This window comes from Gordonia sp. Swx-4, from assembly GCF_030316175.1.
Taxonomy (GTDB): domain Bacteria; phylum Actinomycetota; class Actinomycetes; order Mycobacteriales; family Mycobacteriaceae; genus Gordonia; species Gordonia alkanivorans.
The window spans coordinates 1,778,034-1,835,704 of sequence record NZ_CP128197.1 but is presented as its reverse complement, the minus strand read 5'-3'; the positions used below and the strand labels follow the sequence as shown (position 1 = coordinate 1,835,704).

The 57,671-nt window shown below is 68.4% G+C and carries 50 protein-coding genes, 1 pseudogene and 1 riboswitch (2 of these 52 cut by a window edge); of the genes and pseudogenes, 28 read left to right on the top strand and 23 right to left on the bottom strand.

What is annotated here, in order from left to right:
• A protein-coding gene (locus PWF70_RS08425) for a pyruvate carboxylase (RefSeq protein ID WP_286352921.1) crosses the window boundary here: on the bottom strand, positions 1–2,186 show its 5' portion. The gene continues 1,204 nt to the left of window position 1, outside the view; the window shows 2,186 of its 3,390 coding nt (coding positions 1–2,186); it begins with the start codon at positions 2,184–2,186; the stop codon falls past the left edge of the window.
• Between the two features lie 447 nt (positions 2,187–2,633).
• On the opposite strand from PWF70_RS08425, the gene PWF70_RS08420 reads away from it, so the two are divergent.
• From PWF70_RS08420 to PWF70_RS08385, 8 genes and pseudogenes are all read left to right on the top strand, one after another.
• A complete protein-coding gene (locus tag PWF70_RS08420; RefSeq protein WP_035750670.1) occupies positions 2,634–3,410 on the top strand; it encodes an SGNH/GDSL hydrolase family protein in 777 nt (258 codons plus the stop codon).
• A gap of 114 nt (positions 3,411–3,524) precedes the next feature.
• Positions 3,525–5,027 (top strand): MFS transporter, encoded by a 1,503-nt coding sequence (locus tag PWF70_RS08415; protein ID WP_035750668.1) that lies wholly within the window; start codon positions 3,525–3,527, stop codon positions 5,025–5,027.
• 195 nt (positions 5,028–5,222) lie between these two features.
• Positions 5,223–5,480: pseudogene (locus PWF70_RS08410) on the top strand (amidohydrolase family protein); the annotation flags it as partial.
• Positions 5,480–6,292 carry an FAD binding domain-containing protein gene (locus PWF70_RS08405; protein ID WP_035750662.1) on the top strand — a complete coding sequence of 271 codons (813 nt, stop codon included), beginning with the start codon at positions 5,480–5,482 and terminating at the stop codon, positions 6,290–6,292. The pseudogene PWF70_RS08410 and the gene PWF70_RS08405, both read left to right, overlap by 1 nt.
• Before the next feature lie 4 nt (positions 6,293–6,296).
• Positions 6,297–9,128, top strand: a complete 2,832-nt coding sequence (locus PWF70_RS08400; protein ID WP_035750658.1) for a molybdopterin-dependent oxidoreductase — start codon at positions 6,297–6,299, stop codon at positions 9,126–9,128.
• 133 nt (positions 9,129–9,261) lie between these two features.
• Positions 9,262–9,687, top strand: coding sequence for a DUF7144 family membrane protein (locus tag PWF70_RS08395; protein WP_006359229.1), 426 nt, complete (start codon positions 9,262–9,264; stop codon positions 9,685–9,687).
• Between the two features lie 19 nt (positions 9,688–9,706).
• Positions 9,707–11,104, top strand: coding sequence for a hypothetical protein (locus tag PWF70_RS08390; RefSeq protein ID WP_035750656.1), 1,398 nt, complete (start codon positions 9,707–9,709; stop codon positions 11,102–11,104).
• A 16-nt stretch (positions 11,105–11,120) separates the two neighbouring features.
• Positions 11,121–12,458, top strand: coding sequence for a diacylglycerol/lipid kinase family protein (locus tag PWF70_RS08385; protein WP_006359227.1), 1,338 nt, complete (start codon positions 11,121–11,123; stop codon positions 12,456–12,458).
• On the opposite strand, the gene PWF70_RS08380 is transcribed toward PWF70_RS08385, so the two are convergent.
• The 6 genes from PWF70_RS08380 to PWF70_RS08355 all read right to left on the bottom strand — a co-directional run bounded on the left by PWF70_RS08380 (position 12,429) and on the right by PWF70_RS08355 (position 18,381).
• Positions 12,429–14,165, bottom strand: coding sequence for a SulP family inorganic anion transporter (locus PWF70_RS08380; protein ID WP_035750654.1), 1,737 nt, complete (start codon positions 14,163–14,165; stop codon positions 12,429–12,431). The two genes, PWF70_RS08385 and PWF70_RS08380, sit on opposite strands and share 30 nt — an antisense overlap.
• Before the next feature lie 57 nt (positions 14,166–14,222).
• Positions 14,223–15,080, bottom strand: coding sequence for a polyphosphate kinase 2 (gene ppk2, locus PWF70_RS08375; RefSeq protein WP_042377563.1), 858 nt, complete (start codon positions 15,078–15,080; stop codon positions 14,223–14,225).
• A 332-nt stretch (positions 15,081–15,412) separates the two neighbouring features.
• Positions 15,413–16,639 (bottom strand): acyl-CoA dehydrogenase family protein, encoded by a 1,227-nt coding sequence (locus tag PWF70_RS08370; protein WP_042376776.1) that lies wholly within the window; start codon positions 16,637–16,639, stop codon positions 15,413–15,415.
• Between the two features lie 85 nt (positions 16,640–16,724).
• Positions 16,725–17,249: a histidine phosphatase family protein gene (locus tag PWF70_RS08365; protein WP_006359223.1), complete on the bottom strand. Its 525-nt coding sequence runs from the start codon at positions 17,247–17,249 to the stop codon at positions 16,725–16,727.
• Positions 17,250–17,267: 18 nt separating this feature from the next.
• Positions 17,268–18,095 carry a CbtA family protein gene (locus PWF70_RS08360; RefSeq protein ID WP_006359222.1) on the bottom strand — a complete coding sequence of 276 codons (828 nt, stop codon included), beginning with the start codon at positions 18,093–18,095 and terminating at the stop codon, positions 17,268–17,270.
• Positions 18,096–18,147: 52 nt separating this feature from the next.
• Positions 18,148–18,381 carry a CbtB domain-containing protein gene (locus PWF70_RS08355; RefSeq protein ID WP_006359221.1) on the bottom strand — a complete coding sequence of 78 codons (234 nt, stop codon included), beginning with the start codon at positions 18,379–18,381 and terminating at the stop codon, positions 18,148–18,150.
• A gap of 38 nt (positions 18,382–18,419) precedes the next feature.
• Positions 18,420–18,597: riboswitch (cobalamin riboswitch) on the bottom strand.
• Between the two features lie 9 nt (positions 18,598–18,606).
• Here PWF70_RS08355 and PWF70_RS08350 point away from each other — a divergent pair.
• Positions 18,607–23,241: an ATP-dependent helicase gene (locus PWF70_RS08350; RefSeq protein WP_042376763.1), complete on the top strand. Its 4,635-nt coding sequence runs from the start codon at positions 18,607–18,609 to the stop codon at positions 23,239–23,241.
• The gene (locus PWF70_RS08345; RefSeq protein ID WP_042376761.1) at positions 23,234–24,025 is read left to right on the top strand and encodes a DNA-formamidopyrimidine glycosylase family protein; all 792 of its coding nucleotides are present in this window, start codon (positions 23,234–23,236) and stop codon (positions 24,023–24,025) included. Before PWF70_RS08350 ends, PWF70_RS08345 begins: the two co-directional genes overlap by 8 nt.
• A 98-nt stretch (positions 24,026–24,123) precedes the next feature.
• Here PWF70_RS08345 and PWF70_RS08340 read toward each other — a convergent pair whose 3' ends face one another.
• Both PWF70_RS08340 and glpD read right to left on the bottom strand, forming a co-directional pair.
• Positions 24,124–24,546 carry a pyridoxamine 5'-phosphate oxidase family protein gene (locus PWF70_RS08340; protein WP_006359218.1) on the bottom strand — a complete coding sequence of 141 codons (423 nt, stop codon included), beginning with the start codon at positions 24,544–24,546 and terminating at the stop codon, positions 24,124–24,126.
• A 116-nt stretch (positions 24,547–24,662) separates the two neighbouring features.
• The gene (gene glpD, locus PWF70_RS08335; protein WP_006359217.1) at positions 24,663–26,405 is read right to left on the bottom strand and encodes a glycerol-3-phosphate dehydrogenase; all 1,743 of its coding nucleotides are present in this window, start codon (positions 26,403–26,405) and stop codon (positions 24,663–24,665) included.
• A gap of 75 nt (positions 26,406–26,480) precedes the next feature.
• On the opposite strand from glpD, the gene glpK reads away from it, so the two are divergent.
• Positions 26,481–27,968, top strand: a complete 1,488-nt coding sequence (gene glpK / locus PWF70_RS08330) for a glycerol kinase GlpK (protein ID WP_155225693.1) — start codon at positions 26,481–26,483, stop codon at positions 27,966–27,968.
• Between the two features lie 16 nt (positions 27,969–27,984).
• Here glpK and PWF70_RS08325 read toward each other — a convergent pair whose 3' ends face one another.
• The 3 genes from PWF70_RS08325 to PWF70_RS08315 all read right to left on the bottom strand — a co-directional run bounded on the left by PWF70_RS08325 (position 27,985) and on the right by PWF70_RS08315 (position 31,231).
• Positions 27,985–28,425 carry a hypothetical protein gene (locus PWF70_RS08325; RefSeq protein ID WP_035750639.1) on the bottom strand — a complete coding sequence of 147 codons (441 nt, stop codon included), beginning with the start codon at positions 28,423–28,425 and terminating at the stop codon, positions 27,985–27,987.
• Complete coding sequence (locus tag PWF70_RS08320; RefSeq protein WP_035750637.1) at positions 28,419–29,744, bottom strand: hypothetical protein; 1,326 nt, start codon at positions 29,742–29,744, stop codon at positions 28,419–28,421. The genes PWF70_RS08325 and PWF70_RS08320 overlap by 7 nt, the downstream gene beginning before the upstream one ends.
• Before the next feature lie 83 nt (positions 29,745–29,827).
• Positions 29,828–31,231 (bottom strand): NAD(P)H-quinone dehydrogenase, encoded by a 1,404-nt coding sequence (locus tag PWF70_RS08315; protein WP_155225167.1) that lies wholly within the window; start codon positions 31,229–31,231, stop codon positions 29,828–29,830.
• Positions 31,232–31,562: 331 nt separating this feature from the next.
• Here PWF70_RS08315 and PWF70_RS08310 point away from each other — a divergent pair, with 331 nt between their 5' ends.
• Complete coding sequence (locus PWF70_RS08310; protein ID WP_006359212.1) at positions 31,563–32,045, top strand: gamma-glutamylcyclotransferase family protein; 483 nt, start codon at positions 31,563–31,565, stop codon at positions 32,043–32,045.
• 49 nt (positions 32,046–32,094) lie between these two features.
• On the opposite strand, the gene PWF70_RS08305 is transcribed toward PWF70_RS08310, so the two are convergent.
• A complete protein-coding gene (locus tag PWF70_RS08305; RefSeq protein WP_155225166.1) occupies positions 32,095–33,330 on the bottom strand; it encodes an amidohydrolase in 1,236 nt (411 codons plus the stop codon).
• Entirely contained in the window at positions 33,327–34,028 is a 702-nt protein-coding gene (locus PWF70_RS08300) for an enoyl-CoA hydratase/isomerase family protein (protein ID WP_241549004.1), read from the bottom strand. The genes PWF70_RS08305 and PWF70_RS08300 overlap by 4 nt, the downstream gene beginning before the upstream one ends.
• A gap of 99 nt (positions 34,029–34,127) precedes the next feature.
• Here PWF70_RS08300 and PWF70_RS08295 point away from each other — a divergent pair, with 99 nt between their 5' ends.
• On the top strand, positions 34,128–34,931 hold the full coding sequence (locus PWF70_RS08295; protein ID WP_006359209.1) for a purine-nucleoside phosphorylase: 804 nt from the start codon (positions 34,128–34,130) through the stop codon (positions 34,929–34,931).
• A 58-nt stretch (positions 34,932–34,989) separates the two neighbouring features.
• A complete protein-coding gene (locus tag PWF70_RS08290) occupies positions 34,990–35,664 on the top strand; it encodes a hypothetical protein (protein ID WP_280088657.1) in 675 nt (224 codons plus the stop codon).
• A 30-nt stretch (positions 35,665–35,694) separates the two neighbouring features.
• On the opposite strand, the gene upp is transcribed toward PWF70_RS08290, so the two are convergent.
• Entirely contained in the window at positions 35,695–36,318 is a 624-nt protein-coding gene (gene upp / locus PWF70_RS08285) for a uracil phosphoribosyltransferase (protein WP_006359207.1), read from the bottom strand.
• Between the two features lie 188 nt (positions 36,319–36,506).
• On the opposite strand from upp, the gene PWF70_RS08280 reads away from it, so the two are divergent.
• The 3 genes from PWF70_RS08280 (at position 36,507) to PWF70_RS08270 (ending at position 39,112) form a co-directional block, all read left to right on the top strand.
• The gene (locus PWF70_RS08280; RefSeq protein ID WP_155225164.1) at positions 36,507–36,797 is read left to right on the top strand and encodes a type VII secretion target; all 291 of its coding nucleotides are present in this window, start codon (positions 36,507–36,509) and stop codon (positions 36,795–36,797) included.
• Positions 36,797–37,759, top strand: a complete 963-nt coding sequence (locus tag PWF70_RS08275; RefSeq protein ID WP_280088656.1) for a C40 family peptidase — start codon at positions 36,797–36,799, stop codon at positions 37,757–37,759. The genes PWF70_RS08280 and PWF70_RS08275 overlap by 1 nt, the downstream gene beginning before the upstream one ends.
• Positions 37,760–37,837: 78 nt before the next feature.
• The gene (locus PWF70_RS08270; RefSeq protein ID WP_280088655.1) at positions 37,838–39,112 is read left to right on the top strand and encodes a SatS C-terminal domain-containing protein; all 1,275 of its coding nucleotides are present in this window, start codon (positions 37,838–37,840) and stop codon (positions 39,110–39,112) included.
• Here PWF70_RS08270 and PWF70_RS08265 read toward each other — a convergent pair.
• From PWF70_RS08265 to PWF70_RS08255, 3 genes are read right to left on the bottom strand one after another with little or no spacing between them, the layout of a single operon-like run.
• Positions 39,109–40,224, bottom strand: coding sequence for an adenosine deaminase (locus PWF70_RS08265; RefSeq protein ID WP_241549005.1), 1,116 nt, complete (start codon positions 40,222–40,224; stop codon positions 39,109–39,111). The two genes, PWF70_RS08270 and PWF70_RS08265, sit on opposite strands and share 4 nt — an antisense overlap.
• On the bottom strand, positions 40,221–41,564 hold the full coding sequence (locus PWF70_RS08260) for a thymidine phosphorylase (RefSeq protein WP_006359202.1): 1,344 nt from the start codon (positions 41,562–41,564) through the stop codon (positions 40,221–40,223). Before PWF70_RS08260 ends, PWF70_RS08265 begins: the two co-directional genes overlap by 4 nt.
• On the bottom strand, positions 41,561–41,965 hold the full coding sequence (locus PWF70_RS08255) for a cytidine deaminase (protein WP_241549006.1): 405 nt from the start codon (positions 41,963–41,965) through the stop codon (positions 41,561–41,563). Before PWF70_RS08255 ends, PWF70_RS08260 begins: the two co-directional genes overlap by 4 nt.
• 225 nt (positions 41,966–42,190) lie before the next feature.
• On the opposite strand from PWF70_RS08255, the gene sdhC reads away from it, so the two are divergent.
• The 4 genes from sdhC to PWF70_RS08235 are packed head-to-tail and all read left to right on the top strand — an operon-like array spanning position 42,191 to position 45,620.
• Complete coding sequence (sdhC, locus tag PWF70_RS08250; protein ID WP_006359200.1) at positions 42,191–42,595, top strand: succinate dehydrogenase, cytochrome b556 subunit; 405 nt, start codon at positions 42,191–42,193, stop codon at positions 42,593–42,595.
• Between the two features lie 12 nt (positions 42,596–42,607).
• Positions 42,608–43,063, top strand: coding sequence for a succinate dehydrogenase hydrophobic membrane anchor subunit (locus PWF70_RS08245; RefSeq protein ID WP_005195959.1), 456 nt, complete (start codon positions 42,608–42,610; stop codon positions 43,061–43,063).
• Between the two features lie 14 nt (positions 43,064–43,077).
• Positions 43,078–44,832, top strand: a complete 1,755-nt coding sequence (sdhA, locus tag PWF70_RS08240; RefSeq protein ID WP_006359199.1) for a succinate dehydrogenase flavoprotein subunit — start codon at positions 43,078–43,080, stop codon at positions 44,830–44,832.
• Positions 44,832–45,620, top strand: coding sequence for a succinate dehydrogenase iron-sulfur subunit (locus tag PWF70_RS08235; RefSeq protein WP_006359198.1), 789 nt, complete (start codon positions 44,832–44,834; stop codon positions 45,618–45,620). The genes sdhA and PWF70_RS08235 overlap by 1 nt, the downstream gene beginning before the upstream one ends.
• 5 nt (positions 45,621–45,625) lie before the next feature.
• On the opposite strand, the gene PWF70_RS08230 is transcribed toward PWF70_RS08235, so the two are convergent.
• Positions 45,626–46,234 carry a TetR/AcrR family transcriptional regulator gene (locus tag PWF70_RS08230; protein WP_035750612.1) on the bottom strand — a complete coding sequence of 203 codons (609 nt, stop codon included), beginning with the start codon at positions 46,232–46,234 and terminating at the stop codon, positions 45,626–45,628.
• Between the two features lie 173 nt (positions 46,235–46,407).
• On the opposite strand from PWF70_RS08230, the gene PWF70_RS08225 reads away from it, so the two are divergent.
• The 4 genes from PWF70_RS08225 to PWF70_RS08210 all read left to right on the top strand — a co-directional run bounded on the left by PWF70_RS08225 (position 46,408) and on the right by PWF70_RS08210 (position 50,581).
• Positions 46,408–47,571, top strand: a complete 1,164-nt coding sequence (locus tag PWF70_RS08225; RefSeq protein WP_035750610.1) for a cytochrome P450 — start codon at positions 46,408–46,410, stop codon at positions 47,569–47,571.
• 70 nt (positions 47,572–47,641) lie between these two features.
• Positions 47,642–48,052 (top strand): hypothetical protein, encoded by a 411-nt coding sequence (locus PWF70_RS08220; protein WP_035750608.1) that lies wholly within the window; start codon positions 47,642–47,644, stop codon positions 48,050–48,052.
• 83 nt (positions 48,053–48,135) lie between these two features.
• Positions 48,136–49,674 carry an APC family permease gene (locus PWF70_RS08215; RefSeq protein ID WP_035750605.1) on the top strand — a complete coding sequence of 513 codons (1,539 nt, stop codon included), beginning with the start codon at positions 48,136–48,138 and terminating at the stop codon, positions 49,672–49,674.
• Positions 49,664–50,581, top strand: coding sequence for a universal stress protein (locus PWF70_RS08210; RefSeq protein WP_279938748.1), 918 nt, complete (start codon positions 49,664–49,666; stop codon positions 50,579–50,581). The genes PWF70_RS08215 and PWF70_RS08210 overlap by 11 nt, the downstream gene beginning before the upstream one ends.
• Positions 50,582–50,606: 25 nt before the next feature.
• On the opposite strand, the gene PWF70_RS08205 is transcribed toward PWF70_RS08210, so the two are convergent.
• On the bottom strand, positions 50,607–52,037 hold the full coding sequence (locus tag PWF70_RS08205; protein WP_035750602.1) for an NAD(P)/FAD-dependent oxidoreductase: 1,431 nt from the start codon (positions 52,035–52,037) through the stop codon (positions 50,607–50,609).
• Entirely contained in the window at positions 52,034–53,533 is a 1,500-nt protein-coding gene (locus PWF70_RS08200; RefSeq protein WP_035750600.1) for a gamma-aminobutyraldehyde dehydrogenase, read from the bottom strand. Before PWF70_RS08200 ends, PWF70_RS08205 begins: the two co-directional genes overlap by 4 nt.
• Positions 53,534–53,643: 110 nt before the next feature.
• Between PWF70_RS08200 and PWF70_RS08195 the strand changes: the two genes are divergently transcribed.
• The 3 genes from PWF70_RS08195 to PWF70_RS08185 all read left to right on the top strand — a co-directional run bounded on the left by PWF70_RS08195 (position 53,644) and on the right by PWF70_RS08185 (position 56,878).
• Entirely contained in the window at positions 53,644–54,108 is a 465-nt protein-coding gene (locus PWF70_RS08195) for an Lrp/AsnC family transcriptional regulator (RefSeq protein ID WP_035750597.1), read from the top strand.
• The gene (locus tag PWF70_RS08190) at positions 54,105–55,496 is read left to right on the top strand and encodes an aspartate aminotransferase family protein (protein WP_286352920.1); all 1,392 of its coding nucleotides are present in this window, start codon (positions 54,105–54,107) and stop codon (positions 55,494–55,496) included. The genes PWF70_RS08195 and PWF70_RS08190 overlap by 4 nt, the downstream gene beginning before the upstream one ends.
• A gap of 77 nt (positions 55,497–55,573) precedes the next feature.
• Positions 55,574–56,878: a D-alanyl-D-alanine carboxypeptidase family protein gene (locus tag PWF70_RS08185; protein ID WP_006359188.1), complete on the top strand. Its 1,305-nt coding sequence runs from the start codon at positions 55,574–55,576 to the stop codon at positions 56,876–56,878.
• Positions 56,879–56,959: 81 nt separating this feature from the next.
• Here PWF70_RS08185 and PWF70_RS08180 read toward each other — a convergent pair whose 3' ends face one another.
• Complete coding sequence (locus PWF70_RS08180) at positions 56,960–57,469, bottom strand: flavin reductase family protein (RefSeq protein ID WP_006359187.1); 510 nt, start codon at positions 57,467–57,469, stop codon at positions 56,960–56,962.
• A gap of 22 nt (positions 57,470–57,491) precedes the next feature.
• On the bottom strand, positions 57,492–57,671 hold the 3' portion of the coding sequence (locus tag PWF70_RS08175; RefSeq protein WP_006359186.1) for a PDR/VanB family oxidoreductase. 813 nt of this gene lie beyond the right edge of the window; the window shows 180 of its 993 coding nt (coding positions 814–993); its start codon lies beyond the right edge, outside the window; it ends in the stop codon at positions 57,492–57,494.

The following is a 57,671-nucleotide window of genomic DNA, read 5'->3' as shown; positions in this document are numbered from 1 at the left end:
AGGTCGAAATTCTTGCGCAGCGCCGAGACCAGCTTGGTCGCCGCCGGCGCACGCAACAGACCGGCCATGTCCTTGATGGCCAGCACATGCGCACCGGCAGAGACGATCTGCTCGGCCAGACGCAGATAGTAGTCGAGGGTGTACAGATCCTCCGACGGCGACGACAGGTCACCTGTGTAGCTCATCGCCACCTCGGCCACCGCGGTCCCCGTCTCACGCACCGCGTCGATCGCCGGGCGCATCGCGTCGATGTTGTTGAGCGCGTCGAAGATCCGGAAGATGTCGATACCGACGTCGGTGGCCTCCTCGACGAAGGCCGTGGTGACCTTGGTCGGGTACGGCGTGTACCCCACGGTGTTGGCGCCGCGCAGCAGCATCTGCAGACAGATGTTCGGCATCGCTTCACGCAACTGCGCCAACCGATCCCACGGATCTTCCTTCAAAAAGCGCAGCGCCACATCGTAGGTCGCGCCACCCCAGCACTCCACCGACAGCAGTTCCGGGGTCAGCGCCGCGACATACGGTGCGACGTTGACCAGACCGGTGGTACGCACGCGGGTCGCCAGCAGCGACTGGTGCGCGTCACGGAACGTGGTGTCGGTGATGCCCAGACGCGGGTTCTCCCGCAGATCACGGGCGAATCCCTCCGGCCCCAACTGCAGCAGACGCTGCCGCGAACCGTCTTTCGGCGACGCGAGCACCGCGCGCTCGACGGTGGGCAGCTTGTCCCGCGGATACACCGTGGTCGGCCGCTCCCCGTGCGGCTTGTTGACCGTCACATCGGCCAGATACGACAGGATCTTGGTACCGCGGTCAGCCGACGACCGCTGGGTCAGCAGACCCGGACGCTCGTCGATGAACGACGTGGTGACCCGACCGGCACGGAAGTCCGGATCATCGAGCACGGCCTGCAGGAACGGGATGTTGGTCGCCACACCGCGGATGCGGAACTCCGCGACCGCGCGCCGGGCACGACGCACCGCGGTTGGGAAATCCCTTCCGCGACAGGTCAATTTGACCAGCATCGAGTCGAAGTGACCGCTCACCCCGGCACCGAGGTTGGCGCCACCGTCGAGGCGGACACCCGCGCCGCCCGGGCTTCGGTAGGCGGTGATCCGACCCACATCCGGGCGGAAGCCGTTGGCCGGGTCCTCGGTGGTGATGCGGCACTGCAGCGCAGCACCACGGATACGGATGGAGTCCTGCGACAGACCGAGATCATCGAGGGACTCCCCCGCCGCGATCCGCAACTGCGAACTCACCAGGTCGACATCGGTGATCTCCTCGGTCACGGTGTGCTCGACCTGGATACGCGGGTTCATCTCGATGAACACATGGCGTCCCTGCTCGTCGAGGAGGAACTCGACGGTGCCCGCGCACGTGTAACCGATGTGGCGCGCGAAGGCCACCGCGTCGGCACAGATCTTCTCCCGCAACTCATCCGACAGATTGGGTGCCGACGCGAGCTCGATCACCTTCTGGTGACGACGCTGCAGGCTGCAGTCACGCTCATACAGGTGGATGACGTTGCCCTGGGTGTCGGCGAGGATCTGCACCTCGATGTGGCGCGGGTTGACCACGGCCTGCTCGAGGAACACCGTCGCATCACCGAACGCCGACTCCGCCTCACGAGATGCCGCGGCGATCGCCTCGGCCAGATCGGCGCGGTCGTCGACCCGACGCATACCGCGTCCGCCACCACCGGCAACGGCCTTCACGAAGACCGGGAAGTGCATGTCCTCGGCGGCGGCGAGCAACTCGTCGAGATCAGACGACGGCTCCGAACTCGCCAGCACGGGAATCCCCGCAGCCTTGGCCGCAGCCACCGCGGTGGCCTTGTTACCCGTCATCTCCAGAATGTCGGCACTGGGCCCGACGAAGGTGATACCCGCCTCGGCACAGGCGGCCGCCAACCCCGGGTTCTCCGACAGAAAACCGTAGCCGGGGTAGATCGCATCGGCGCCACACCGCACCGCTGCGGACACCACTTCCTCCACCGACAGATACGCCCGCACCGGATGGCCCGGCAGACCGATCTGATACGACTCGTCAGCCTTCAGACGATGGACCGAGTTGCGATCCTCATACGGGTACACCGCGACCGTGCGCGCCCCCAACTCGTAAGCGGCGCGGAACGCACGAATCGCGATCTCGCCTCGGTTGGCAACCAGAACCTTGTCGAACATCGGGTGTTCCCTCTTCTCCCGCAGCGGCATTTTTTTCGAATTGTCGCTGGTCCGTTCACTCGACGGACCAATGAAGTACATCACGTGATCGTACTCACGCCGCAACCCACCCCGAGCACCACCCACGACCTCCCCGAACCGCGCTGAAACAGACTGCCGGACAAGGTAACCGGAACAGATTTCGCCGGAGTTGTGAAACGCTCTCACCACAGGTGGGCAAGGTGAGAGATCACCAGCGCGAAATACGGCCGGAAACCGACCGATCGCTCTGTCGAAATCCGTTCGCGCAGAAATCCGGATTGCGAATTAATCGGTCCGATTTCCGCAATCCGGGTCGCGCTGCTGACCCGGCGCGGCAGTGACCCACGCCGCAGGCTTTGGTCCGGCGGGCCCGCCACAACTAGCGTCGATCCGGATTCGTCAGGACAGACCAGGAGGGTCAGCACCGTGGGCTTCACACGCTTCGTCGCGCTCGGGGATTCGTTCACCGAGGGCGTCGGTGACACGGACCCGACCCGGCCCAACGGTCTGCGCGGCTGGGCCGATCGCGTCGCCGAACAGCTCGCCGCACGGACCGAGGACTTCAGCTACGCGAACCTCGCGATCCGCGGCCGTCTCCTCGACGCCGTGATCGCCGAGCAGCTCGACGCGGCGGTCGCGATGAACCCCGACCTCGTCACCCTCTACGCCGGGGGCAACGACATCATGCGCCCGTCGATCGACCTCGACGCGCTGCTCGCCCGCTACGACGCCGCGCTGGGCAAACTGGTCGCCACCGGCGCCACGGTCGTCGTCTTCACCGCCTACGACACCGGCTGGGCCCCGGTGTTCCGCACGCTGCGCGGCCGCATCGCCATCTACAACGAACTGCTCCGCGAGGTCGCCGAACGGCACGACGTCGTCGTCTTCGACTACTGGCGACTCAAGGGCTACGACGACTACCGCATGTGGGACACCGACCGCCTGCACATGTCACCCCTGGGCCACACCCGCATGGCCGCCGAGGTCCTCGACCTACTCGGCATGGAGCACGACATCACGCCCGTCGAACTCGAGGCCGCGGCCGAGCTGACCCGTCGCGAACAGCGTCGACAGAACGCCGAGTGGGCGCGCACCTTTCTCGGCCCGTGGGTGATGCGGCGGGTGCGCGGCATCTCCTCCGGCGACGGCGTGACGCCGCGCTGGCCCGAACCGGTGTCCGGCGCGGATCTGCTCGCCCGCTGAGACCGCTCCACCCGGCCCCGGGGAGGACGCAAACGTTCTCTTCGGAGTGCGCCGGGATACGCTGGCCGTTCGGAGGTGTGAACCACACATGAGTACGACGGGCCGGATGAACGAGTGACCAGCAGGACCGCGACCAACGGATCGCAGGGCGAAGAGAAGCCGCACCCCGACACCTCCCCGGCCGCGACCGACGAGCACACGCATCCCCGTGCGGCCGTCGCGGTGCTCTGCCTGGCCGGCATCGTCGTCGCCCTGATGCAGACGATCATCGTCCCGCTGATCCCCCAGCTGCCGACCCTGCTGAAGGCCGACGCGTCCAACACCACCTGGGCCATCACCATCACCCTGCTGGTGGGCGCCGTCGCCACCCCGATCGGCGGTCGTATCGGCGACATGTACGGCAAACGGCTCGCCATCCTCGGCAGCCTCGGGTTCGTCGCGCTCGGCTCCGTCGCCTGCGCGCTCGCCACGTCACTTCCGGTCTTCATCCTCGGGCGCGGGCTTCAGGGCCTCGGGTTCGGCATCGTGGCGCTCGGGATCAGCGTCATGCGTGACATCGTCCCGGCGCGCTACCTCGGTTCGGCCGTCGGCACGATGAGCGCCTCCCTCGGCATCGGCGGTGCACTCGGTCTGCCGTTCGCCGCGGCGATCGCGCAGCATGTCAGCTGGCACGCCCTGTTCTGGTCCTGTGCGGCGGCCTCGGCCCTCGCGGCGGTGGGCGTCGCTCTCACCGTCCCGTCGACCACGCCCTCGTCGGGCGGGCGCTTCGACTTCCTCGGCGCGATCGGGCTCACTTGCGTGCTGATCTGCCTCCTGCTGCCGCTGTCGAAGGGCGCGGTGTGGGGCTGGAGCAACCCGCTCACCCTCGGTTGCTTCGCCGGGTTCGTCGTGCTGCTCGGCCTCTGGGCAGTCGTCGAACTCCGTCGTGCCAGTCCACTGATCGATCTGCGAATCCTCGGCGAGCGTCCCCTTCTCCTCACCAATCTGGCCTCGATCGCCACCGGCTTCGCCTTCTACGCGATGCAACTCATCCCGATCCAGTTGCTCATGGCGCCGACCAACAGCCCCAACGGCTTCGGTTACGACATGGTTCATGCGAGCCTGATCCTCGCGCCGAGCGGTCTGGTGATGTTCGTGTTCTCGCACATCAGCGGACGGATCAACGCCATGTTCGGCGCGCGGATCTCCCTCTCGCTGGGCGGCGTCATCATCGGCGTCGGCTACGTCGTCTTCATCGTCGGGCTGACCGGCCCCTGGGCGCTGACCTGGATTCACATGCTGGTCATCGCCTGCTGCATCGGCGCCGGCCTGGGCATCGCCTACTCCGCGATGCCGGCTCTCGTCATGCAGGCGGTGAGCGTCGAGCAGACCGGCGAGTCGAACGGCGTGAACGCCTTGATGCGGATCATCGGCACCTCGACCGCATCGGCGGTCGTCGGCATGCTCCTGACGTGGTCGATGATCGACGTCGCAGGCCCCGACGGTTCGACGATCGCGGTTCCGGCGGGCGACGGCTACCTGTGGGCCGCGGGCATCGCGCTGGCCACGTGCGTGATCGCCGCGGTGGTCGCGCTGGCCATCCCGGCCCAGCGCGGACTCGCCGAAACCCAGGTGTGACACCGGACCTCGCCGATCGCGGTCGCGGCTCTGCGACGCCGTGCACATCGAGATGCGCGGGTCGTCCGAGCCACGTAGCGTGACGCCGTGCCCCCAGCGACACTCATCGAGTACGCCGTCGTCCTCACCGTCGCGGTGTCCACCGACCCGGTCTGGGCCGGGATCGACGAGAAGACCTACTGTGCCGAGCATTTCGGTTCGGCGCCGCTCGAGTACACGGAGTCGGTCGAACTCGCGACCCGCGGCGGCGCACGGGTGTTGGGCCGCGAGGACGAGATCGGGTCGATCGAACCCGGGAAGCTCGCCGACCTCGTACTGTGGGATCCGTCCACCGTCGCCTACCGCGACACCGACGACCCGGTCGCCGACGGTGACCTGCTCACCATCGACACCGACCAGATGACCACCGCCGTCGCGACACAGCACCGCCGCCTTCTCGACAAGGCACGCTGATGGACCTCACCGCCGTCACCCGGTACCGATTCGCGCGTTCGCGCGACGAGGTGTTCCCCGCACCCGGCGAACAGCTCGTCGCCGGCGGCACCTGGGTCTTCTCCGAGCCGCAACCGGCCACCACCGGCCTCGTCGACCTCAGCGAGATGGGTTGGCGACCGGTCGAAGACCTGCCCGACGGCGGCCTCCGCGTCGGCGCGACGTGCACCATCGCGGAGCTGGTCGCACTGCAGCCACGCCCCGGATTCCGCGCTCATCCGCTCTTCGCCCAGTGCGCGAACGCCCTTCTCGCGTCGTTCAAGATCTGGAACATGGCCACGGTCGGCGGCAACATCTGCCGGTCCTTCGCGGCCGCATCGATGGTGTCGCTGGCCGTTGCGCTCGACGCCACGGCGCACATCTGGACTCCCGACGGCGCCGATCGGGATCTGCCCGTCGCCGACCTGGTGATCGGCAACGGCATCAACATCCTGGGCCCCGGCGAGGTTCTCCGCGCCGTCGACTTCCCCGCCCACGCACTCGCCGCCGTCACCGGTTTCCGCAAGATCGCCCTCGCCGACCTGGGCCGCTCCGGTGCCGTCGTGACCGGACGCATCGATCCCGACGGCAGCACCGTCTTCGGGATCACCGCCGCCACCGAGTGGCCGACTGTGCTGCGTTATCCCCGACCGCCGGCCGCGGACCTGTTGCGTCACGACATCAGTACCGCGCCCGGCTACTACACCGACCCGCTCGGGTCGGCCGACTGGCGCCGCGGGGTGTCGGCGGTCCTCGCCGAGGAGATCCGCCTCGAACTCACAGGGACGAGGTAGACCGATGGAGTTCGAGGTCAACGGCGAGACGATCGATGCCGAACCCGCTGCGGGACAATGCCTCCGGATGCTGCTCCGCCAGCACGCGCACTTCGAGGTGAAGAAGGGGTGCGACGCAGGCGATTGCGGCGCGTGTTCGGTCCTCGTCGACGGACAACCCGTGCACTCCTGCATCTTTCCGGCGCAGCGCGTCGCCGGGAAGTCGGTGACCACGGTCGCCGGCCTCGGTACACCCGACGACCTGCACCCGGTACAGCAGTCCTTCGTCGACAGTTTCGGCTTCCAGTGCGGTTTCTGCACCGCGGGCATGATCGTCACCGCCTCGACCCTCACCCCGGACGACCTCGCCGACCTGCCACGGCGGATGAAGGGGAACATCTGCCGCTGCACCGGATACCGCTCGATCAGGGACGCGATCGGCAACGCCGTGGCGCCCGGCCGGACCCGGCCGGGCGGGAGCACCGGTGAAGCCACCGGTGTGGGCGACTCGGTGAACCCGCCCGCGGCGCGGCGCGTCGTGACCGGCACCGAGGCCTACACCTTCGACGTCCCGGTCGACGGCGCGCTGCACATCCACGTGCTCGGGTCGCCGCACCCCCACGCCCGTATCGTCTCCATCGACACGACCGACGCCTCGGCCCTCCCCGGCGTGGAGGTGATCCTGACCCACGAGAACGTCTCGACACCAAGGTTTTCCACGGGGCGCCACCAGAACCGGCTCGAAGACCCGGACGACACCCTCGTCTTCGATCGCATCGTGCGTTTCGTCGGGCAGCGCGTCGCGGCCGTCGTCGCGGCGACACCGGGAATCGCGGAACAGGCCGCCGCGCTGATCCGCGTCGACTACGAGGAACTGCCCGCGGTCTTCGACCCCGAGGAGGCACGCGCTCCCGGGGCTTCGGTCATCCACCCCGACCGCACCGCCGAAGACCGGGTGATGGATACCGAACGCAACCTCGTCGCCGCCTTCCACGAGGGCTTCGGCGGCGACGTCGACGAGGCGCTCGCCGCGGCGCCGACGACCGTGCACGGAACGTGGCGCACCGGACGGGTCACCCACGCACAGTTGGAAACCCACGGTTCGATCGCCTGGACCGATGCCACCGGACGTCTGGTCGTCCGCACGAGCACGCAGGTCCCCTTCCTGGTGCGCGACGAACTCGCCCGGCTTCTCGAGCTGCCGCCTGAGAAGGTCCGGGTGTTCAGCGGCCGCGTCGGCGGCGGTTTCGGCGGCAAACAGGAGATGCTGACCGAGGATCTCGCCGCCGTCGCCACCCTGCGTACCGGTCGCCCCTGCGTCTACGAGATGACCCGCACCGACGAGATGACGCGGACAACCTACCGCCACCCGATGCGGGTGACCGTGGATCTCGGCGCCGACGACGACGGTCTGCTCACCGCCCTCCGGGTCGACGTTCTCTCGGATACCGGCGCGTACGGCAACCACGCGATCGGCGTGATGTTCCATGCCTGCGCCGAGTCTGTCTCGGTGTACAACTGCCCGGTGAAGAGGATCGACGCCGAGGTCGTCTACACCAACAACCCGCCGTCGGGCGCCTTCCGAGGTTATGGCCTCGGACAGGTGATCTTCGCGGTCGAATCCGCGATGGACGAGCTCGCGGTCCGTCTCGGTATCGACCCCTTCGAACTCCGGCGACGCAATGCCGTCGCCGACGGCGATCCGCTCCTCATCGCACGCCCCGACCCCGAGATCGACCTGGTGTACGGCAGTTATGGTCTCGACCAGTGCCTCGACCTCGCCGAGTCCGCGATGCGCCGGGGCAACGGCGCCGTCCTCCCGCCCGCCCCGCGATGGCGGGTCGGTGAGGGAATGGCGATCTCCGCGATCGCCACGATGGCCCCGCGCGGCCATTTCGCCGACGTCACGGTGGCCGTCGACTCCGCCGGCACCTATCACGTCGGCGTGGGCACCTGCGAGTTCGGCAACGGCACCACGACGGTCCACACGCAGATCGTCGCGAGCGCACTGTCTACCGAGCCGGAGCGGGTCACGTTGTGGCACGGGGACACCGACGCCGTGCCACATGACACCGGCGCATTCGCCTCCGCGGGCACCACCGTCGCCGGAAAGGCCGTGTACAGCGCGGGTCTCGCGCTCCGCAGCATTCTCGTCGAGGCCGCGAGCCGCCTTACCGGCGCTGATCCCGACCAGGTCGAATTGGGCCCGGACGGAGCCGTCGCCGGCGACCGGCTGGTCGGTTTTCGCCACCTGATCGACGCGGTCGACGACAGTCACCGCGCGCTGTTCCCGGACGGCCCGCGGGCCGTGGCGACCGGCGAGGAACGGGGCGAGATGCGTTCCATCGCCTTCGACGTGCAGGCCTTCCGGGTCGCCGTCGACACCGAGACCGGCGCCGTCGCGATCCTGCAGTCCGTCCACGCGTCCGACGCCGGCACCGTGATGAATCCCGAGCAGTGCCGGGGACAGGTGGAAGGCGGTGTGGCGCAAGGCATCGGCGCGGCCCTCTTCGAGGAGATCATGCTCGACAACGGATCACCGGTGACCAAGGTGTTCCGCACCTATCGTGTCCCCCAGATGGCGGACATCCCGTTCACCGAGGTCTACTTCGCCGAAACCGCCGATCAACTCGGCCCTTTCGGCGCGAAGTCGATGTCGGAGTCACCCTTCAATCCTGTTGCTCCCGCGCTCGCCAATGCCATCCGGCGCGCCGTCGACGTCCGCCCCTATGAGACGCCGATGTCACGAGACCGGATCTGGCGGCTCACGCACCCTGAAGTCGTCGAGAAGGAAAGCGACGTAAAGGCGTGCCAAACATTCGACAAACAGTCGGTAAACAATTGTTTTCATCCCTAACAATCTGGCGCCCAACCTATTTCGTTTCAGCGCGCAATTCGGGACCAGATATCGAACAGTTCGCCGGAAATCCTGCGAATTCACCTGTCAGAGTCGCACACTCCTCACTATCCACTGTCCAGAGGAGGGCGTCATGACACATACTGCACCCGGAGAAGAGCGCGGAACCCTGTCTGCCAAGCAGGGAATCGCCGCCGGGACGTCCATCGGCGCGGCGATCATCCTGATCGTCGTCGGAGTCGTCCAACTCGCCCAGGGAATCGCCGCGGTAGCCGAAGACGAGGTCTTCGTCCGCGGGGTCGAATACGTCTACAAGTTCGACTTCACGACGTGGGGCTGGATTCACATCGTGCTCGGAGCCATCGCGATCATCGTCGGTGCCGGACTCGTCAGCGGGGCGGGTTGGGCCCGGTTCACCGCCATCGTCATCGCCGGCCTGTCCATCATCGCCAACTTCCTGTGGCTGCCGTACTACCCGTGGTGGTCGATCCTGATCATCGCGCTCGACGTGGTCGTCATCTGGGCCGTATCGACCTGGAACCCCCGGGCCGAGTACTGACGCCGACCGGCGCCGGCCCATGAACACGGAGAACCCTGGGCCCGATCAAGATCCCCCCGGGAGTACCGGCTCGATCAGCGCGTCGGAACGTGCCGAACTCGAGCAGTTGCGCGCCGAGGTCGCGACACTGCGCGCGAGTGCCGACACCGGTGGGACCGCACCGCCGGAGACCACCAAACGGCGCACGACCTGGCGCTGGGTCGCGGTGGGAATCTTGTGTGTCCTGGTCGCCCTGCTGGCCATCCTCTCGGTGACGTCCCGATTCGTCCGCGGCGAGATCCTCGACACCGACCGATACGTGACGACAGTCGCACCGCTGGCCTCGGATCCGGCGCTGCAGCAGGAGATCACCAACACCGTCACCGACGAAATCTTCACCCGCATCGACGTCGAGGCGCTGACCGCGTCCGCGCTCAACGCACTGACCGATGCGGTACCGGCCACGGAGACCGCCCCCCGCGTGGACCGTGCCATCGACGGATTGGCGCCCGTTCTCGCCGCTCAGGCCCGCACCTTCGTGCAGCAGACGGTGGCGTCCCTGGTCGAGAGCGACCAGTTCGAGACCCTGTGGGTGGAGGCGAACCGCCGGGGCCACACCGCCCTGGTCTCCGTGGTGACCGGTGAGGTGGGGCCGTCCTCGGTCTCCGTCGACGAGTCGGGAACGGTGAGCATCTCTCTGGGCACCGTGATCGACAACGTCAAGCAGCGTCTTCTGGACCGCGGATTCACCTTTGCCGAGAAGATCCCGGCGGTCGACAAGGAATTCGTCCTGTTCCGGTCACCCGAACTGGTTCGGGCGCAACGCGCGGTGTCCGCGCTCGACACCGCCGCCGACGTGCTGCCGTGGCTGACGATCGCCTGCGCGCTCGGGGCCGTCGCGGTGGCTCCGCGGGGTCGGCGCCTACGCTCGCTGTCCGTGGTCGGCCTCTCGCTGGTTCTCGCCATGCTGACCCTGGCCATCGCGCTGATCGTCGCGCGCGCACTCTATCTCGACAACATCCCGCCCGACATCCTCTCCCCCGACGCTGCAGCCGCCATCGCCGACACGGTCACCGGCCCCCTCCGCCTCGCGCTGCGCGCCGTGGCCGTGCTGGGCCTCGTGGTGGCGATCGGCGCCTTCCTGATCGGTGGCTCCGCATCGGCGGTCGCGGTCCGGCACGGATTCTCCGGCGGACTCGACAAACTCCAGAACCTTCGGAAATCACGACCTCCGAATGCCTTCGAGACGACCGCCTATCGTGCTCGAATCGCGTTACGGGCCGCGATCATCGGCGTCGGCGTACTGCTGCTGATGTTCTGGAACTATCCCACCGGACTGGTGGTGTTGCTCATCGTCATGTGTGGGCTGATCGCACTGCTCGTCGTGGAGATCGTGATCCGCCCGGCCCGGGCGGGCCCGGACGACGCGGCGACATGACCGAGGCTGCGGCGTCATGAACGTGGAAACGGCGGCGGCCGTCGACGAGCGTCCCGTGTCCCGACGATGGTGGGCCCGCGCCGCACTCGCGGCCGTGATCGTCGCGATCCTCCTGCCGATCGCGGTATCGGGACTGCGGGCACTCCTCACGCTTCTGCTGGTCTGCGTGATCTGCACGGTCGTCATCGTCGTAGCGGCCTACTGGTTCCTGATCAGCCGCGGCGCGGTCCGTGCACTGGCCGCTGTCGTCGTCGTCCTGCCACTCCCGTTCGTGGCGATCTACCTGATCCGCGAAGGTCAGCTCTGGGTCGTGATCGTGTCCGCGGCGCTCGTCGTCGTCGCGATCGCCTGCGCGCGGCGAGCGTTGCGACCGACTCCGGCCCAGTCGCTCATGCCGGAGCATCCGGCCCCGCCGGTGCTCCATCCCTTCCTGGTGATGAATCCGCGCTCGGGTGGCGGTAAGGTCGTCCGCTTCGACCTGCCACGCCGTGCCGAGGCACTCGGCGCCGAGGTCGCACTGCTGAGCGGGCCCGAGCATCTCGACGTCACGGAGTTGGCGGGGGACGCGGTCCGCCGGGGAGCCGACCTGTTGGGCGTGGCGGGCGGCGACGGCACGCAGGCGCTGGTCGCGGCTGTCGCAGCGGAGTACCACGTGCCGTTCCTCGTGATCAGCGCCGGCACACGTAACCACTTCGCCCTCGACCTCGGGCTGGACCGGAAGGACCCCGCACGCTGCCTGGACGCCCTCCACGACGGGGTCGAGGTGCATGTCGACCTCGGCTGGATCAACGGGCATCCATTCGTCAACAACGCGTCGTTCGGCGTCTACGCAGAGGTCGTGCAGAGTCCGCAGTACCGGGACGACAAGACCCGGACGGTCCTGCGGATGCTGCCGGACCTCCTCGGCGGCGTCACCGGCACCGGCCTGCGCGCCCGCATCGGCGACGACACCGTGACCGGGCCGCAGGCGATCCTGGTGAGCAACGGCCCCTACGCCACGAATGACGTGGCCGGCCTGGGGCGGCGCACGCGCATCGATTCCGGCCTGCTCGGTGTGGTGACGGTGTCGGTCGCCGACACCCGGCAGGCGGTGGGGCTGCTCCGACGCGGCCACGGACAGGGACTCGTACAGCGGACGGCGACCGAGGTCGTCGTCGAGGCCGACGCCGCGGAGATCCCGGTCGGCATCGACGGCGAGTCGGTGCGACTCCGGACACCGGTGCGCTGCACCATCTCCCCCGCGGCACTGCGGGTCCGTGTTCCACGCGAGCGCCCGGAGATCCGCGTCGCACCACCGCAACTGGACTGGGTCCGACTGTGGAATCTACTCCGGCCCGGAGCGGTCAGGGGTTGAGTCGGGGGCCGACCCGGGCGGCGATTGGACGCTCCGATATGCCTCGACAGCCGACTCGACCGTCGGGAAGAACCGGTCCTCGTCGAACCGGCCGTCGACGACGAAGCGGATGAGTTTGTCCTTCACCGGTCCCTTCAGCTCCGCGAACACCAGACGGATCGAGGACGATTCGAGTGCACGGTCGAGATCGATGAGCTCGTCGACGGCGGTGGTGTCGAGACCGGTGATCGGTTCGGCTGCGACGACGACCCACTTGACCGGTGGCTCGCTGTACGCCACCACATCCCGGACGTGCGCGGCGAAGATCTTGCCGTTGGCGAAGAACAGCGGTGCGTCAAAGCGGACCAGCACGAGCCCGGGAATCCGGTGTCCCTCCGGATGCCGGGTGACATCGAGAAAGCCCGTTCCCTCCAGCTCCACCAGCTCCGTACGATAGGGCTGCCAGGCCCTCGCCACCACGGCCACGAAGGACAACCCGATCGCGACCAGGATGCCCTCGAGCACACCCACGAGCGCGACGCCGACGAAAGCGGCTGCCGCCAAACCGAATTCGAGCTTGCTCAACCGCCAGATCCGGACCATGCCGGATATGTCGATGAGCGCGGTCGCCGCGACGATCACGACCGCCGCCAGCGTGGCGTCGGGTAGATAGGCGGTGACGCCGGGAGCCACGAGGACGAAGACCAGCACCGCGGCCGCCCCGACCGCTCCCGCGAGTTGCGTGCGTGCGCCGGCCTGTTCGGCGACCGGCGTACGTGAACCGCTGGCGGAGATGGGGAATCCGCCGAACAGGCCGGAGGCGATGTTGGCCGTGCCGATCGCCTTCATCTCCGTACTCCCGTCGACATCCTCACCGCGCCGGGCGGCGAATGTCCGTGAGAGCACGCCGGAGTCGGCGAAGGCGATGAGCGCGATTCCCGCGGCCGGCCCGAGAAGCGAGAGCACGTCATTCCAATCGGTCCCGCCGTACTGCGGAAGGGGCAGACCTGCCGGCAGGGCGCCGACCATGCCGATGTCGTCGTCGAGCCCGAGCACGGCCGTCACCACGATCGAACCGACCACGGCGACGAGGACACCCGGTACCCGTGCGAGCCACCGCCGGAACGCGACGATCACGACGAGACCGGCGAATCCCATCGCGGCGGCAACCGTGTCGGTCTTTCCGTCCAGCACCGAGGTGACGATCTCGCCGACCTCCTCGAACAGACCCGAGGCGTCGACCGAGAAGCCCAACAGCTTGGGCAGCTGTCCGATGACGACGATGAGCGCGATCGCGTTGAGGTACCCGAGTCTCAGCGGCTTGGAGAGGAGTTCGGTGACGAAGCCGAGCCGGAGGAATCCACCCAGGACGAGAATCGCCCCGACCAGTACGGCGAGGATCCCGGCGAGTGCCAGAGCGTCCTCCGGGTCACCGACGGCGGCCAGCGGCAGCACCGCTGCGGCGATCAGCGGCGCGAGCGACGAATCCGGGCCGAGCACAAGGATCTTCGACGGTCCGACCACGGCGTAAGCCGTCAGCGGCACGATCGTCGCCCACAGCCCCGCATACGCGGGCAGCCCGGCGGCTTCGGCGTAACCCATCCCGGCAGGGATCAGGAGCGCGGTCAGCACCAGCCCGGCGGTGACGTCTGTACGAAGCCACTCGCGTTTGTAGCTCCGGGCCGTCGCGAGCCCTGGAAGGCGCCACAACGCGGCGACGCCGCTCATGCGCGTGCCCGCCGCGGTGCGACGGCGACGCACTGATCACCGGTCATGTCACCGCTCCTAGTAGGGAGTGGGAATCCAGTGCAGCGCCTGGTCCGGCTGTCGGTAGCCGTGCGCCTTCTGCCGCTTCGGCAACGTGACCTCCGGACGTTCCAACGGGTCGTAGGGCACCTGACCGAGGAGATGGCTGATCACGTTGAGCCGACCGCGCTTTTTGTCGTCGTTGGAGGTGACATACCAAGGTGCCCAACCGGTGTCGGTGTAGCGGAACATCTCGTCGCGAGCCCGGGAGAAGTCGTACCAACGGCTGTAGGATTCGAGATCGGTCTTCGACAGCTTCCAGGTCTTGCGCGGATCGTCGATGCGACTCTGCAGGCGCTGGTTCTGCTGCTCCTGGCTGACCTCGAGCCAGTACTTCAGGAGGATGATCCCCGACTCGACCATCGCCCGCTCGACACTCGGGGTGTATTCCAGGAACTGGTGGACCTGTTCCTCCGTACAGAATCCGAGCACACGCTCGATCCCGGCACGGTTGTACCAACTCCGGTCGAAGATGACGACCTCACCCGCTGCCGGAAGGTGCGGTACATACCGCTGGAGATACAGCTGCGACTTCTCACGTTCGGACGGGACGGGCAGCGCGACGGTGCGGAACACTCGCGGGCTCACCCGCGCCGTGATCGCCTTGATGACACCCCCCTTGCCCGCCGTGTCCCGACCCTCGAAGACCACGCACACCTTGGCCCCCGACGACCTGACCCATTCCTGCATCGCCACCAGTTCGGCATGCAGGGGTTTGAGCGCCTTCCGGTATGCCTTGTCCGACATCGGACCGGCGGACCCGTCCGGTCGACCACCGACCAGCTCTCCGGTCGCTGACAGTTCGGGAGACATCTCCCGGTGCTTCTTCCCACCCATCGTTCACCTCACCATCGCGGAACGGCATGGGCAGCACAGCGAGGTCCCGAACTCCAGACACGAAGAGAAATACCGGAAACCTACGATTTGCCCGATTTGACGAATGCGACCGGAAACGAGCTTCGTCGCCACCGGATACGCGCGGTACCCACCTGCTGACATCGCCACCTCTTTCCTCGAAGGACTGGGCGAGTCACGTCGCATTGTCGACCGCCGGGCGCACGGTCACATCCGAATGCGCCGAACCGGGCCCAGAATTGCGCCGGTCCGCAATCGGGCCGTGAAAAAACGGCCCCGGCAGAGCTGCCGGGGCCGTCACCTCTCCCGGTGCATCAGCCGCGCAGCAGCCCCTTGGCGACGTGGGTCACCTGGATCTCGTTGCTGCCGGCGTAGATCATGAGCGACTTGGCATCTCGCGCGAGCTGCTCGACGCGGTACTCGGCCATGTAGCCGTTGCCGCCGAAGAGCTGGACGGCCTCCATCGCGACATCGGTGGCGGCCTTCGACGAGTAGAGCTTCATCGCCGACGCCTCCGACAGGCTCAGCGGCTTACCCGCCTTGCCGCGCTCGATCGCGCTGAAGAGCATGTTCTGCACGTTGATCCGGGCGATCTCCATCTCGGCGAGCTTGAGCTGGATGAGCTGGAACTGGGCGATCTCCTGACCCCACAGCTTGCGCGTCTTGGCGTAGTCGATCGACAGTCGTTGTGCCTCGTTGATGATGCCCAGCGAGAGCGCGGCGATGCCGACGCGTTCGGCGGTGAACCCAGCCTTGGCGCCTTCGGAGCCGCGCGAATCCTCACCGGTGTCCTCGGTCTCGCCGAGCAGACGGTCCTTGCCGACCCGGACGTTGTCGAAGAACAGCTCACCGGTCGGCGAGCTCATCATGCCCATCTTCTTGAACGGCTTGCCCTGCGTCAGGCCCGGCATCCCCTTGTCGAGGACGAAGGACAGCACCTTGCGGTCACGCATGGGGGTGCCGCTGCCGTCGTCGAGCTTCGCGAACACGACGATGGTGTCGGCGTACGGGCCGTTGGTGATGAACGTCTTCTGGCCGTTCAGGATGTAGTCGTCACCGTCGCGGCGGACGGTGGTCTTCATGCCGCCGAGAGCGTCGGAGCCCGAATCGGGTTCGGTGATCGCCCAGGCGCCGACCTTCTCCATGGTGACCAGCTCGGGCAGCCAGCGCTTCTTCTGGGCGAGCGTGCCCTTGCCCCGGATCGTCGAGGCGGTCAGGCCCATGCTCACACCGAGCGAGGCGACGAGGCCCAGGCACACACCGGCAAGCTCGATGTTGACCATCATGAACATCGAACCGCCCATGCCACCACCCTCGCCGGACGATTTCTTCTTCTCCCCGTTGGCCTCTGCCTCGAGTTCCTTTTCCAGCGCGTCCTTGGCCATCGCGTCGACCCCGAAGGTCGACAGCAGCTTGCGGGTGATGTCGTACGGAGGCAGCACGCCGGACTCGAGCTCGTCGAGATGTGGCCGGATCTCCTTGTCGATGAACGCGCGCAGCGCATCCCGCACCATCAGATCTTCATCGGACCACTCGAACATCGTCACTCTCCCCAGACAGTGCCCGCCGGGGGCGAACACGTTTCAGTTTTGCCGACTCAACTGTGTCAGGAGTCACTCACGATGTCTAGGTACGTCCGCCCGATTCTGTTTCTTCAGGGCGAATTCTCAGGGGCGGCCAGTGGTAGCAGGCCGCCGGCCGGACCTCGCACCGGAAGTATCCCGTGGCGTCGTCGCACAGAAGTGCCTGCGCGACGGGCATGGCCACGACGATCGACGCCCCGACGGTGATCGTGCGGTCGCGCCAGTCGTGCACCCGTCGCACGAACGCCTCGACACTCTCGCCGCCATGGGGCCGGGCCGCCGGATCGGTGAAGAAGGCCGCGAGCTCGCGTGGATCGATGTCCTCGGGCGCCGATCCCGCCCAGTTCCCGACATCGAGCGTGCGAAGCGCGTCGTCGACCTCGACCCGACCACCCAGGAGCCGGGCGCTCTCGAGTGTCGCGGGCTCGGGCCCGCAGAAGGACACCGGCCCGACGAGGGACGCGGCGAGCGCTTCGACGTCACGGCGGCCGCGGTCGTCCAGCGACGCGTCACCGCCGAAGCGCACCGATCGATTGGGACCGGTGCGCCCGGCGGTGATGATCTGCACAGGAATGGCAGTGCGCGGTCAGCTCTGCACGGCGTCGACCGTCGGCGACGTGCTGGAGCTCTTCGACCGCGCCATCGCGCCGAGGATCAGCGCGAAGGTCACCGTCAGCACCGTCCAGAGGATCACCTGGTTGGTGATCGTGTACACGCGGAAGTCGGCGACGACGTCCGCCGGGAAGCCGGGGAACACGATCTGGCCGGCGTCGGTGCGCACCGGCTCGGGCACCTCGTCGAACGACGGCAGCAGCGCGATGGTGACGCCGACCGCGATCACGTACGCGGCACCGCCCACGACGGCCGACACCAGTCCGCCGATCCTCGGCCGCAACCACAGCGCGAGTGCGACGGCCACGATCATCAGCACGACCGACGCGATCGTGACGGTCAGGAATGCACCCGTCCGTTCCCCGATCGTGTCGTCGTCCCCGACCGCAGGCGGGTTGGCCGGGTAGGCGAAGAACGGAACACCGAAGACGGCGACGAAACCGATCGCGCCGAGCGCCCCGGCGACCGCGCGGGCATCGGTGGCCGGATACCGGTTGCCGAGGTAACTCCACAGCACGGTGAAGGCGACCCCGAAGAACGCGCCCATGCACAGGGCGAACACCAGGTTTCCGACGCCGGCGCCCAGATTCTCCTGCATGGCGCGGGTGAAGACCTCGCCGCCGTCGCCGTGCGAATGGCCGCCGACCGTATGTGCCAGCGCCTCTTCGGCTTCCGAGCGTTCACCCTCGTAGTCGACGGCCTTCGACACCACGGGTTCGAGGTAGAACCGTGCGAAGACGAACGAGATGATGCCGGCGATCAGGCCCGAGAGCAGACCTGCGCCGATGAGTTTCTTCTCCATGTGAACTTGTCCCTACGTTGTGAGAGTCAGGCCGACGCAGTGCGGTGAACGCTCAGTGGCAGGGAAAGCCGAGGAAGTGGCGGGAGTCGTGCACGAACTCGTGCACATAGGTGTTCTCCCCGAAGACCGACACGACACCTTGGTCGTAGCCGAGGAAGTAGTAGGCGAGCCCGGCCAGGAGGACCGTGAGGCTCAGCCAGAGCGCTGCGCTCGCGACCGACAGGTTCGGTACCGAAATCGCACGGGTGGGTGACTTGACTGCTTCGGCCGTACGGGGAGACGTCATGGGATTGTCCTTTCGCCGATCTCGCGTCGGTGAGTGTGTCGGATCTTTTGGCGCCGGCACGGCATCCTGACTCACGTCTTCCCCAGGCGCCGTCGAAATCCTCGACCGCGTCCGGCGTTGTCGTTCACAGTGGCGCGACCGCTCCGGATTCTCACCGGATTCCCCGTACAGGCGTGTATCGACTGTATACCCAGACCTGTCGCACATGTGAGACATAGTGGAGAGATGCCCCGCCCCTCGGTTCTCGATCGCTTCACCGCCCCCACCCGGCGATGGTTCACCGGAGCGTTCACCAAGCCGACCGCGGCCCAGAAAGGCGCCTGGACCTCGATCGCCGACGGCGCGAACACCCTGGTCATCGCCCCGACCGGGTCCGGCAAGACGCTCGCGGCATTCCTCTGGGCGCTCGACCGGCTGGCCGCCGACGCCGCCACCCGCCGTCCGGGCACGAAGGTCGTCTACATCTCGCCGCTGAAGGCGCTCGCCGTCGACGTGGAGCGCAATCTACGCGCGCCCCTCACCGGGATCACCCGTGCGGCGCAGGAATTGGACCTGCCCGAACCGAACATAACGGTCGGTGTCCGGTCCGGCGACACCTCGGCCGCTGACCGCCGCGCTCTGGTGAAGACCCCGCCCGACATCCTGATCACCACGCCCGAGTCGCTCTACCTGATGCTGACCTCCGCGGCCCGGGAGAGCCTCACGAATGTCGAGGCGATCATCGTCGACGAGGTCCATGCGGTCGCCGCCACCAAACGCGGCACACATCTGGCCCTGACCCTCGAGCGCCTCGACGAGCTGCTCGAGAAGCCCGCCCAACGGATAGGCCTGTCGGCGACCGTGCGGCCTCCCGAGGTCGTCGCCGGGTACCTGTCCGGCTCGGCGCCCTGCCAGGTCGTCAAGCCCAAGGCCGACAAGACCTTCGATCTCCGCGTCGACGTGCCGGTCGAGGACATGGCGAACATCCCGCCGGCACCCGGCCCGGACGGCGCCGACCCGGCCGAGCTCGACGACGCATTCTCCCCCACGGCCGGTTCGCTGTGGCCGTACGTGGAGGCGTCGATCGTCGACCAGATCGAGGCCAACCGGGCGACGATCGTGTTCGCGAACTCCCGTCGGCTCGCCGAGAAGCTGACCGCGCGGCTCAACGAGATCCACGCCGAGCGGCAGGGTGTCACGCCCGAGCCCACCGCCAACCCGACGGTCGCGGGCGGGGCTCCCGCGTTCGTGATGGGCAGCGGGGCGAGTTCCGGCGCCGAGGCGGTCCTCGCGCGGGCACACCACGGTTCGGTGAGCAAGGAGCAGCGCGCGCAGATCGAGGACGACCTCAAGGCCGGTCGCCTGTCCTGCGTCGTGGCGACCAGCTCGCTCGAACTCGGTATCGACATGGGTGCGGTGGATCTCGTGATCCAGGTGGAGGCCCCGCCGTCGGTGGCCAGCGGCCTGCAGCGCATCGGCCGCGCCGGCCATCAGGTGGGCGAGATCAGCCAGGGCATCCTCTATCCCAAACACCGCACCGATCTGCTGCACTGCACGGTCACCGTCGGGCGCATGCTCGACGGTGCGATCGAGGAGATCAAGGTTCCCCAGAATCCCCTCGACATCCTCGCGCAGCAGACCATCGCGGCCGCCGCCGTCGACGATCTCGAGGTCGACCACTGGTACGAGGTCGTTCGCCGGGCGGCTCCCTACCGCGACCTCGGACGCGGGGTCTTCGACGCCACCCTCGATCTCATCGCCGGGCGGTTCCCCTCAGACGAGTTCGCCGAACTCCGGCCGCGGGTCAACTGGGACCGCGACGCGGGCGTGATCACCGGCCGCCGTGGCGCCCAACGACTCGCCGTCACCTCCGGCGGGTCGATCCCCGATCGCGGACTGTTCGGCGTCTTCATGGTCGGCGAGAAGTCCACGCGCGTGGGCGAACTCGACGAGGAGATGGTGTACGAGTCGCGGGTCGGCGACGTCTTCGCCCTCGGCGCGACGAGCTGGCGCATCGAGGACATCACCCACGACCGCGTCCTGGTGTCGCCGGCCTTCGGGCAGCCCGGCAGGCTGCCGTTCTGGATCGGCGACGCGATCGGACGTCCCGCCGAACTCGGTGCGGCGATCGGCGCGTTCACCGGGGCCATCGCCGATCCCGGGAAACTCGACGCCCATGCCGAGAGGCTCGGACTCACCGAGAACGCCCGCACCAACCTGGCCACGCTCATCGCCGAACAGCGCGAGGCGACCGGTCACCTCCCCACCGACCGGACGCTCGTCGTCGAACGGTTCCGCGACGAACTCGGCGACTGGCGCGTCATCCTGCACTCCCCCTATGGCTTGCGTGTCCACGCGCCGTGGGCGAGCGCCATCTCCCAACGACTCCTCGCGACACTGGGTATCGAGGGCGCCACCACCGCCTCCGACGACGGCATCATCCTGCGTCTGCCCGACACCGACGACGCACCCCCGGGTGCCGACGTCTTCCTCCTCGATCCCGACGAGGTCGAACAGCTCGTGACCGACGGTCTCGCCGACTCGTCGATGTTCGCCTCGCGGTTCCGCGAATGTGCCGCGCGCGCACTGCTCCTGCCGCGGCGCGATCCCGGCCGGCGCGCGCCGCTGTGGCAGCAGCGGCAGCGCAGCGCCCAATTGCTCTCCGTCGCATCCAAGTTCCCGGACTTCCCGATCGTCCTCGAAGCGGTTCGCGAGTGCCTGCAGGACGTGTACGACCTCCCGGCACTGCTCGACCTGCTCGGCCGCATCCGGTCGCGCCGGATCCGCGTCGTGGAGACCGAGACCCCGAGTCCGTCGCCGTTCGCGGCGTCGCTGCTGTTCGGCTACGTCGGCGCCTTCATGTACGCCGACGACGCGCCGCTCGCCGAACGTCGAGCCGCCGCCCTGTCCCTCGACACCAGCCTCCTCGCGCAGCTGCTCGGCCGCGTCGACCTGCGTGAGCTCCTCGATCCCGGCGTCATCGCCGAGGTCATCGCCCGCCTGCAACGCCTGTCACCCGACCGCCAGGCACGCGACGCCGAGGACGTCGTCGACCTCCTCCGCTGGCTCGGACCGCTGACCACCGAAGAGGTCGAGCCGAGATATCGGGGAGAAGCGGCGGTGGCCGAGGTGCTGGCCGAGCTGCACCGCAGCGGGCAGATCATCTCGGTCAACCACAACCGGCGCGCGCTGTGGGCGTCGATCGACGACACCGCACGACTCCGCGACGCACTCGGAGTCCCTGCACCGATGGGCATCCCGGCGGCCTACCTCGAACCGGTACCCGACCCGGTCGGCGACCTCATCGGGCGCTACGCCCGCACCCACGGGCCCTTCACCGTCACCGACGCGGCGGCGTCCCTGGGCATCGCGACCGCCGTCGTCCGCGACACCCTGGCCCGCCTCGCCGCGGAACGACGCGTCGTCGAAGGTGATTTCCTGCCCGAGACCGGCACCGCCGATCCGGCCCAGGGAGCGGCACCGACCACCCAGTGGTGCCACACCGACGTCCTCGGTCAGATCCGGCGCGGGTCGCTCGCCGCGAGCCGGGCCGAGGTCGCACCGGTCGGCACCGAGGTTCTCACCCGCTTCCTCGTGGAATGGCAGCACGGTTCGCCCGGAACGCAGCTCCGCGGGGTCGACGGCCTCGCCACCGTCATCGACCAGCTGGCCGGTTACCCGCTGCCGGCGTCGGCCTGGGAGTCGCTGATATTGCCCGCGCGCGTCTCGGACTATGCCCCGTCCATGCTCGACGAGCTACTGAGCAGCGGCGAGGTCGTGTGGTCGGGGCACGGCCGCATCGGCAACGCCGACGGCTGGGTGGCCCTGCACCCCGCCGACGTGGCCGCGTTCACCATCTCCGAGGCCGACACCATCGACACCACGGCCCTGCACGATGCGATCACCACCGCACTCCACCCCGGTGGTGCACTGCGGTTCCCGCAGATCGCCGCGGACATCAGCACCGGCACCACGACGCCGGCCGCGGACATCGAATCCGCACTCTGGGACCTGGTCTGGGCGGGACAGGTCAGCAATGACACGTTCGCACCCGTCCGCGCACTGCTGCATCCCCGGCGCAGCCCGACGACGCCACGGTCGGCGCCCGCCCACCGCGCCCGCGGCAGGGCCCCACGACTCCGCGCCGGTCGCCTCTCCGCGCGCTACCTGACCGAGCACGCCTCCGGGCCGCCGGTGTCGCCGACCGCGAGCGGCCGGTGGTTCGCCCTGGACCGACCCGAGATCGACCCGACCATCGCCACGCAGGCACTGTGCGACCAACTGCTCACGCGCTACGGCGTGATCACGCGGGGCAGCGTCACCGCCGAGGAGGTGACCGGCGGATTCGCCCGGGTGTACAAGGCGCTCACCATTTTCGAGGACAACGGCCAGGTCCGCCGCGGCTACTACGTCGACGGCCTCGGCGGCGCGCAGTTCGCCTCCCCGGCCACGGTCGACGAGTTGCGGCGTCACGCTCTCCCCGACCGCAAGCCGCCGCGCGAGGCGACCATCCTCGCCGCCACCGACCCCGGCAACCCATACGGCGCGGCGCTGGAGTGGCCACGATCCCGCGACGCCGACGCGGGACACCGCCCGGGCCGCAAGCCCGGCGCCCTGGTGGTGCTCGTCGACGGCGAACTCGTGTGCTTCGTCGAGCGTGGCGGCAAGACGCTGCTGACGTTCACCGATTCGATCCCGGCGCTGGAATCCGCCGCCGGCGCGCTGGTGGCCCTGGTCCGCGCCGGCCGGATCTCCCGGCTGACCATCGACGCGATCGACTCCGAACCGGTGCGCGGCACCGATTTCGGGAAGGTGCTCGTCGAGGCCGGTTTCTCCACGACCCCGCGCGGCATCCGACTCCGGTACGGAACCCATGCCTGAGGGCGACACCGTCTTCGCCGCGGCCGCGCGGCTGCGTCAGGGGCTGGAGGGACGAACCCTCACGTCGACGCAGTTCCGCATCCCGTCGCTCGCGACGTCGGACCTGTCGGGACGGACCGTCGTCTCCGTCCGATCGAGGGGCAAGCATCTGCTCATCGACGTCGGCGAGAGCGAGCCCGGCGCGGGCGACGCGCTCAGCATCCACTCGCATCTGAAGATGGAGGGCGTTTGGCACGTGCATCGCCGGGGCCAGAAGTGGCGTCGCCCCGCCTATCAGGCGCGCGTCGTGCTGCGCACCGACGACCACGAGGCCGTCGGCTTCGACCTCGGCACGCTCGAACTGCTCGCCGACCCGGACGCCGCCCTCGCGTATCTGGGACCGGACCTGCTGGCCGACGACTTCGACCGCGAGGCGGCGATCCGACGCCTCGCCGCCGACCCCGACCAGACGATCGGCGCGGCACTCCTCGACCAGCGCCTCATGGCCGGCGTCGGCAACGTCTTCCGCAGCGAGATCTGTTATCTGCGTGGCGTTCTCCCGACCCGACCGGTCGGCGAGGTGGATCTCGGTCCGATGGTCGATCTCAGCCGACGTCTGTTGTGGGCCAACCGAATGGGCTCGGCTCGCACCACCACCGGCCAGACCTCACCGAACGGGCGGATGTGGGTCTACGGCCGCAAGGGACAGCTGTGCCGCCGCTGCGCGACGATCATCAAGCGCGGCGAGATCCCGTCGACCGGCGGCGATCGATCCATCTACTGGTGCCCGCGCTGCCAGACCTGATGCGTAAACCCAGCCCTGTTCCGTAGAGCCACCCCCGGCAAGTGGGCTGGGTTCACGGATAAGGGCTGGGTTTGCGATGGCGGCCGGGTTTGCGGAGCTCAGACGGGATAGCGCTCGGGTTCGGGCCCGAACTCGAAGCGGCGCGCGGTGATCTCCTCGACGGCGATCTCCACGTAGTTGTATTTCACCGTCGCGATCCACGGGCGCAGGGGCAGCTTGTCGGCCGCCTCGATGTCGCCGAACGACGTCAAAACGCGTGCCGTTCCCTTGGCGACGACGCTCCAGCCGCCGGTGTCGGTGTGGGCGTCGGTCTCGAACGCCACGCGGTTGTTCACGACGACTTCGGAGAGTTTCGTCCCCTCACCGGTGCGCAGCGTGATCTTGCCGTCCGCGGCGTGGTAGTTGACGGGGAAGATGTCGGGTGAACCGTTGACGCTCAACGCGATACGACCCAGCTCGGCGGAGCCGAGTAGTTCCCATGCCTCTTGCGGGCCGAGGACCTGAACCGGAGTCTCTGTCATGACCAGTCCCTTCTCTCCCCCACCCTCGATCCTGCCTCGGGGACGTCGGACCGAACAGAGGCCAACGGCCCACTCATCCGGAACACAATGTCACCGAACCGGCGAAACCGGCGATCTCACTCCGGGACGGGTACCGGCTCGAGAATCTCCGAACGCGCCTCGGGCGCGGCCGCCCGCAGTGCGTCGGCGGAATCGTCGTCGGGTTGCTGTTGCGACGCCACCTCGGCCTCGACGCGCGCGATGTAGTTGGCCACCTCGAAGTCGCGCTTCTCGGTGGTCCACCCGAGAAGGGGTGCGAGCAGATCGGCGACCTCGCCGGCGCAGTCGACGCCGCGGTGCGAGTACTCGATCGCGATCCGGGTGCGCCGGGCCAGCACGTCCTCGAGATGGAGCGCGGCCTCGGCGACCGCTGCGTACACCACTTCGACGCGCAGATACTGCGGCGCGGCGGCCAGCGGTGCGAGCAGCGACCTGTCCTCCTGCGCGTAGTAGAGCACGTCGTCGATCAGCGAGCCGTAGCGGTTGAGCAGTCGCCGAACCCGGTACGGGTGCAGGCCGTATCGCTCCCCGAGATGTTCGCACTGGTTGATCAGCGCGAAGTATCCGTCCGCACCGAGCAGCGGCACCCGCTCGGTGATCGACGGCGCCACCCGGGTGGGAATGAAGTCGTTGCACGCGTCGACGGCGTCGGCGGCCATGACCCGGTAGGTGGTGTACTTGCCACCCGCGATCGACACCAGACCCGGTGCCACGGTGGCGACGGCATGCTCACGCGAGAGCTTCGACGTCTCGTCGTCCTCGCCCGCCAGCAGCGGTCGCAAACCGGCGTAGACGCCCTCGATGTCGTCGTGGTTCAGCTTGGTGACCAGCACCTCGTTGACGCGTTCCAGGATGTAGTCGATGTCCGCCCGGGTGGCGGCCGGGTGCGCGAGGTCGAGGTTCCAATCGGTGTCGGTGGTGCCGATGATCCAATGCGTCTCCCATGGGATGACGAACAGCACCGAGTTGGCGGTGCGGAGGATGATCGCGGTCTCGCTGACGATCCGGTCGCGCGGCACCACGATGTGCACGCCCTTCGACGCGCGCACCTTGAAGTGGCCGCGCTGCTTGGACAATGCCTGCACCTCGTCGGTCCAGACCCCGGCGGCGTTGATGACGCAGTGGGCGCGCACCTCGGTGACGTCGCCGTTCTCGGTGTCGCGCACACGGACTCCGAGGACGCGGTCGGATTCGCGCAGGAAACCGATCACCTGTGTCGAAGTGCGGATGACCGCGCCGTAGTTCGCCGCGGTGCGGGCCACCGTGAGGCTGTGCCGCGCGTCGTCGACAACCGTGTCGTAGTAACGGATTCCGCCGATGAGCGAGCTGCGCTTGAGCGCCGGAGCCACGCGCAGGGCACCCGAGCGGGTCACATGTTTCTGCCCGGGGACCGATTTCGCGCCGCCCATGCGGTCGTAGAGGAAGATCCCCGCCGCGACATACGGCCGCTCCCAGACCCGCTGCGTCAGCGGGTAGAGGAACGGGAGGGGTTTCACCAGGTGCGGGGCCAGCAGCCGTAGCGAGAGTTCGCGCTCCTTGAGTGCCTCACGGACGAGCCCGAATTCGAGCTGTTCCAGGTAGCGCAGACCGCCGTGGAACATCTTCGACGACCGGCTCGACGTCCCCGAGGCGATGTCACGCGCCTCGACCAGGGCCACCCGCAGACCGCGCGTGGCGGCGTCGAGTGCGGCACCCACGCCGACCACCCCGCCGCCGATCACGACGACGTCGAACTGTTCCTCACCGAGCCGCCGCCACGCTTCGGCTCGGTAGAGCGGGCCCATGTCCGCCGGCCGGTCCGGGTTGAACTCGGTGTTCATGTTCGCCGAGCCTAATTGATCTCGGCCCGCACCACAGCGTGCGACACTGACGGCGTGGGCAGTTCAGGCAAATACGTGGCGGCGATCGACCAGGGCACCACCTCCACCCGGGCGATGATCTTCGACCACCAGGGACGCGTCGTCGGCGTCGAGCAACTCGAACACGAACAGATCTTCCCGCGGGCCGGCTGGGTCGAACACGACGCCGCCGAGATCTGGCGCAACACGCGCCGCGTGGGTGCCGCCGCGCTGGCCTCCGCCGAGCTGACCGCCAAGGACATCGTCGCCTGCGGCATCACCAATCAGCGCGAGACCACGGTGATCTGGGACCGTGAGTCCGGGAAGCCGGTCCACAACGCGATCGTCTGGCAGGACACCCGCACCGGTGACGTGTGCACGGAGCTCGCCGGCGACGTCGGCGTCGACCGTTACCGCGAACGCACCGGCCTGCCGCTGTCCACCTACTTCGCCGGACCCAAGGTCCGCTGGCTGCTCGACAACGTCGACGGTCTGCGCAACCGTGCCGAGGCGGGTGAATTGTGCTTCGGCACAATGGATTCCTGGATCGCGTGGAACATGACCGGTGGTGTCGACGGCGGGCAGCACGTCACCGACGTCACCAACGCCTCACGCACCATGCTCATGGACCTGCGGACGTTGAGCTGGGATGAGGAGATCTGCAAGGAGATGGGCATCCCGATGTCCCTGCTGCCGGAGATCCGCAGCTCGTCCGGCGAATTCGGCTCGCTGCGCGGGAACGGCCCCCTCCCCGACGTCCCGCTGACCGGCATCCTCGGCGACCAGCAGGCCGCCACCTTCGGTCAGGCGTGCCTGTCACCCGGCGAGGCCAAGAACACCTACGGGACCGGGAACTTCCTGCTGCTCAACACCGGCACCGAACCGGTCTTCAGCGAGCACGGCCTGCTGACGACGGTCTGCTACCGCATCGGCGACCAGCCGGCGCGCTACGCGCTCGAGGGGTCGATCGCGGTGACCGGGTCGCTCATCCAGTGGCTTCGGGACAATCTCGGCCTCTTTTCCGCGGCATCGGATGTCGAGAAGCTGGCCGCGGAGGTCGACGACAACGGCGGCGCGTACTTCGTACCCGCCTTCTCCGGTCTGTTCGCGCCGCGCTGGCGCTCGGATGCCCGCGGCGTGATCGTCGGCCTGACCCGCTTCGTCAACAAGGGCCACCTGGCGCGGGCGGCACTGGAGGCCAGTGCTTTCCAGACCCGCGAGGTCATCGAGGCCATGCAGGCCGACGCCGGCATGGAGCTGTCCACGCTCAAGGTCGACGGCGGGATGGTGGTCAACGAACTGCTCATGCAGTTCCAGGCAGACATCCTCGACGTCCCCGTCGTGCGTCCCGTGGTCAACGAGACCACCGCGCTGGGTGCGGCCTACGCCGCCGGTCTGGCTGTGGGGTTCTGGGAGAGCGAGGACGACATCCGCGCCAACTGGGCCGAGGACAAGCGCTGGAAGCCCACGATGGCCGAGGAGGAACGAGGCCGCCTGTACGGCGAATGGAACCGGGCCGTCGAGCACAGCTTCGGTCTGGCGTGACTCGGGCGACCGTGGTTCAGACGATGAAGTCGGCGAGAACACCGACGACGCCCGCGCTGCCACCGAGGGCAGCGGCAGCTTCGTAGGCGGCCTCCCGCAGTGCCGTGCGCGGAGCCTCGGCCGTTGTCGACACCGACATCGCGGCGAGGATGCAGTCGAGGGCCCGGGCCCGCCGGAAGCTGTCCAGCTGTGCGTCGACGTCACCGCGACGCTGATGCGCGAACGCGTCGAAGTCGTGTTGCGCGGCAACCACTCTCAGTGCGGCCACACCCGCCGGGTCGGCACTTCCCTGCTGGCGCCACTGCCTGATCACGTCGCGGATCTCGGGGGTCGACGCCCCCGTCACGTCCATCACCGTGGCGACGAGGAGGTGCAGACACCGGATGATGTCCTCGTCGGGTACGGCAGAGGCGAGCCGGGCGACGCCTCCGGGCAGCCGGTCGACCCGGTTCAGCATGTCCGGCCCCGTGTGTTCGACGACGGTTCGTCACCGCCGTCGGCGCGCGTGTCGGGAGTCCCCGGCGAACGATCCGGCGGGGTGAGCACCTCCCCCGGCGTCGGCCGGAAAGCCGGGGTCTCGGACAGGGGCGAGGCCGGGCGGGGAATCCAGTCGCCGATGACCGGCGGCCCGACGAGCGGCAGATCGCCGACGATCTCCGCGCCGTGCTCACGATTGTGCAGATAGGGTGCGGCTTTGTGCTGGTCGTCGTTCTCGGCCCCGGGTCGGCGGCCTGTCGGCGGCGCGCCGGCGGGACCCACCGGTGGTGTGATCCCGGCACGCGGTGCGGCAGCGCTCGCGGCGGGCGGCGTCGACGCCGTGGGCGTCGCAACACCCGGCGCCGACGTCGACAGCGGGAGTGGTCCGACGACCGGGCTCGGCACTGGTCCTAATCCCGACCCGGAACCTGCTCCCCCGGAACGGGATTCGTTCCCGGTTCCCGATCGTCCGGAGTCGGCGAGACCGTGCGTGCCGCTTCCCGGGGTGCCCCGGCCGCCGCGGAGAAGACCGTCGGGGTCGTCGGCACCCCCGCGGCCGGACGATCCCGACGACGACGAGGACGAGGACACCGGAGTCACCGGGGTGGGTCCGCCGCCCGCCGGGCCCGGAGCCGCCCCGGTGGTCGCGACTGGGATCGCGCCGCCACCAGAACGGCCGAAGTCCCCGGCGTCGACGGTGTTCGCGGCCTGCCCCCGGGGTGCCTCGGAACCCGAACCCGAGCCGACTCCGGCTGCCGACATGCCACCCACTCCGCGAACCATGTCGTCCGGTCCGGTGGGCTCGGGAAGCGAGTGCTGGACCCGTTGCATCGGTGACGAATACGTACCCGACATGGTCCGGTCCGCCTCGAACCGCACCGTCGGCGCGTCCTCGGGATTGTCGCGGAGGTGCTGCTGCAGTTCGCGCAGCCGTCCTTCCTGCCCCCGTGTCGCACCGACGATCCCGACCGCGCTGCTCAGTGCCTCGCCGACGACGGTTGCCGTCTCCAGGCTGCGCTGCATGGCGTCGGACAACAACTTCCCCGCCTCGAGGGCGGTGTCGGAGGCGAGGCCGCGCAGGTCGTCACCGAACATCGCCGCCATCCGCTCCGACGCACGGCGTACCGCGTCGATCGCCTTGAGGATCGTCTCGACGTCACCGGCCGCCTGTCCGGGCTCCATGGTGCGGAGGGTGTCGATGATCTCGTCGATGCCCATCCCGGCCCAGTCGGTGCGTCCGCCGCCGAAGGACGGGGCGTTCGACACGCCCCGGTTGTTCTGGGCGAACGGTCCTGTCACGACATCTCCCCCCACGTCGCGGTGTGCCCGGTTCCGGGCGGATTCTCGACGACCCTACCGTGATCGAGGGGGCTCGCCGGTTGTCAGTCCAGATCGTCGTGACGGACGAGCTGACGCGCCGCCTCGGTGATCGACCCGGACAGCGACGGGTACACCGAGAAGGTCTGTGCGAGATCGCCGACCGTCAGTTTGTTCTGCACCGCGAGGGCGAGCGGGAGGATGAGCTCGGAGGCGTTGGGGGCCACCGCGACACCACCGATGACCACGCCGGTGGCGGGGCGGCAGAAGATCTTCACGAAGCCGCGGCGCAGGCCGCTCATCTTGGCGCGCGCGTTGGTCGCCAACGGCAGCATCACGGTGCGGGCGGGGTACTCGCCGGCGTCGATGGCCTTCTGCGACACCCCGACGGTGGCGATCTCTGGACGCGTGAAGATCGCCGACGCAACGGTTTTCAACTTGATGGGGCTGACGCCCTCGCCCAGTGCGTGGTAGACCGCGATGCGGCCCTGCATGGCGGCCACCGAGGCGAGCGGTAGCAGGCCGGTGCAGTCGCCGGCGGCGTAGATGCCGGGCACCGAGGTCCGCGACACCCGGTCCACCTGGATGTAGCCGCCCTTGTCGACCTCGACACCGGCCCGCCCGAGTTCGAGGTTCGCGGTGTTGGGGATCGAGCCGACGGTCATCAGCACGTGGCTGCCGGTGACGGTGGACCCGTCGGCGAGATGCGCGGTGACGGTGTCGCCGTCGCGGACGACCTTGTCGGCGCGGGCATGCTTGACGAGTTCGACGCCCCGTTCGGCGAGGGCGTCCTCGAGCACCAGGGCGGCGTCCTCGTCCTCGTGCGGGAGCACGCGGTCGCGGCTCGACACCAGCGTCACCTTCACCCCGAGTTCGGTGTAGGCGTGGACGAACTCGGCGCCGGTGACACCCGAACCGATGACGACGAGATGCTCGGGCAGCTCCTCGAGGTCGTAGAGCTGACGCCAGGTGAGGATGCGTTCACCGTCGGGCTGGGCGTCGGGCAGGATGCGCGGCGACGCACCGGTCGCGATCAGGACGACGTCGCCGTCGAAGCGTTGGGTGCTGCCGTCGGCGAGGGTCGCGAAGACGCTGTGGGTCGAGACGCCGACCTGCGTCTCGTCGAGCACGGCGGTACCGGAGACCAGCTTGACGCCCTCGCTGACGAGTCGTGACTTGATGTCGGCGGACTGGGCGAAGGCGAGGTCGCGCACACGCTGATGGATCTGCGGAAGCGTGATCAGGGTGTCGTCGGCCTTGATGTTGATGCCGAGATCGACGGCGCGACGGACCTCGGTGCGGATGCCGGTGGAGGCGATGAAGGTCTTGGAGGGCACGCAGTCCCACAGCACACAGGCGCCACCGATGCCGTCGGAATCGATCACCGTGATGTCGGCTCCGTACGCGGCCGCGGCGAGCGCCGCCTCATATCCCGCTGGGCCACCGCCGATGATGACGATCCTGGTCACTGTGCACTCCTGTCCTTCACCGGTCTCGCCGCGGCTGCCCTCGTGGGGCACCGCGCGCCCGATGTGGTGTTGTCGAATGGGCGAACTGGCTGGCGCCGGACCGGCGGGCGTCCGACCGAATGGTGTCCGACGGCAGATCCGACTGGGTCGAGCCCCGCGGGGTGGTGCGTCGCTCTGGTGTGGCGGACCGTCGCATGGTGTCGCGCCATGTACCAACCTAGTCCGGATCGTTCCGCAACACTCAGGTGGTGGCCCCGCATGCGTCGTACGCCACTCCTTCGCCCCTGCCTGTCGCCTTCCGGAGTCGCCCCCGACCCACTAGGCTCCATCCGTGCCGATTTACGCAGCCTACGGAAGCAACATGCATCCCGAGCAGATGGCGGAACGTGCGCCACACTCGCCGATGTCGGGTACCGGATGGCTTCGCGGGTGGCGTCTGACCTTCGGTGGCGGCGACATCGGCTGGGAGGGATCCCTGGCGACGGTCACCGAGGATCGTGATGACCCCGACGCCCGTGTCTTCGTCGTCCTGTACGACGTGACCACCGAGGACGAGGAGCTGCTCGACCGCTGGGAGGGCTCCGAACTCGGCATCCACCGCAAGATCCGCGCCCGCGTCGACACCGCCGACGGCCCCGTGCTGGCCTGGCTCTACGTGCTCGACGCCTACGAGGGCGGTCTCCCCTCGGCCCGCTACCTCGGTGTCATGGCCGAGGCGGCGGAGATCGCCGGTGCCCCCGCCGACTACGTGCAGGACCTGCGGTTGCGCGAGTCGCGCAACGTCGGCCCCGGGCCGGGGCCCGTCGAATCCTGAGGCCAGGGCCCGTCGAATCCTGAGGCCAGGGCCCGTCGAACCCTGAGGCCTAGGGCGCGAACGGCGGCGTGAGCTCCGGCGGTTCGCCGGCGGCGCTGCGCGCGTTGAGGACGACGCCCGCGAGGGTGCGGACACCGATCGCCAGGGCACGTTCGTCGAGGTCGAAGTTCGGTGCGTGCAGATCGACCTGCGGGCCGAAACCGTCCCACACGCCGAGCCGGGCCATCGCGCCCGGCACCTGCTCGAGGTACCAGGAGAAGTCCTCGCCGCCGGGTGACTGCGGGGTGGCGGCGACGGCGTCGGGGCCGATCGCGGCGACCGCGCGTTCCAGCATGCCCACGGCGATCTCGTCGTTGACCACGGGCGGCACACCCCGGAAGTAGGAGAGGTCGTAGCGCACGCCGAGCGGCGCCAGGAGTTCGCCGACGACGCTGCGGACCAGCGGTTCGAGCGCGGCCCAGGTGTCGTGGTCGCCGGTGCGTACCGTGCCGCGCATCCTGCCTTCCTGCGGGATGGCGTTGGCGGCGCTGCCGGCGTTGGCCGCACCCCACACCATCACGGTTCCCGAGCGCGGGTCGACGCGCCGCGACAGAACCCCGGGCAGCCCGGTGATCACGGTGCCCATCGCGTAGATCAGGTCGCCGGTCAGGTGCGGGCGGGACGTGTGGCCGCCCGCGGAGTGGAGTTGCAGGTCGATGTGGTCGGCCGCCGAGGTCAGCGGACCCGACCGCAGGCCGACGGTGCCGACGGGCAGACGCGGATCGCAGTGCAGCGCGAAGATGCGTCCGAGCCCGCTGGTCACTCCGGCCTCGATGGCGTCGAGCGCACCGCCGGGCATGACCTCCTCGGCCGCCTGGAAGATCAGCCTGACCCCCACCGGGAGCGGTCCGGCCGAGGCCAGGAGCTTGGCCACGCCGATCAGGACCGCCGTGTGGGCGTCGTGTCCGCAGGAGTGGGACGCACCCTCGACCGTCGAGGTGAACGGGAGGCCGGTGTGTTCGGTGACGGGCAGCGCGTCCATGTCGGCGCGCAGGCCGATCCGCGGTTCGCCGGCCGGCCCGAGGTCGCAGACGACGCCGGTACCCAGCGGGAGCCGACGCGGGTCGAGCCCCGCGGCCGACAGCTCGGCCATCACCAGTTCGGTGGTGCGCACCTCTTGCCGGGACAGTTCGGGGTGGGCGTGGAGGTCGCGCCGCCAGGCGATCAACCGAGGACCGTGCGCGGCCAGCCATGCGTCGATGATCTTCGACGCGTCGGGCAGGCTGCCCGCCTGCGCACCGGTCACGACAGGACCCCGGCGGGAGTCGGGACGGCGAGGTCGGCGAGCAGCGGTCCGCGGAGTCCCCGCTTGATCAGCGCGAGGTTGGGACCCACCGTCGCGGCACGGGCTGTGGCGATCTCGGCGGCGCGGGCGGTCAGTCGATCCGCCTCCACCGCCTCGTCGACGATGCCGGCGGCGACCGCATCGGCGGCACCGTAGCGGCGGCTGGTGTACATCGCCTCGGTCGCGGTCCGGTCGGTGAGTCGCGTGCGCAGGAGCGTCGACATGCCGCGGGTGAACGGCATGTTCAGGGCCGCCTCGGGCAGCGACCAGAAGCCGCGCTCGGTGCGCATCACCAGGTGGTCGGCGCAGAGGGCGAGCATGGCGCCGGCGCCGAAGGCGTGCCCGTTGACGGCCGCGACCGTCGGCACCGGGAGGGTGAGGATCGTGGCGTACAGCGCGTGCACCCGGTCGAGGTATGCGGGCAGCTGATCCGGCGCGGCGAAGATGTGGTCGGTGTCGAGCCCGTTGGTGAAGAACTTGCCGGTCGCGGTCAGCACCAGCGGACGCTTCGGGTCGGCGCTCACCTCAGCGAGCAACCGTTCCACCTCGTCGAGCCATTCCAGACGGAAGCGGTTCTCGGGGTTCGGCTCGTCGAGCTCGGCGCCCTTGGCCCCGAGATGGAGTTCGACGACCTCCCCGACCTCGTTGAGATATGGCATGAACTGACCTTATCGCTCCGCGGAGTCCACTCCGCGCACGGCGCTCGCACGACGCCGCAGTGCCGCACCGGCGTCGGGATCACCGTCTAGGGTTGGCGCATGGATCCCACTGCCGACGCCGACGCCGCGGCCATCGTCGCGGCCGCCACCATCGCCGCCGAGACCGACGCCGCCGCACACGATGTGGCCGTGATCCTCGGTTCCGGGTGGGCCCCGGCGGCCGACGCGTTCGGTGCACCGATCCGTTCGCTGCCGATGTCCTCGATCCCCGGCTTCACCCCGCCCAAGGCTGCCGGCCACGGTGGCGTGATCCATTCCGTGCGGGTCGGTGACCGCCGAGTCCTGTTGATGCTCGGCCGGATTCACGCCTACGAGGGTCACGACCTCGCGCGGGTCGTGCATCCGGTGCGTACCGCGGCGGCCGCCGGCGTCCACACGGTCGTGCTCACCAACGCCGCCGGTGGTCTGCGCGAGGACATGTCGGTGGGTCAGCCGGTGCTCCTCTCCGACCATCTCAACCTGACCGCGCGTTCCCCGCTGGTCGGCGCGCAGTTCGTCGACCTCGTGGACGCCTACTCCCCGCGGCTGCGCGGGATCGCCCGCCGCGTGGACCCGGCGCTCGCCGAGGGTGTTTACGCCGGCCTGCCCGGACCGCATTACGAGACCCCCGCCGAGATCCGCATGCTGCGCACGCTGGGCGCCGACCTGGTCGGCATGTCCACGGTGCACGAGACCATCGCCGCCCGGGCCGCGGGACTCGAGGTCCTCGGGGTCTCGCTGGTGACCAACCTGGCCGCCGGGATGACCGGTGAACACCTCAGTCACGCCGAGGTACTCGAGGTCGGGCGTACATCGGCGACGCGTATGGGCGAACTGCTCGCCCAGATCATCGGCGAGCTGTAGAACCGATCCCGGCGGCGATTCCTTCCCCGACGAGTCCCGACAGAACTCGAGGAGCACCATGACCTACCCACCCGACGGTTCCGGCGGTTACCCGCCCGGCGGTTACCCGCCCGGCGGGCACCCGGGCGCCTACGGGCCGGGTGGCCATCCGCAGGGTCCGCCGCCCCCACCGCCGTGGACATCACCCGCGGTCCTCGTGGCCATCGGCGCCGGCATCCTGCTGGTGGTCGCGGGCGTGCTGGCCGCATTCCTGCTGATACCTGCCGACGAGGAATCGTCCGACGAGGTCGCCGCGAGTTCCACGACCTCGGAGCTCCCGACGGTCACGAGCACGGTCACCCAGTCCCCGCCGACGACCCAGACCACCATCACAACCACGCCGTCGCCGCCGACGAACCGTCCCGCCCCGCCCGTGGCGGGCGCCGATTGGCAGGGATTCGTGACCGGCCCGCGCTGCAACGCCGCCGACGACCCGGCGGTCGCGATCGGTCAGACTTCCCGGTCGCGCGTGGTCATCTGCCAGGTCGGCAACCAGACGGGTCGCTGGTACTACAAGGGGCAGGCACCCGAGGGTGGCATCGAGCTGCAGTTCCCGACCCGTGTCGGCAACACCTTCGAGGCACGCAACGGAGCCGTCCGCTACCTCGTGTCCCCGGCGAGTCTCACCATCGTGGAGGGCGGTTCGGTTCTGGCGAACGAACCGATGCTCGCCTACTGGTCGTCACTCGGCTGACCGATCACGACCGGCCGGCCCGGATCTCCGTCAGCGCGGGCCGAACTGACGGTCGCCGGCGTCGCCGAGTCCCGGCACGATGTAGTTGACGTCGTCGAGGCCCTCGTCGATCGCGGCCACGACGAGACGGCACGGATGGCCCGACTTCTCGAGCAACTCCACACCCTGGGGTGCCGCGACGACGCAGACCGCGGTGATGTCGGTGGCGTTGCGCGCGACGAGCAGTTCGATCGTGTGCAGCATCGACCCGCCGGTCGCGAGCATCGGGTCGAGGACGAAGACGGGCAGCCCGGAGAGGTCCTCGGGCAGGGACTCGAGATACGGCACCGGCTGGGCGGTCTCCTCGTCGCGGGCGATGCCCACGAAACCGACCCGGGACTCGGGCACCATCGCATGCGCCTGCTCGACCATCCCGAGGCCCGCACGCAGGACCGGGACCAGCAGCGGCGGCTTCGCCAGCCGTGATCCGGTGTGCGGGACCAGTGGCGTCTTGATCTCGAGGTCGGCACGGGGCGCGGCCGCCAGAGCCTCGTAGATCAGCATCTGGGTGAGATCCGAGAGTGCCGCACGGAATCCGGCGTTGTCGGTGGTCTCGTCTCGCATCGTCGTCAGACGAGCGGCGGCGAGAGGATGGTCGACGATCAGGCGTTCCATGCCGACCAGACTATTTCCTGTGCCTCACCCACGTGCGCATTGAGGTATCGCGCAACGCCGCCGACGAGGTTCGATCGCACCCGATGGAACCGAACCGGCGCCCGCCGCGTCAGAAACCCATGAGCCCGCGATCCACGGCCCCATCCGCCGTCCTCCCCCCTCCCGGGAATGCCCGGGAAACCGTCCTGATGACGAAATCACCGGCGCTGCAGGAATTCTCGTCGACGCACCGCGCCGGGAGCGTGCTGGTCGGCGATCAGGCCCGCACCGACGAGGCGGCTCTGGTCGACCTCGCGATCACGTTCGGGATCATCGGCGCGGAGTTCCTCGCCGCGGTGGTCGAGTTCCTGCGGGTCCACCGGAGCAACCTCGAGACGACGGCGGCGCGGCAGCAACAGGTCGCGTCGGCCACCCGCCGCGCCGACGAGACCTACCTCGCCTGCGACTGCGCGGCCGCCGACCGGGGGTTCACCCTCTGATGCTCGACGCCGCGATGTTCGCCGAACCCCTACGACAGCTCGTCGCCGCGCTGGGCACCGGCGTCCTCGCGCCGGGCAATCCGGCGGAGACGATCCGTGCCGCAGCGGATGCTGTCGACGCCGCACGCCGTGGATCGACCGCCGCCACCGAAGCGGTGCGCACGCACTGGGAGGGCTCCGGCGCCGCGGCGGCCGTCGACGCCACGGGACGAGTTCAGCAGAGCATGGGCATGCTGACCGACGACGCCGACGACTTCGCCCGCCTCGTCGAGAGCGCCGGCGGAAAGGTGCAGTCGGCGTCGACCCGACTCCTCGGCCTGGTGGACTCCCTCGAACGTCGGGCTCGCGCCTTCGGGAGCGAGCTGTTCACCCCGGCCGGGCTGCTGACGATGCTGCCGGTGGCGGCCGGGCATCTCGGCCGTGGTCTCGAGATCGTCGCTCGCACACGTGCCGACCTCCGCTCCGACACCGATGCGATGGAGGCCCTCGGCCGGCGGATCGCACCCGCATCGGTCACGACCACCCGCGGCCCGGCCACCGCTGAGCGACTGTCGGTGTCGCCGGTGTCCGGAGGCGTGCCGATCACGCTCCCCGACGGTTCGGTGGCGTACGCGCCGAACGAGCGGGCGGCGAAGGCAGTGCGCGCGGCACTGAGCCAGCGGGGTGTTCCTTATCTCTGGGGCGGGACGACGCCCGCCGGTTTCGACTGCAGCGGTTTCACCAGATGGGCATATCGGCAGGCCGGTCTCGATCTCCCCCGCCTGGCCCAGGATCAGGACACCGCCGGAATCCGCGTGTCACAGGCCCAACTACAGCCCGGCGATCTCGCCGTGTGGTCCGGGCACGTGGCCATGTACATCGGCAACGATCAGATGATCGAGGCCGGCGATCCGGTCGGCGTCTCACCGGTTCGGACCACGAATCTCGACCAGACCTTCGAAGGATTCTTCCGGCCCCGATGACGACTCGGCACGAAAACCGTTCGGCCTCTGTGGGGGCACTACTGGATCCACGGCGATCAATCGCTAGGCTGTGTCCCCATGGCCGGAGACATCGTCCCGATTGAGCTCGGACTCACCGACGGAAACAGCTTCACCCTGTGGGCACCCCGCTGGCGAGAGGGTGACGACGAGTGGGAGGCGTTCCTCGGTCTCGACGAGGATCTCTACGTCCTGCCCGGCGTCGCCGAGCTCGCGGCCTTCGTCCGCACCAATGACGACAACGACCTCGTCGAGCATCCGGCGTGGCCGACCATCGTCGGCGTGCAGGCCGAGGAGTTGATCCCGGACGAGCGCCACACCTACGACCTGGTGGGCGTGCCCGAGCTGGCCGCCGAGGATCCGACCCCCGAGGTCATCGCCGAACTCGAGGACGCGCTCGAGATCGTGCGCATCCTGGGTGAGGTCTGCGAACTGACCGCGATCACGAAGTTCTTCAACGGCAACCCGATCCTGGGTGCGGTCACCACCGGTACCCGCAACTTCGAGGGCCGCGAGGGCACCGACCTCTGGGTCCGCATCGGCCGTCTCATCGCCAAGCACTGGGACGACGTCCTCGACGCCATCGACGAGGTCATCACCACGCCGAAGGTCGACGCCAAGGCAGTCGAGACCGCCGAGGCCGAACTCGAGGCCGCCGCCTCCGCCGAAGACGAAGACGAACCGGACGACGACGACATCGAGATCGTCGAGACCGCGGACGACACCGTCGACGAAGACGAGGACGACGACGAAGATGACGATGACGATGACGATTACGACGACGACGATTTCTGGGCGTCGGTCGGCATCGACCCGATCAAGATCGTCACGAGCGGCAACGAGTACCTGACGCTGCGCTGCTACCTCGGCGACGACCCGGTGTTCCTGGGCGCCAAGGGCAAGATCTTCGTGTTCACCTCGGCGCGGTCGCTCTCACGTTTCCTCGCCGACGACAACGCCCACGATCTGGCCGAGCTGACGACGTTCGAGGACATCCGGACCGAGGCCACCAACGGCTCACTCGAATTCGACGTCATCGACGACAACGTCTACGTGCTGCCCGGACTCGCCGAGGACATCGCCGACGGACCCCGCCGCATGGACCGCGATCAGCTCGACCTCGCCGTCGAACTGTTCACCGACGCAGCCGACTACGCCGGCGACGACACCGTCAACGAGGCACTGGGCACGTCGACTCCCCTCGGCTGGTTCGTCGACTACACCGTCAACCCCGACCCGAAGCGGATGGCCCCGAGCGGACCGTTCGACAACGAGGCCGAGGCCTGGCGCGCGCTCGAACACGACTTCGAGACCCGGCTCGTCAAGAAGGGCTAGCCCGAGCCGAGCAGTACCGCGTAACCCGGCTTGATCACGTCGTCGATCACCGCGAGCCGTTCGTCGAAGTGGATGAACGCCGACTTCATGGCGTTGACCGTGAAGCGTTCGAAATCGGCCCAGCCGTAACCGAACTGGTCGGCGAGCAGGCCGAACTCCTTGCTCATCGTGGTGTCGCCCATGAGCCGGTTGTCGGTGTTGACGGTGACCCGGAACCGGAGTCGGGCCAGCACGTTGAACGGGTGCTCGGCGAGCGAGCTGACCGCCCCGGTCTGCACATTCGAACTCGGGCACAGCTCGAGCGGAATCCGCTTGTCGCGCACGATGTTCGCGATCAGACCGAGCTTCGCCCCGGTGAAGGAGTGCGCTGCGAGGTCGACGCCGTCGGGGAGTTCGACGTCGTCGAAGACGCGCACTCCGTGGCCGAGACGGTCGGTGCCGCAGAAGCCGATGGCCTCGTGGATCGACGGCAGGCCGAATGCCTCGCCCGCGTGGATGGTGAACGGCGCGGAGTTGGCGCGCATGTACTCGAAGGCGTCGAGATGACGGGTCGGCGGGTGACCGGCCTCGGCGCCGGCGATGTCGAAGCCGACGACGCCGCGATCGCGGTAGCGCACCGCGAGTTCGGCGATCTCCCGCGAGCGGGCCGCGTGCCGCATCGCGGTGACCAGACAGCGGACGATGATCGTCTTCCCGCGGTCGGCGGCGATCCGCTCACCGTCGGCGAATCCGCGCAGCACCGCCTCGACCACCTCGTCGAGGGTGAGCCCGGCCTCGAGATGCTGTTCGGGTGCGTAGCGGACCTCGGCGTAGACGACGTTGTCGTCGGCGAGGTCCTCCACGCACTCACGCGCCACCCGCTCGAGAGCGTCGACGGTCTGCATGACGGCGACGGTGTGGGTGAAGGTCTCCAGATATCGCTCGAGGGACCCGCTGTCGGCGGCCTCGCGGAACCAGCGGCCCAGCCCGACCGCGTCGTCGACCGGCAGTCCGTCGTAGCCGACGTCGTGCGCGAGTTCCAGGACGGTCGCCGGCCGCAGCCCGCCGTCGAGGTGGTCGTGCAGGAGCACCTTGGGCGCGAGGGTGAGATGCGCCGGATCCAGCGTCGTCATCTTGTGAACCTAACCGAATCGATGATCAGTGGCCGGTCGCCGACGCCGCTCGTGTCGCCATCGGTGTCCTCGATCCGCACCGCACCACCGAGACTCGAGCGCGCGCCCGCGATCCGGTCCTCATCCTGCGTGTGCAAGGTGAACAGCGGTTGGCCGGCGCGGACACGGTCGCCCGGTTTGGCGTGGATCATGACACCCGCCTCCGCCGAGACCGATTCACCGGGCTTGGACCGTCCACCGCCCAGTCGCCAGGCCGCGTCCCCCACCGCACGCGCGTCCATGCCGGTCACGACGCCGTCGCGGGCGGCGGTGAACACATCCTGATGCCGGGCAACCGGGAGCGGGGCATCCGGGTCGCCACCCTGCGCGGAGATCATCGACCGCCAGGCGTCCATCGCCCGGCCGTTGGCCAGATGCTCGGCGGGATCGGCGTCGGGAAGGCCTGCGGCGTCGAGCATCTCGCGAGCGAGTGCCAGGGTCAGCTCGACGACGTCGGCGGGTCCGCCGCCGGCGAGCACCTCGATCGATTCGGCGACCTCGACGGCGTTGCCGACGGTCAGGCCCAGCGGAACGCTCATGTCGGTGATCAGCGCCCGGGTGTCGACCCCGGCGTCGTGTCCGAGTTCGACCATCGTCGACGCCAGTTCGCGGGCATCGGACTCGTCGGGCAGGAAAGCGCCCGATCCGGTCTTCACATCGAGGACCAGCGCGCCGGTGCCCTCGGCGATCTTCTTGCTCATGATCGAGGTGGCGAGCAGCGGGATGGACTCGACCGTCCCGGTGACGTCACGCAGCGCGTAGAGCTTGCGGTCGGCGGGAGCGAGGTCGGCGCCGGCGGCGCAGATGACCGCGCCGACGCGTTCGAGCTGGGTGAACATCTCCTCGGTGCTCAACTCGGCCCGCCAGCCCGGGATCGATTCCAGCTTGTCGAGGGTGCCGCCGGTGTGGCCCAGACCCCGACCGGACAGCTGCGGCACCGCGACGCCGAACGAGGCTACGAGCGGCGTCAGGGGCAACGTGATCTTGTCGCCGACGCCGCCCGTGGAGTGTTTGTCGACCGTGATCAGCCGACGACCGTCGCGACGCAGGCCCGTCAGGTCCATCCGACGTCCGCTGTCGATCATGGCCCGGGTCCAGGTCGCGATCTCCCGGCGGTTCATCCCGCGTAGATAGACGGCCATCAACAACGACGACATCTGCTCCGGGGCGACCTCGCCGCGGGTGTAGCCGTCGACCATCCACGCGATCTGCGCGTCGCTGAGTTCGCCGCCCCCACGCTTGGTCGCGATGACCGAGACGGCGTGGATCACCTCGTCGGCGGTCTCGATCTCCGACGTCACGACACGACCTGGGCGATGTCGTCGGGCCCGAAGGCGTCGGGCAGCAGGTCGGAGAGGAGACGCGGACCGGCGGGGTGATCGACGAGGAGGTCACGGCCGCCGTGTTCGAGGAGCACCTGCCGGCACCGCCCGCACGGCATCAGGACCTTGCCGGAGGCGTCGGTGACGGTCACCGCACGCAGGGACTTGTCACCTTGTGAGATCAACTGTGCGACCAGCGAGACCTCGGCGCAGATCCCCAGACCGTATGAGACATTTTCCACATTGCAACCTGCGACGACACGCCCGTCGGAGGTGACTCCCGCGGCCCCCACGGGGTAGTGCGAGTACGGGGCGTAGGCATGGGACAGCATCTCAGTTGCTCTGTGTCGCAGGACATTCCACTGGATTTCGGTACTCACGCCCACCTCCTGGCAAATGGTGTAACCAACCGGACATGCGCAGTTCATCGGCGCAAAAGCTTGGGTAAGGCAAACCTAAGTCGTAATGTCTTGTGCCTCAAATCGGTTCGGGCAATTTATCACCGGAATGGGCATGGGTTTAGAGTCTCTTGTCATGGGTCCATGGTCGAGTCGGAGCATGCCGATTCGACGCGTCCATCGACGATGTTGGAGGCCACTTTTCCGATGAGCACCTCGACCGAAGTCGCACCTGACCCGGTGCGTCGACGTTCCCTGTATCGCGGCGACCCGGGCATGTGGTCCTGGGTTCTGCACCGCATCACGGGCGTCACCATCTTCTTCTTCTTGTTCGTACACGTGTTGGACACCGCGGTCATCCGCGTCGATCCCAACCAGTACGACCAGATCATCGAAACCTACAAGACCCCGATCATCGGTCTCATGGAGATCGCGCTGGTCGCGTGTGTCCTGTTCCACGCCTTCAACGGCGTGCGCCTGATCCTGGTGGACTTCTGGTCCAAGGGTCCCAAGTACCAGCGGCAGATGCTGTGGGTCGCCCTGACCCTGTTCGTCGTCGTGTTCGGTGCCGGCGCGATCCGCCTGCTGCAGATCCTGTTCAGCCACCTGTAGGAGACACCAGAGATGACCACCTCGGAAGCCACCGGTGTCGCCAAGACCCTCGGCAAGGAACACGACCGTCCGGCGAGCCTGGACAATCCCCGTTCGCCCCGCAAGCCCAAGGGCGGCAACTTCGAGAAGAACGCATGGATGTTCATGCGCTTCTCCGGCCTGATCCTCGTCTTCCTGACCATCGGCCACATGTTCATCATGCTGGCCTGGGACGGCGGCGTGCACCGCATCGACGCCTCGTTCGTCGCCGCTCGCTGGAGTTCACCCGGCTGGCAGATCTGGGATCTGACCATGCTGTGGCTGGCCCAGCTGCACGGCGGCAACGGTGTCCGCACCGTCATCGCCGACTACTCGCGCAAGGACTCGACCCGATTCTGGCTCAACGTGCTGCTGGCCGTGTCGATGATCCTGACCCTGGTGCTGGGCACCTACGCGATCCTCACCTTCGACGTCAACAGCGTCGGCTAAAGGAGACCAAGAACATGCAGGAACACCGCTACGACGTCGTCATCGTGGGCGCCGGCGGCGCCGGGATGCGCGCGGCGATCGAAGCCGCACCGCGTGCCCGCACCGCGGTTCTGACCAAGCTCTACCCCACCCGTAGCCACACCGGCGCGGCTCAGGGCGGCATGTGCGCCGCGCTGGCCAACGTCGAGGAGGACAACTGGGAGTGGCACACCTTCGACACCGTCAAGGGTGGTGACTACCTCGCCGATCAGGACGCCGTCGAGATCATGGCCAAGGAGGCCATCGACGCGGTGCTCGATCTGGAGAAGATGGGTCTCCCGTTCAACCGGACGCCCGAGGGCAAGATCGACCAGCGTCGCTTCGGCGGGCACACCCGCGACCACGGCAAGTCGCCCGTGCGTCGTGCCTGCTACGCCGCCGACCGCACCGGTCACATGATCCTGCAGACGCTGTACCAGAACTGCGTCAAGCACGACGTCGAGTTCTTCAACGAGTTCTACGCACTCGACATCTGCCTCACCGAGAACGAGGACGGCGAGCAGGTCGCGACCGGTGTCGTCGCCTATGAGCTGGCCACCGGTGAGATCCACGTCTTCCACGCCAAGTCGATCGTCTTCGCGACCGGCGGCTCGGGCCGCATGTACAAGACGACGTCGAACGCGCACACGCTGACCGGTGACGGCATGGGCATCATCTTCCGCAAGGGCCTGCCGCTCGAGGACATGGAGTTCCACCAGTTCCATCCGACCGGCCTGGCCGGCCTCGGCATCCTCATCTCGGAGGCCGTCCGCGGTGAGGGCGGCATCCTGCGCAACGCCGACGGCGAGCGTTTCATGGAGCGCTACGCCCCCACCATCAAGGACCTCGCGCCCCGCGACATCGTCGCCCGCTCGATGGTTCTCGAGGTGCTCGAGGGCCGTGGCGCCGGACCGAACAAGGACTACGTCTACATCGACGTGACGCACCTCGGCGAGGACGTCCTCAACGAGAAGCTCCCGGACATCACCGAGTTCGCCCGCACCTACCTCGGCGTCGACCCGGTCACCGAGTACGTGCCGGTGTTCCCGACCTGCCACTACGTCATGGGCGGCATCCCGACCAACATCAACGGTCAGGTGTTGCGCAACAACGACGAGGTCGTCCACGGCCTGTACGCCGCCGGTGAGTGTGCCTGCGTGTCGGTGCACGGCGCCAACCGCCTCGGCACCAACTCGCTGCTCGACATCAACGTCTTCGGACGCCGCGCCGGCATCGCCGCCGCCGAGTACGCCAACAACGCCGAGTTCGCCGAGCTGCCCGAGCAGCCGACCGAGATGGTCGACAGCTGGCTCGACCTGCTCCTGTCGGATCACGGCCACGAGCGTGTCGCCGACATCCGCACCGAGCTGCAGGCGTCGATGGACAACAACGCGTCGGTGTTCCGCACCGAGGAGACCCTCAAGCAGGCACTGACCGACATCCACCGCTTCAAGGAGCGTTACGCGCACATCCGCGTCCACGACAAGGGCAAGCGTTTCAACAGCGACCTCCTCGAGGCGATCGAGCTGGGCTTCCTGCTCGAGATGGCCGAGGTCACCGTGGTGGGCGCCCTCAACCGCAAGGAGTCGCGCGGCGGACACGCCCGCGAGGACTACCCGGATCGCGACGACGTGAACTACAAGCGTCACACCATGGCGTACAAGAAGGGCACCGACCTTCTCGCGGACATCGAGTTGGACTACAAGCCAGTGGTCGAAACCCGTTACGAGCCGATGGAGCGTAAGTACTGATGACATCTGTTCTGGACAAGCCCGCACCGTCCTCCGACGAGCCGCCGCTACCCCCGGTGCCCGAAGAGGCCACCATGGTGACGCTCAAGATCGCCCGGTTCAACCCGGAGAATCCGGATGCCCAGGGCTGGGAGAGCTTCCGCGTCCCGGCGCTCCCGACGGACCGCCTGCTCAACCTGCTGCTGTACGTGAAGGGCTACCTCGACGGCACCCTGACCTTCCGCCGCAGCTGCGCGCACGGCGTGTGCGGCTCGGACGCCATGCGCATCAACGGCGTCAACCGTCTCGCCTGCAAGCTCCTCATGAAGGACATGCTCCCCAAGGACAAGTCCAAGGAGATCACCATCACCATCGAGCCGATCCGCGGCTTGCCGGTGGAGAAGGATCTCGTGGTCGACATGGAGCCGTTCTTCGACGCCTACCGCGCCATCAAGCCGTTCCTGATGACCACGGGCAACGAGCCGACCCGCGAGCGCATCCAGAGCCAGAGCGACCGCGCCCGCTTCGACGACACCACCAAGTGCATCCTCTGTGCCTGCTGCACCACGAGCTGCCCGGTGTTCTGGACCGAGGGTTCCTACTTCGGCCCGGCCGCGATCGTCAACGCGCACCGCTTCATCTTCGACAGCCGTGACGAGGGCGCCGTCGAGCGTCTCGACATCCTCAACGACGTCGACGGCGTGTGGCGCTGCCGCACGACCTTCAACTGCACCGACGCATGCCCCCGCGGCATCCAGGTCACGCAGGCGATCTCGGAGGTCAAGCGCGCACTCATGTTCTCGCGCTAATCGATTCAGCTTTCTCTGCAGCCCGGCAACGGCCCGCACCGATCTCGGTGCGGGCCGTTGTTCGTCGACGCCTCGCCCTGGAAGATCCCCGCGATGATCGAGTCCACCAGCGCCGCTTCTTCCTCGGGAGCCGCCGGCCAGAGCAACATCGTCAGGACCGACCGGATCGCGAACCGCGCGGCGACGGCGTCGTCGGGGTCGATGCCGATGAGTTCCGCGGCGACGGCCAGCACGGTCGGTGAGGCGAGCACGGTCGGTGTCGTCGCGATCAGACTTCCCGGCCGGAGGAACTGGCGGATCACCCGGTCTGCACGCAGGGCGCCGACCGCCGCGGTGATCGCGATCCGTGCGCGCTCCTCCCCTGTCGTACCGGCGGCCTCCTCGCGGATCGATTCCAGGACCGGGGCGGCGGTCGTCGACAGCACCGCCTCGATCAGCTGGGCACGGCCGCCCGCATGGCGGTAGATCGTCGCTCGTGAGCAGTGCGCTCGGACGGCCAGTTCGTCGACACTGAACGCGTCGAGTCCACGGGAGGCGATCAGCGCCGCGGCCTGGGAGACGAGCCTCCTCCGTGCCGCGTCGCCACGATCGCCACCCACGAGCCAGTCAGCCATCCACGCCCCTTCGTCGTCGCTTCTCATCATGAGACAACAAGCAACCCCTTGCGTGTGTTTCAGCCCAGGTCAGGGTCCATCGATGAGACATCGATGCCGGACGTCACGAGCCGTTCGTATCGACTTCGAAGGGAACCGTTGTCCCGGCCGCGCCCGTCGGCGACGCTGGGGACATGCTCGCACTCGACGACCCCGCCTTCCTGTCGCGCTTCCACACCGGGTTCCCGGTACAGCAGATCGGCGACTCCCCGTTCTTCGCCGTCGGCTCCTGGAATCTCATCGCCGATGTGGTGCGACGACCCGAGGACTTCTCGTCGAACCTGACCGCCACGATGGTCTGCCACGACGACGGATCGGTGTCGGAGTTCCCGGTCGCCGGACTCGGCGATGCGATGCACGTCCTGGCCACCGCCGACGGCCCGCGCCACCGACTCCATCGGTCGCTGGTCATGCCGTCGCTGACACCCGCGCGCATCCGGGCACTGGAACCCTACGTCGCCGAGGTCGTGGACACCGCCTGGTCCGAGGGCCTCGACGAGGACACGATCGATTGGACGACCGCTGTGGCACAACGCGTCCCGATAACCGTGGTCACCGAGCTCCTCGGTCTCCCCCACGAGGACATCGACGATCTCGCCCACTGGGCGGGTGCTACCAACGTGCTGATCGACGGTGTGATCACCCCCGGCCAACTCACCACCGCGACCACCGCGGTCGCCGAACTCACCGCCTATCTCGGCGACGCGCTGGACTCGGCGCTACGGAACGAACGGGAGGGCACGCCGGGACGAGGGGTCCTCGCCGACATCGCGTCGGCCGTGGCCCGGGCCGACCTGGACCGTCCGGCGGCGGTGATGATTCTCCTGCAACTCGTCGCGGCGGGGTCCGACTCCACTGTCAGCCTCCTGACCAACGCGGTCCGGATCCTGGCGCGACACCCCGAGGTCGCCGCACGGTTGCGCCACGCGCCCGACCTCATCCCGGCCTTCGTCGAGGAGGCCCTGCGCCTGGAATCCCCGTTCCGGGGCCACTTCCGGCACGTCGTCGCCGACACCACGCTGGGTGACGCCCACCTCCCGGCCGGCTCGCACATCTATCTCATGTGGCGCGTGGGCAACCGAGATCCCGAGCACTTCGACGCCGCGCCGGCCATCGACCTCGACCGTGCGACCGCGCGGTCCGGACACGGCTCGCACCTGGCGTTCGGCAAGGGACTGCACCTGTGCGTGGGAGCCGGCCTGGCCCGCCTGCAGGGCCGCCTGGCGATCGCCCGGTTACTCGGCGCCGCAACGGATTTCCGGCAGACCGCGACCCGCGAACTGACACTCGTCCGATGACCCGGGGAACCGATCGGCACCCGGCTGCGTCCAAGAAGGACCCAGTCACCCCGCCGAACGGAGCGCCGTCGTGGTCCGAATCCTGTACCTCCGCCTACTCCTCACCCTCCTGACCGGCACCGCCCTGTGTCTGGCGGTGTTCTCACCCGCCACGGCGGCACCGGCCCCCGCCCCCGAGCCCCAACGGATCACGATCACCCTGACCTCGGACCGGCAGCACAACGGCGCCGCCGTATGGTTCGACGCAGCCGCCCGTCTCCGCACCCAGACCCACGTCCCGCTCACGCACCAGGACGGACACACGAGGTTGTGGTCGGCATCCCTGGTGTACACGAGACATTCGCCGGGCGAACCACTCGACGCGCTATTCCAGTCCGGCGGAGGATTTTCCAGATGTCAGATCTGGGTTGAGTCCGAACTCGTCGCCGAGGACTCCGCCCGCGGACACGAACCGACGAGCAGGTGCCGAGCGCGCAATTGAGCCGGGTTTCGTACTTACAGGGAGGAATCGGGAGCAGAATCGTACTCTGTCTCTCGTCGTGAACATGTGAGCGGAGAACCAGCATGGCGGAGCGCATCGAGACCGAGGCGGTCGGAGGCGGCGGCGAGGCCGGCCTCGTGGGCGATCCCGGCAACAAGGGCCTGCGACTCGGTTCGATCGGGCTGATGGGCAACGTCATCATCGGCTTGTCCGCCGTCGCACCGGCTTACAGCCTCGCCGCCACCCTCGGCTACGTGGTCGACAGCGTCCACGACAAGGCCCCGGCGATGTTCGTCCTCGCCTTCATCCCGATGTTGCTCGTCGCCTTCGCCTATCGCGAACTGTCCCGCGACACCCCGGACTGCGGCACGACGTTCACTTGGGGCACAAAGGCTTTCGGTCCGTGGGTCGGCTGGATCGGCGGGTGGGGCCTCGCCGTGTCGGCGATCATCGTGCTCGCCAACGTCTCCGAGATCGCCGCGCTGTACCTGTTCAAGTTCCTCGGCCTCCACGGCCTCGCCGACAGCCTGCTCGCGAAGATCCTGCTCGGCAGTTTCTTCATCATCGCGATGACGTGGATCAGCATCCGCGGCATCGTCATCAGCGAACGCATGCAGGCCATCCTGATGTTCGTCCAGTTCGCCGTGCTCATCATCGCGAGCGTGATCGCGCTGGTGAAGGTCGGCACCGGCCGGGCCGGCGAGCAGGCGGTCACCCCGGAGTGGTCCTGGTTGTGGCCCAGCGGTCTCGACCAGTCGCAGATCGCCGCGGCGATCATCCTGTGCATCTTCATCTACTGGGGCTGGGATGCGTGCCTGGCGATCAGCGAGGAGACCAAGGACCCCGACAAGACCCCCGGCCGAGCCGCCCTCCTCACATGCGTAATCCTGGTCGCCACCTACGTGCTGGTCGCCTACGCGGTCCAGTCGTTCGCCGGGTTCGGCGACACCGGGATCGGACTCGGGAACGACGCGAACGACGAGGACGTCCTGACGATCCTGGGAGACCCGGTAGCGGGCGCGGTCATGTCGTCGGCACTACTGTTGACGGTCTGCGTCTCCGCGCTGTCCTCGACCCAGTCCACGATCCTGCCCACCGCACGCGGCAGCCTCTCGATGGCCGTCTACAAGGCACTGCCCGAGAAGTTCGCCTCGATCCACCCGCGCTACATGACACCCGCCTTCGGTACCGGCGTCATGGGTGCCGCCGCCCTCACCTTCTACCTGGTCCTCTCACTGCTCAGCCAGGACACCCTCGCCGACTCCATCGCGTCTCTCGGGCTCGCGGTCGCCTTTTACTACGGGATCACCGCCTTCGCCTGCGTCTGGTACTTCCGCTCGAGCCTGTTCGCCTCCGCACGGAACTTCCTCCTGCGCGGCCTCTTCCCGCTCCTCGGCGGCCTCGCCATGGCCGCGGCCTTCATCCGCTCGGCGATCGACATGATCTCGCCGGACTACGGCGCCACCTCGGTCGGCGGGATCGGTGGCGTCTTCGTCCTCGGCGTGGGCATGCTGGTTCTCGGAATCCCGCTGATGCTCGCCTGTTTCGCCCACAACAGCGACTTCTTCCGGGGCAAGACACTGACCGCGACCACCGAGGTGAAGGTTCCCGATGTCTACTGAGACCGCCGCGACCCGACCCGACCCGGAGACGCCCGACGACCCGACCGCTCCCCGGCTCACGGTCGGATATCTCGCGACCCCCTCGGGCGCCGACGGTGTCGTGCTGGCCGTGGCGCTCGCGCGCGTGACCGGCGCGGCCATCGATCTCGTGTGTGTGGTTCGCCCGACGCCCTACGACGGCCAGCCCGGACTCGCCCAGTACCAGCAGCGCATCGAGGCACAGGCCGCCGACTGGCTCCGCGAGGGTGCCGCGCTGATCCCGCCGGGCTTCTCCTATCGCACCGTCGTCACGGTCAACGAGTCCTTCGCCGACGGTCTCGCTTCCCGCGCGGTCGCCACCGGGGCCAGGATGATCGTCGTCGGCGGCACGGGCGACGGGCTGCTGAGTCGGCACACGCTCGGCACCATCAGCAACGAACTCGTCCACTCCTCGCCGGTTCCGGTCGCGTTGGCGCCGCGCGGATATGCGGATCGGGTCGACGCGGTCCTCGACATGGTGACCGTTGCCGTCCCGGTCAAACCCGGCACCGACAATCCCCTCCCGTTCGCCGAGAAACTCGCCGAACGCGCGAAGCTCGACCTCCGGCTGCTGTCGCTGGTCTCCCTCGAATCCCCCTTCGACGACGACTCGTCGAGAGATGTGCGAACCGCGCAGATCACCGTCGCGCGTGAACTCCTCGAGAAGACTCGCGCCGAGGTGAACTCCGAGCTCGAGGTCGACGTCGTCGTCGCCGACGGTGCGACGCTCGACGAGGCGCTGGCCAATCTCCCCTGGGACGCCAACGACATCGTCGCCATCGGCTCCGGCCACCTCGGATCGCCGAACCGGGTCTTCCTCGGCAGCACCGCTTCTCGCATCCTCCGGTGGACGACGGCACCGGTTATCGTGGTCCCCAAGAGCGGCTGACCGGTCGCGCCCACGGGCGACGGCGTCAGCTGTCGAAACCCAGCCCGATCTTGTCCAGCAACGCGAGCCATGCTCCGCGGCGTCCGTTGCGGCGCTCGCTGCGCGCCATCTGCTGGCGGGTCAACGTGATACCCGCCCAGCGGACCGGTTCCGGCGGGAACGGTAAGGGCTTGCGGCGCACCATTTCCAGGGCGGTGCGTTCCGTCCGCAGACCGTCGACGAGGTCGAGGGCGGCCGCGGCCGCGAAATGCGAGGCGCCGACGCCGAGTCCGGTGAAGCCCACCGCCGTCACCACGCGCCCACCGTGGGAGGTGTCCCAGAAGGCGCAGAACCGCGAGCAGGTGTCGATCACCCCGCCCCACGTGTGCGTCGCGGTGATCCCCTCGAGCTGCGGGAACACCTGCAGCAGATGCTCACCGAGCAACGCCCATTCGGCGGGCCGGCGGGCGCGGCGGGGGTCGTCGTCGGACCCGAAGTGATATGGCGCATCCCAGCCGCCGAACAGCATCCGGTTGTCGGCGGTGAGCCGGAAGTAGTGAAACCGTGGACCGCTGTCGGCGAGTCCCTCTCGCCCGGTCCAGCCCAGGGAGGCGAGCTGTTCGTCGGACAACGGTTCGGTCATCAGCGCGTAGTCCCACACCGGGACCGTGTAGAGCCGCAGCCTACGGACCAGGGATCGGCTCGCCGACGTCGCGACCACGACCCGGTCGGCGCGTATCTGCCCGAAATCCGTTCGGGCGCAAACCTTGTCACCCGCCTGTCCCGAGGCCAGGGCCAACACCTCAGTGTTCTCGAAGATCCGCACGCCGAGTCGTTCGGCTGCATCGGCGAGGCCGAACGCGAGTTTGGCGGGGTCGATGATCAGAACATTCGGGTCGTAGAGAGCGCCGCGGACCATCGGTGAGTTGACGCGTTCCCGGGCCGCGGATGTGTCGAGCAGGACGAGATCCTCGCCGAGTGCCTGCCCGGCGGCCGCGGTCTCGGCGAGGTCGTCGAACTGCCAGTCGGTGGTCGCGAGGTCGAGTTCCCCGGTGCGCTCGACGTCGGCGTCGATGCCCAGACGTGTCAACGTGTCCTGGATGGCGTCGAGTGTCTCGCGACCCATGCGCAGCAGCGTGGGCATCTCGTCGGGGAACCGCTGCAACCCGTTACCGAGTCCGTGCGTGAGGCTGGCGGCACAGAAGCCGCCGTTGCGTCCGGAAGCATGTTCGGCGATCCGGTCACGTTCGACGAGCACGATCGATCGGGACGGATTCCGTTCCGCGGCCTGCACCGCCGCCCACAGGCCGGTGAAGCCGCCGCCGATCACCAGCAGATCGGCACCGGTCTCGCCGACGAGTCGGGGCCGGTGTTCGGGACGCAGGTCGCGGTCGAGCCAGTAGGGGCGGGCCGCGGCGTGCGCGACCATCTCGACGCCCCGGTCGGTCGGCCGGGAGGCCCACGTCCGGCCGGTCACGCCGTCGGGCCGTCCAGGCTGAAGATCGTTCGGTGCCATTCCTTTTCGGCGACGCCGTGAATGTCACTCATGACGTGCTTGACGAGCAGGTACTCGTCGAGGGAGTAGGTCGACATGTCCTTGCCGAAGCCGGAGGCGCCGTATCCGCCGTGCGGCATCTCGCTGATGATCGGGATGTGGTCGTTGATCCAGACACAGCCGGCGTGGATCTCGCGCGAAGCCCGTTGTGCGCGATACACATCGCGCGTCCACGCCGACGCCGCGAGGCCGTACGGGGTGTCGTTGGCGCGACGGATCGCATCGTCGTCGTCGGTGAAGCGGCTGACCGCGAGCACCGGCCCGAACACCTCGTCGCGGTAGATCTCCGAGTCCTCGGCCACGTCGGCGACGAGGGTCGGCGGGTAGAAGGCGCCCGGCCCGTCGGGGACGGTACCGCCGATGACCACGCGCGCTCCCGCTGCCCGTGCACGGTCCACCATCCCGGCCACCTTCTCGCGGTGGCGTCGGGAGATGAGGGAGCCGAGATCGGTTGCCGGATCGGTGGGATCACCGATGACGACCCGCGACATCAGGTCGGCGACGCCGTCGACGAAGTCGTTGTAGAGCGCGGGCGCGACGATCGCGCGGGTGGCCGCGGTGCAGTCCTGACCACCGTTGATGATCGAGCCCGCGACCGCACCATGGATCGCGGCCTGCAGGTCGGCGTCGTCGAAGACGACGAACGGCGCCTTGCCGCCGAGTTCGAGCTGGATGCGGGCGCCGGTGGTGGCGGCCTGTGCCATCACCTGCCGGCCGACCGCGGTCGAACCGGTGAAGGTCACCATGTCGACGCCGGGATGCCCGGCGAGATGGGCGCCGGCTTCCGGACCGGTGCCGACGACGATGTTGAGGACACCGTCGGGCAGTCCGGCCTCGGTGGCGATGCGGGCCATCGTGAGGGTGGTCAGCGGCGTGATCTCGGCGGGCTTCAGCACCACCGCGCAGCCGGCGGCCAGTGCCGGGATGACCTTCCAGACCGCCATCTGCAGCGGATAGTTCCAGGGCGTGATGGTGCCGACGACTCCGACCGGTTCCCGGCGGATCGACGAGGTGTGGTCCCCCGAGTACTCCGCGCTCGCCTTGCCGTCGAGATTGCGTGCGACGCCGGCGAAGAACTCGACGTTGTCGATCGATCCGGGGATGTCGAAATCGGTCGCGAGCCGGACCGGCTTACCGGTGTGGGCGACCTCTTCGGCGATCAACACGTCGGACTCCGCGTCGAGCGCCCTGGCCAACGCGAGCAGAACTCCCGCCCGTTCGGCCGGGGTCGCACGACCCCAGGACGGCTGTGCGGCGCGGGCACTGGCGACCGCGGCGTCTACGTCGCCGCGACCTGCGAGTTTCACGGTCCCGACCGGCTCATCCGTGGCAGGATTGACCACGATGTGATCGGTACCGGTCGAGTGATGGGGCTTTCCGTCGATCCAGCCGGACGGAATGCTGGTTGGTGAGGACATACCCCCAGATCCTACCGCCGCCGTTGCGGATTCACGTGTCGAAATCCGGTTTCATTGCGGTTTCAGTCGTGCGTGTTGCGGTTCGCTACGGAATCCGTCACGATCATGGGGTGGCCGACCCTGCATCCACACAGTTGGACGCAACCGCGAAGAAGATCATCGAACTCCTGCAGGCCGATGGTCGGAGCAGCTATGCCTCCATCGGTAAGGCGGTCGGCCTGTCCGAGGCCGCCGTCCGCAACCGGGTCCAGAAGCTCAGCGAGAGCGGACTCCTGCAGATCGTCGCGGTCACCGATCCCCTCAAGCTCGGGTTCGCCCGGCAGGCGATGATCGGAATCCGCTGTGTCGGCGACACGCAGGCCCTCGCGCAGCACCTCGCCGAACACTCCGAGATCGACTACGTCCTGCTGACCGCGGGATCGTTCGACATCCTGATCGAGGTCGTCTGCGAGAACGACGACCATCTCCTGGAGATCCTGAACAAGAAGGTGCGCGTGCACCCGGAGGTCGTCGGCACCGAGACCCTCGTCTACCTCAAACTCGTCAAACAGCAATACAACTGGGGAACCCGATGACATTGACCGCACCCTCGACACCGCCCAACTCCGCCCGGTCGCTCGGCGAGCGCAGCGCGGCGCACCTCTGGGGACACTTCGCCCGGCACGGCGACGCCATCACACCGCCGGTGATCACCCGCGGCGAGGGCATGCGCATCTTCGACGACCGGGGACGCAGCTACCTCGACGCGCTCGCCGGACTCTTCGTCGTGCAGGTGGGTCACGGTCGCGAGGAACTGGCCGAGGCCGCCGCCAAGCAGGCGAAAGAACTCGCTTTCTTCCCGCTGTGGTCGTATGCGACTCCCCCGGCCATCGAACTCGCCGAACGTCTCGCCACCCATGCACCCGGCGACCTCAACCGCGTCTTCTTCACCACGGGTGGCGGCGAGGCCGTCGAGAGCGCCTGGAAGCTGGCCAAGCAGTACTTCAAGCTCGTCGGGAAACCCGGTAAGCACAAGGTGATCTCGCGTGCGGTCGCCTACCACGGCACCCCGCAGGGTGCCCTCGCCATCACCGGCGTGCCGGCACTCAAGGAAGCCTTCGAGCCGTTGACGCCCGGAGCTTTCCGCGTGCCGAACACCAACATCTATCGAGCCGCCGACGACCTGTCCGGCGACCCGAAGAAGTTCGGACGCTGGGCCGCCGACCGCATCGCCGAGGCGATCGAGTTCGAGGGCCCCGACACGGTGGCGGCAGTCTTCCTCGAGCCCGTCCAGAACGCCGGCGGCTGCTTCCCGCCGCCGCCCGGCTACTTCGAGCGAGTCCGCGAGATCTGCGACGAATACGACGTTCTCCTCGTTTCCGACGAGGTGATCTGCGCGTTCGGCCGCATCGGATCGATGTTCGCGTGCGACGACTTCGGCTACGTTCCCGACATCATCACCTGCGCCAAGGGCATGACGTCGGGCTACTCCCCGATCGGTGCGATGATCGCCAGCGACCGTCTCTTCGAACCGTTCCGCGACGGCACCACGACGTTTGCCCACGGTTACACCTTCGGCGGGCACCCGGTATCGGCTGCGGTCGCGCTGGCCAACCTCGACATCTTCGAGCGTGAAGGGCTCAACGACCACGTCAAGACCCAGGCACCCGCGTTCCGGGCGACCCTCGAGAAGCTGCACGAACTTCCCATCGTCGGCGACGTGCGCGGCGAGGGCTTCTTCTACGGGATCGAACTCGTGAAGGACAAGGCCACGAAGGAAACGTTCACGGCGTCCGAGTCCGAGCGCATCCTGCGCGGATTCCTCTCCACGGCACTGTTCGACGCCGGGCTCTACTGCCGCGCCGACGACCGCGGCGACCCCGTCGTCCAGCTCGCTCCGCCGCTGATCGCGGGTCAGGCCGAGTTCGACGAGATCGAACAGATCCTGCGGTCGGTGCTGGACCGGGCGTACTCGCTGCTGTAGATCGCGCGGCCGAACGTCGGACACGGCCGCATCGCACGTCGGCGAGCCTGCGCGGTTCCGCTGGTAACGTGCGATCGGTGACCTCGGGGTGGACTCGCCGGACCTCATCGGCGCTAGTCGCCGCCCTGCTCGGGCTGCTTCTGTGCGTGATCGCCGCAGGTCCGGCCGGTGTCGGACGGGCCGGCGCCGTTCCCGTCCCGACCGGTGCACCGCCGGCCTTCACGACGCCCGTCACCGATCACTGTCCGCACAGGATCGGCACCCCACCGGCCGTCGACGAGTCCGAGGTCGTCGCACCCGGTTCGACACCCCCGTCCTCACTGCCGGTCCCCACACCGGCGATCGGGGGCGAGGACCTCTCATATTGCGGCGTCGTCGCCGACCCCGCAGCCGGCCCGCTTCCCGCTCGGCTGACGTCGGCCGGGTGGCTGATCGCCGACCTCGACTCCGGCAACGTCATCGCGGCCAAGGATCCCCACGGGCGGTACCGGCCCGCATCGACGATCAAGGTGCTGCTCGCGCTCATCGTTCTCGACGAACTCGATCTCGACGCGACTGTCCTCCCGACCGCGGAGGACTGGAGCACCGAGGGCGACTCGTGCGGAATGGGGCCCGGCGGCCGGTACACCGTCCGCGACCTGCTGACCGGACTGCTCATGGTGTCGGGCAACGACTGCGCCAACGCGCTCGCCCGGGAGCTCGGCGGTGTGGAGACCACGCTGGAGAAGATGAACGCACGCGCCCGCGAGCTGGGCGCCTCCGACACCCGCGCGGCCAGCCCGTCGGGTCTCGACGCCGCCGGAATGTCCTCCTCGCCGTATGATCTCGCCCTGATCTACCGGGAAGCGATGGCACAGGGGACCTTCCGTGAGTTGATCGCCAAGCCCACGTTCCGGTTCCCCGGTTATCCCCGCCGACCCGACGTTCCCGGCGACAAGGACCATCCGCCGTACGACATGTACAGCAGCAACCGCCTTCTGGTGGACGGCTACCCGGGCATGCTCGGTGGCAAGACCGGGTACACCGACGATGCACGGAAGACCTTCGTCGGCGCGGCGGAGCGCGACGGAAGACGCATCCTCGTCGTCCAGATGTACGGACTGTCGGTCGAGGGCGACATGTACTGGGATCAGGCGCGGGAGATGTTCGAGTACGGATTCCGGGCCGGGCCGGAGATCACCGTCGGACGTCTCGTCGAATCGTCCGGTGAGGCGGCCGAATCCACCGCACCGCGCGCCGCATCGTCGGCGGACTCCCACCTCGCGAGCACCGGTTCCGACGCCGCCTCCCCCATCTCGGTGCGCATCCTCGTCGGGCTCGTCGCAGCACTCGCCGCCGTGGTCCTGCTGTTGTTGGGGCTCAGGCTCTTCGGACGCAGGTGACGGCCCTTCTCCGTCGACCCGGCCGCCGTGCACCTCGGGGAGCGACCCGACGACCCGAGGTTCGGTTGAGCACCGTCGACGTCACGACATGACGCCGTCGGACGCAGGTGCCAATCGGTGAAAACCACTGCGGTGGAACACCAGTGGAGAGCTGGCCGGATCCGCGTCGAGGGTGTGTACCCGCAGCAGCACGACCAGGTGATCACCCGCATCCACGTCGGCATACACCGACGTCGTCAGCCACCCGCTCGCATCCCGCAGGACGATGCTCCCCTCGTCGAGGGAGTCCCAATCGACGCCGGCGAAGCGGTCGCCGTGTTTCGTCGAGAGCTTCCGGCAGACCTCACCGTGTTGCTCGGCGAGGATCGTGACGCCCAGTCGCGCAGCCGCACGCAGGTCCGGCCACGTCTGCGACGATCGTTGAACGCACACCGACACCAACGGCGGGTCGAGCGACACTGCGGTGAACGTGCTCGCCGCCATCCCCACCGGGCGCCCGTCGCGCATCGCGCACAACGCCACGACGCCGGACGGGAAGGCACCGAACACTTCCCGGAGGCGGCTCGGGACGAGCCCCGTCGGTTCTGTCATCGTCTTCTCTCTTTCGGGCTTCTCACAGATCGAGGACCAGTCGAGCCGTGCACGCCCGGGACACACAGGTCATGATCACGTCGCCGGCGTCGCGTTCGTCGTCGGTGAGCACCGAATCGCGATGGTCGGGCACGCCGTCGAGCACGGTGGCCTCGCACGTCCCGCAGGTTCCCTCGCGGCACGAGGAGGAGACGATCACCCC

Coding starts and splice junctions, on each gene's coding strand:
- PWF70_RS08345 (WP_042376761.1), top strand. CDS start 23,234: ATGCCTGAGGGCGACACCGTCTTCGCCGCGGCCGCGCGGCTGCGTCAG.
- PWF70_RS08275 (WP_280088656.1), top strand. CDS start 36,797: ATGCTCGACGCCGCGATGTTCGCCGAACCCCTACGACAGCTCGTCGCC.
- PWF70_RS08190 (WP_286352920.1), top strand. CDS start 54,105: ATGACATTGACCGCACCCTCGACACCGCCCAACTCCGCCCGGTCGCTC.
- PWF70_RS08380 (WP_035750654.1), bottom strand. CDS start 14,165: ATGAGCGGCGTCGCCGCGTTGTGGCGCCTTCCAGGGCTCGCGACGGCC.
- PWF70_RS08245 (WP_005195959.1), top strand. CDS start 42,608: ATGACCACCTCGGAAGCCACCGGTGTCGCCAAGACCCTCGGCAAGGAA.
- PWF70_RS08210 (WP_279938748.1), top strand. CDS start 49,664: ATGTCTACTGAGACCGCCGCGACCCGACCCGACCCGGAGACGCCCGAC.
- PWF70_RS08300 (WP_241549004.1), bottom strand. CDS start 34,028: ATGCCATATCTCAACGAGGTCGGGGAGGTCGTCGAACTCCATCTCGGG.
- PWF70_RS08325 (WP_035750639.1), bottom strand. CDS start 28,425: ATGCTGAACCGGGTCGACCGGCTGCCCGGAGGCGTCGCCCGGCTCGCC.
- PWF70_RS08200 (WP_035750600.1), bottom strand. CDS start 53,533: ATGTCCTCACCAACCAGCATTCCGTCCGGCTGGATCGACGGAAAGCCC.
- PWF70_RS08290 (WP_280088657.1), top strand. CDS start 34,990: ATGACCTACCCACCCGACGGTTCCGGCGGTTACCCGCCCGGCGGTTAC.
- PWF70_RS08400 (WP_035750658.1), top strand. CDS start 6,297: ATGGAGTTCGAGGTCAACGGCGAGACGATCGATGCCGAACCCGCTGCG.
- sdhC (WP_006359200.1), top strand. CDS start 42,191: ATGAGCACCTCGACCGAAGTCGCACCTGACCCGGTGCGTCGACGTTCC.
- PWF70_RS08340 (WP_006359218.1), bottom strand. CDS start 24,546: ATGACAGAGACTCCGGTTCAGGTCCTCGGCCCGCAAGAGGCATGGGAA.
- PWF70_RS08180 (WP_006359187.1), bottom strand. CDS start 57,469: ATGACAGAACCGACGGGGCTCGTCCCGAGCCGCCTCCGGGAAGTGTTC.
- PWF70_RS08225 (WP_035750610.1), top strand. CDS start 46,408: ATGCTCGCACTCGACGACCCCGCCTTCCTGTCGCGCTTCCACACCGGG.
- PWF70_RS08350 (WP_042376763.1), top strand. CDS start 18,607: ATGCCCCGCCCCTCGGTTCTCGATCGCTTCACCGCCCCCACCCGGCGA.
- PWF70_RS08230 (WP_035750612.1), bottom strand. CDS start 46,234: ATGGCTGACTGGCTCGTGGGTGGCGATCGTGGCGACGCGGCACGGAGG.
- PWF70_RS08215 (WP_035750605.1), top strand. CDS start 48,136: ATGGCGGAGCGCATCGAGACCGAGGCGGTCGGAGGCGGCGGCGAGGCC.
- PWF70_RS08280 (WP_155225164.1), top strand. CDS start 36,507: ATGACGAAATCACCGGCGCTGCAGGAATTCTCGTCGACGCACCGCGCC.
- glpD (WP_006359217.1), bottom strand. CDS start 26,405: ATGAACACCGAGTTCAACCCGGACCGGCCGGCGGACATGGGCCCGCTC.
- PWF70_RS08270 (WP_280088655.1), top strand. CDS start 37,838: ATGGCCGGAGACATCGTCCCGATTGAGCTCGGACTCACCGACGGAAAC.
- PWF70_RS08390 (WP_035750656.1), top strand. CDS start 9,707: ATGAACACGGAGAACCCTGGGCCCGATCAAGATCCCCCCGGGAGTACC.
- PWF70_RS08395 (WP_006359229.1), top strand. CDS start 9,262: ATGACACATACTGCACCCGGAGAAGAGCGCGGAACCCTGTCTGCCAAG.
- PWF70_RS08405 (WP_035750662.1), top strand. CDS start 5,480: ATGGACCTCACCGCCGTCACCCGGTACCGATTCGCGCGTTCGCGCGAC.
- sdhA (WP_006359199.1), top strand. CDS start 43,078: ATGCAGGAACACCGCTACGACGTCGTCATCGTGGGCGCCGGCGGCGCC.
- upp (WP_006359207.1), bottom strand. CDS start 36,318: ATGGAACGCCTGATCGTCGACCATCCTCTCGCCGCCGCTCGTCTGACG.
- PWF70_RS08235 (WP_006359198.1), top strand. CDS start 44,832: ATGACATCTGTTCTGGACAAGCCCGCACCGTCCTCCGACGAGCCGCCG.
- PWF70_RS08385 (WP_006359227.1), top strand. CDS start 11,121: ATGAACGTGGAAACGGCGGCGGCCGTCGACGAGCGTCCCGTGTCCCGA.
- PWF70_RS08370 (WP_042376776.1), bottom strand. CDS start 16,639: ATGTTCGAGTGGTCCGATGAAGATCTGATGGTGCGGGATGCGCTGCGC.
- PWF70_RS08355 (WP_006359221.1), bottom strand. CDS start 18,381: ATGACGTCTCCCCGTACGGCCGAAGCAGTCAAGTCACCCACCCGTGCG.
- PWF70_RS08265 (WP_241549005.1), bottom strand. CDS start 40,224: ATGACGACGCTGGATCCGGCGCATCTCACCCTCGCGCCCAAGGTGCTC.
- PWF70_RS08295 (WP_006359209.1), top strand. CDS start 34,128: ATGGATCCCACTGCCGACGCCGACGCCGCGGCCATCGTCGCGGCCGCC.
- ppk2 (WP_042377563.1), bottom strand. CDS start 15,080: ATGGGTGGGAAGAAGCACCGGGAGATGTCTCCCGAACTGTCAGCGACC.
- PWF70_RS08360 (WP_006359222.1), bottom strand. CDS start 18,095: ATGGAGAAGAAACTCATCGGCGCAGGTCTGCTCTCGGGCCTGATCGCC.